General features: G+C 71.9%; 56 protein-coding genes (2 of these 56 running past the window's edge). 32 read left to right on the top strand and 24 right to left on the bottom strand.

Translation table 11 applies throughout. The features are described 5' to 3' along the window. On the bottom strand, positions 1-690 hold the 5' portion of the coding sequence (locus tag OHA21_RS06485; RefSeq protein ID WP_328471155.1) for a LysR family transcriptional regulator. 228 nt of this gene lie to the left of the window's left edge; only the first 690 of its 918 coding nucleotides appear in the window; its start codon is at positions 688-690; the stop codon falls past the left edge of the window. Between the two features lie 32 nt (positions 691-722). On the opposite strand from OHA21_RS06485, the gene OHA21_RS06480 reads away from it, so the two are divergent. Further along, positions 723-1,649, top strand: coding sequence for a LysR family transcriptional regulator (locus OHA21_RS06480; protein ID WP_328471153.1), 927 nt, complete (start codon positions 723-725; stop codon positions 1,647-1,649). Here OHA21_RS06480 and OHA21_RS06475 read toward each other — a convergent pair. Continuing rightward, complete coding sequence (locus tag OHA21_RS06475; RefSeq protein ID WP_328471151.1) at positions 1,614-2,780, bottom strand: multidrug effflux MFS transporter; 1,167 nt, start codon at positions 2,778-2,780, stop codon at positions 1,614-1,616. The two genes, OHA21_RS06480 and OHA21_RS06475, sit on opposite strands and share 36 nt — an antisense overlap. A gap of 143 nt (positions 2,781-2,923) precedes the next feature. Between OHA21_RS06475 and OHA21_RS06470 the strand changes: the two genes are divergently transcribed. The 5 genes from OHA21_RS06470 to OHA21_RS06450 all read left to right on the top strand — a co-directional run bounded on the left by OHA21_RS06470 (position 2,924) and on the right by OHA21_RS06450 (position 7,905). After that, positions 2,924-3,853: an MBL fold metallo-hydrolase gene (locus OHA21_RS06470; RefSeq protein ID WP_328471149.1), complete on the top strand. Its 930-nt coding sequence runs from the start codon at positions 2,924-2,926 to the stop codon at positions 3,851-3,853. Beyond that, entirely contained in the window at positions 3,841-4,383 is a 543-nt protein-coding gene (locus OHA21_RS06465) for a cupin domain-containing protein (protein ID WP_328471147.1), read from the top strand. Before OHA21_RS06470 ends, OHA21_RS06465 begins: the two co-directional genes overlap by 13 nt. Positions 4,384-5,282: 899 nt before the next feature. After that, positions 5,283-5,957, top strand: coding sequence for a maleylpyruvate isomerase family mycothiol-dependent enzyme (locus OHA21_RS06460; protein WP_328471145.1), 675 nt, complete (start codon positions 5,283-5,285; stop codon positions 5,955-5,957). Between the two features lie 41 nt (positions 5,958-5,998). Next, on the top strand, positions 5,999-7,198 hold the full coding sequence (locus tag OHA21_RS06455; RefSeq protein ID WP_328471143.1) for an MFS transporter: 1,200 nt from the start codon (positions 5,999-6,001) through the stop codon (positions 7,196-7,198). Positions 7,199-7,302: 104 nt separating this feature from the next. Next, positions 7,303-7,905, top strand: a complete 603-nt coding sequence (locus OHA21_RS06450; protein WP_328471141.1) for a M23 family metallopeptidase — start codon at positions 7,303-7,305, stop codon at positions 7,903-7,905. Positions 7,906-7,938: 33 nt separating this feature from the next. On the opposite strand, the gene OHA21_RS06445 is transcribed toward OHA21_RS06450, so the two are convergent. From OHA21_RS06445 to OHA21_RS06430, 4 genes are all read right to left on the bottom strand, one after another. Beyond that, positions 7,939-8,781 carry an alpha/beta hydrolase gene (locus tag OHA21_RS06445; protein ID WP_328471139.1) on the bottom strand — a complete coding sequence of 281 codons (843 nt, stop codon included), beginning with the start codon at positions 8,779-8,781 and terminating at the stop codon, positions 7,939-7,941. A gap of 76 nt (positions 8,782-8,857) precedes the next feature. Next, entirely contained in the window at positions 8,858-9,676 is an 819-nt protein-coding gene (locus OHA21_RS06440; RefSeq protein ID WP_328471137.1) for an SDR family NAD(P)-dependent oxidoreductase, read from the bottom strand. Beyond that, positions 9,673-10,569 (bottom strand): alpha/beta fold hydrolase, encoded by an 897-nt coding sequence (locus tag OHA21_RS06435; RefSeq protein ID WP_328471135.1) that lies wholly within the window; start codon positions 10,567-10,569, stop codon positions 9,673-9,675. The genes OHA21_RS06440 and OHA21_RS06435 overlap by 4 nt, the downstream gene beginning before the upstream one ends. Then, positions 10,566-12,032 carry a flavin-containing monooxygenase gene (locus tag OHA21_RS06430; RefSeq protein WP_328478321.1) on the bottom strand — a complete coding sequence of 489 codons (1,467 nt, stop codon included), beginning with the start codon at positions 12,030-12,032 and terminating at the stop codon, positions 10,566-10,568. The genes OHA21_RS06435 and OHA21_RS06430 overlap by 4 nt, the downstream gene beginning before the upstream one ends. A gap of 75 nt (positions 12,033-12,107) precedes the next feature. Between OHA21_RS06430 and OHA21_RS06425 the strand changes: the two genes are divergently transcribed. Next, the gene (locus OHA21_RS06425) at positions 12,108-13,307 is read left to right on the top strand and encodes a PucR family transcriptional regulator (RefSeq protein ID WP_328471133.1); all 1,200 of its coding nucleotides are present in this window, start codon (positions 12,108-12,110) and stop codon (positions 13,305-13,307) included. 3 nt (positions 13,308-13,310) lie between these two features. On the opposite strand, the gene OHA21_RS06420 is transcribed toward OHA21_RS06425, so the two are convergent. After that, entirely contained in the window at positions 13,311-13,703 is a 393-nt protein-coding gene (locus OHA21_RS06420) for a PPOX class F420-dependent oxidoreductase (protein WP_328471131.1), read from the bottom strand. Between the two features lie 55 nt (positions 13,704-13,758). On the opposite strand from OHA21_RS06420, the gene OHA21_RS06415 reads away from it, so the two are divergent. After that, positions 13,759-14,511 (top strand): TIGR02569 family protein, encoded by a 753-nt coding sequence (locus OHA21_RS06415; RefSeq protein ID WP_328471129.1) that lies wholly within the window; start codon positions 13,759-13,761, stop codon positions 14,509-14,511. On the opposite strand, the gene OHA21_RS06410 is transcribed toward OHA21_RS06415, so the two are convergent. Next, on the bottom strand, positions 14,494-15,087 hold the full coding sequence (locus tag OHA21_RS06410; protein WP_328471127.1) for a GNAT family N-acetyltransferase: 594 nt from the start codon (positions 15,085-15,087) through the stop codon (positions 14,494-14,496). The genes OHA21_RS06415 and OHA21_RS06410 overlap by 18 nt on opposite strands. Between OHA21_RS06410 and OHA21_RS06405 the strand changes: the two genes are divergently transcribed. From OHA21_RS06405 to OHA21_RS06390, 4 genes are all read left to right on the top strand, one after another. Beyond that, positions 15,086-16,204: a hypothetical protein gene (locus OHA21_RS06405; RefSeq protein ID WP_328471125.1), complete on the top strand. Its 1,119-nt coding sequence runs from the start codon at positions 15,086-15,088 to the stop codon at positions 16,202-16,204. The two genes, OHA21_RS06410 and OHA21_RS06405, sit on opposite strands and share 2 nt — an antisense overlap. Before the next feature lie 41 nt (positions 16,205-16,245). Then, positions 16,246-16,650 carry a RidA family protein gene (locus OHA21_RS06400; protein ID WP_328471123.1) on the top strand — a complete coding sequence of 135 codons (405 nt, stop codon included), beginning with the start codon at positions 16,246-16,248 and terminating at the stop codon, positions 16,648-16,650. 44 nt (positions 16,651-16,694) lie between these two features. Then, positions 16,695-17,666 carry an MFS transporter gene (locus tag OHA21_RS06395; RefSeq protein WP_328471121.1) on the top strand — a complete coding sequence of 324 codons (972 nt, stop codon included), beginning with the start codon at positions 16,695-16,697 and terminating at the stop codon, positions 17,664-17,666. 120 nt (positions 17,667-17,786) lie between these two features. Beyond that, positions 17,787-18,653 (top strand): alpha/beta fold hydrolase, encoded by an 867-nt coding sequence (locus tag OHA21_RS06390; RefSeq protein WP_328471119.1) that lies wholly within the window; start codon positions 17,787-17,789, stop codon positions 18,651-18,653. Here the strand turns inward: OHA21_RS06390 and OHA21_RS06385 are convergent. From OHA21_RS06385 to OHA21_RS06375, 3 genes are all read right to left on the bottom strand, one after another. Then, on the bottom strand, positions 18,638-20,251 hold the full coding sequence (locus tag OHA21_RS06385; protein WP_328471117.1) for a methyl-accepting chemotaxis protein: 1,614 nt from the start codon (positions 20,249-20,251) through the stop codon (positions 18,638-18,640). The genes OHA21_RS06390 and OHA21_RS06385 overlap by 16 nt on opposite strands. A gap of 411 nt (positions 20,252-20,662) precedes the next feature. Further along, positions 20,663-20,926: a hypothetical protein gene (locus OHA21_RS06380; RefSeq protein WP_328471115.1), complete on the bottom strand. Its 264-nt coding sequence runs from the start codon at positions 20,924-20,926 to the stop codon at positions 20,663-20,665. A gap of 45 nt (positions 20,927-20,971) precedes the next feature. After that, the gene (locus OHA21_RS06375; protein WP_328471113.1) at positions 20,972-21,253 is read right to left on the bottom strand and encodes a DUF6223 family protein; all 282 of its coding nucleotides are present in this window, start codon (positions 21,251-21,253) and stop codon (positions 20,972-20,974) included. Between the two features lie 128 nt (positions 21,254-21,381). On the opposite strand from OHA21_RS06375, the gene OHA21_RS06370 reads away from it, so the two are divergent. Both OHA21_RS06370 and OHA21_RS06365 read left to right on the top strand, forming a co-directional pair. After that, positions 21,382-22,485: a sensor histidine kinase gene (locus OHA21_RS06370; RefSeq protein WP_328471111.1), complete on the top strand. Its 1,104-nt coding sequence runs from the start codon at positions 21,382-21,384 to the stop codon at positions 22,483-22,485. Beyond that, positions 22,482-23,129, top strand: coding sequence for a response regulator transcription factor (locus OHA21_RS06365; protein WP_328471109.1), 648 nt, complete (start codon positions 22,482-22,484; stop codon positions 23,127-23,129). Before OHA21_RS06370 ends, OHA21_RS06365 begins: the two co-directional genes overlap by 4 nt. A gap of 21 nt (positions 23,130-23,150) precedes the next feature. Here OHA21_RS06365 and OHA21_RS06360 read toward each other — a convergent pair whose 3' ends face one another. Continuing rightward, positions 23,151-24,005 carry a CPBP family intramembrane glutamic endopeptidase gene (locus tag OHA21_RS06360; protein WP_328471107.1) on the bottom strand — a complete coding sequence of 285 codons (855 nt, stop codon included), beginning with the start codon at positions 24,003-24,005 and terminating at the stop codon, positions 23,151-23,153. Between the two features lie 165 nt (positions 24,006-24,170). After that, entirely contained in the window at positions 24,171-26,315 is a 2,145-nt protein-coding gene (locus OHA21_RS06355) for an MMPL family transporter (protein WP_328471105.1), read from the bottom strand. 166 nt (positions 26,316-26,481) lie between these two features. On the opposite strand from OHA21_RS06355, the gene OHA21_RS06350 reads away from it, so the two are divergent. The 5 genes from OHA21_RS06350 to OHA21_RS06330 all read left to right on the top strand — a co-directional run bounded on the left by OHA21_RS06350 (position 26,482) and on the right by OHA21_RS06330 (position 31,280). Continuing rightward, positions 26,482-27,678, top strand: coding sequence for a sensor histidine kinase (locus OHA21_RS06350; RefSeq protein WP_328471103.1), 1,197 nt, complete (start codon positions 26,482-26,484; stop codon positions 27,676-27,678). A 2-nt stretch (positions 27,679-27,680) separates the two neighbouring features. Further along, on the top strand, positions 27,681-28,355 hold the full coding sequence (locus tag OHA21_RS06345; protein ID WP_328471101.1) for a response regulator transcription factor: 675 nt from the start codon (positions 27,681-27,683) through the stop codon (positions 28,353-28,355). Between the two features lie 82 nt (positions 28,356-28,437). Then, the gene (locus tag OHA21_RS06340) at positions 28,438-30,237 is read left to right on the top strand and encodes a flavin-containing monooxygenase (RefSeq protein WP_328471099.1); all 1,800 of its coding nucleotides are present in this window, start codon (positions 28,438-28,440) and stop codon (positions 30,235-30,237) included. 39 nt (positions 30,238-30,276) lie between these two features. After that, complete coding sequence (locus tag OHA21_RS06335) at positions 30,277-30,774, top strand: hypothetical protein (RefSeq protein ID WP_328471097.1); 498 nt, start codon at positions 30,277-30,279, stop codon at positions 30,772-30,774. Then, positions 30,774-31,280 carry a TIGR00725 family protein gene (locus OHA21_RS06330; RefSeq protein WP_328471095.1) on the top strand — a complete coding sequence of 169 codons (507 nt, stop codon included), beginning with the start codon at positions 30,774-30,776 and terminating at the stop codon, positions 31,278-31,280. The genes OHA21_RS06335 and OHA21_RS06330 overlap by 1 nt, the downstream gene beginning before the upstream one ends. A gap of 214 nt (positions 31,281-31,494) precedes the next feature. On the opposite strand, the gene OHA21_RS06325 is transcribed toward OHA21_RS06330, so the two are convergent. After that, on the bottom strand, positions 31,495-32,598 hold the full coding sequence (locus OHA21_RS06325) for an epoxide hydrolase family protein (protein ID WP_328471093.1): 1,104 nt from the start codon (positions 32,596-32,598) through the stop codon (positions 31,495-31,497). Positions 32,599-32,678: 80 nt separating this feature from the next. On the opposite strand from OHA21_RS06325, the gene OHA21_RS06320 reads away from it, so the two are divergent. Next, on the top strand, positions 32,679-33,650 hold the full coding sequence (locus OHA21_RS06320; RefSeq protein WP_328471091.1) for a helix-turn-helix transcriptional regulator: 972 nt from the start codon (positions 32,679-32,681) through the stop codon (positions 33,648-33,650). A 37-nt stretch (positions 33,651-33,687) separates the two neighbouring features. Here the strand turns inward: OHA21_RS06320 and OHA21_RS06315 are convergent, their stop codons facing one another. The 3 genes from OHA21_RS06315 to OHA21_RS06305 form a co-directional block, all read right to left on the bottom strand. Next, on the bottom strand, positions 33,688-34,008 hold the full coding sequence (locus OHA21_RS06315; RefSeq protein ID WP_328471089.1) for an SCO4225 family membrane protein: 321 nt from the start codon (positions 34,006-34,008) through the stop codon (positions 33,688-33,690). Positions 34,009-34,151: 143 nt separating this feature from the next. Next, positions 34,152-36,716, bottom strand: coding sequence for a HoxN/HupN/NixA family nickel/cobalt transporter (locus OHA21_RS06310; protein WP_328471087.1), 2,565 nt, complete (start codon positions 36,714-36,716; stop codon positions 34,152-34,154). Positions 36,717-36,802: 86 nt separating this feature from the next. Next, positions 36,803-37,186, bottom strand: a complete 384-nt coding sequence (locus tag OHA21_RS06305) for a VOC family protein (RefSeq protein WP_328471085.1) — start codon at positions 37,184-37,186, stop codon at positions 36,803-36,805. A gap of 18 nt (positions 37,187-37,204) precedes the next feature. On the opposite strand from OHA21_RS06305, the gene OHA21_RS06300 reads away from it, so the two are divergent. Further along, positions 37,205-38,425 carry an RNA polymerase sigma factor gene (locus OHA21_RS06300; RefSeq protein ID WP_328471083.1) on the top strand — a complete coding sequence of 407 codons (1,221 nt, stop codon included), beginning with the start codon at positions 37,205-37,207 and terminating at the stop codon, positions 38,423-38,425. 2 nt (positions 38,426-38,427) lie between these two features. Here OHA21_RS06300 and OHA21_RS06295 read toward each other — a convergent pair whose 3' ends face one another. After that, positions 38,428-38,787 carry a YciI family protein gene (locus tag OHA21_RS06295; RefSeq protein WP_328471081.1) on the bottom strand — a complete coding sequence of 120 codons (360 nt, stop codon included), beginning with the start codon at positions 38,785-38,787 and terminating at the stop codon, positions 38,428-38,430. Positions 38,788-38,907: 120 nt separating this feature from the next. Here OHA21_RS06295 and OHA21_RS06290 point away from each other — a divergent pair, with 120 nt between their 5' ends. Next, entirely contained in the window at positions 38,908-39,294 is a 387-nt protein-coding gene (locus OHA21_RS06290; protein ID WP_328471079.1) for a RidA family protein, read from the top strand. 4 nt (positions 39,295-39,298) lie between these two features. On the opposite strand, the gene OHA21_RS06285 is transcribed toward OHA21_RS06290, so the two are convergent. Then, complete coding sequence (locus OHA21_RS06285; RefSeq protein WP_328471077.1) at positions 39,299-39,814, bottom strand: GrpB family protein; 516 nt, start codon at positions 39,812-39,814, stop codon at positions 39,299-39,301. 170 nt (positions 39,815-39,984) lie between these two features. Between OHA21_RS06285 and OHA21_RS06280 the strand changes: the two genes are divergently transcribed. The 7 genes from OHA21_RS06280 to OHA21_RS06250 all read left to right on the top strand — a co-directional run bounded on the left by OHA21_RS06280 (position 39,985) and on the right by OHA21_RS06250 (position 47,702). After that, a complete protein-coding gene (locus OHA21_RS06280; RefSeq protein ID WP_328478320.1) occupies positions 39,985-40,671 on the top strand; it encodes a S1 family peptidase in 687 nt (228 codons plus the stop codon). Between the two features lie 269 nt (positions 40,672-40,940). Further along, entirely contained in the window at positions 40,941-42,857 is a 1,917-nt protein-coding gene (locus tag OHA21_RS06275) for a translation factor GTPase family protein (protein WP_328471075.1), read from the top strand. 152 nt (positions 42,858-43,009) lie between these two features. Further along, positions 43,010-45,421 carry a sensor histidine kinase gene (locus OHA21_RS06270; protein ID WP_442875074.1) on the top strand — a complete coding sequence of 804 codons (2,412 nt, stop codon included), beginning with the start codon at positions 43,010-43,012 and terminating at the stop codon, positions 45,419-45,421. Next, positions 45,421-45,846, top strand: a complete 426-nt coding sequence (locus tag OHA21_RS06265) for a roadblock/LC7 domain-containing protein (RefSeq protein ID WP_328471070.1) — start codon at positions 45,421-45,423, stop codon at positions 45,844-45,846. Before OHA21_RS06270 ends, OHA21_RS06265 begins: the two co-directional genes overlap by 1 nt. Then, complete coding sequence (locus OHA21_RS06260; RefSeq protein ID WP_328471068.1) at positions 45,843-46,181, top strand: DUF742 domain-containing protein; 339 nt, start codon at positions 45,843-45,845, stop codon at positions 46,179-46,181. Before OHA21_RS06265 ends, OHA21_RS06260 begins: the two co-directional genes overlap by 4 nt. After that, the gene (locus OHA21_RS06255) at positions 46,165-46,764 is read left to right on the top strand and encodes a GTP-binding protein (RefSeq protein ID WP_442875073.1); all 600 of its coding nucleotides are present in this window, start codon (positions 46,165-46,167) and stop codon (positions 46,762-46,764) included. The genes OHA21_RS06260 and OHA21_RS06255 overlap by 17 nt, the downstream gene beginning before the upstream one ends. Further along, on the top strand, positions 46,761-47,702 hold the full coding sequence (locus tag OHA21_RS06250; protein WP_328471066.1) for an ABC transporter substrate-binding protein: 942 nt from the start codon (positions 46,761-46,763) through the stop codon (positions 47,700-47,702). Before OHA21_RS06255 ends, OHA21_RS06250 begins: the two co-directional genes overlap by 4 nt. A 6-nt stretch (positions 47,703-47,708) precedes the next feature. Here OHA21_RS06250 and OHA21_RS06245 read toward each other — a convergent pair whose 3' ends face one another. Genes OHA21_RS06245 through OHA21_RS06235 form a run of 3 tightly spaced genes read right to left on the bottom strand, consistent with a single transcriptional unit; the run spans position 47,709 to position 50,858 of the window. Then, positions 47,709-49,106: a sensor histidine kinase gene (locus OHA21_RS06245; protein WP_328471064.1), complete on the bottom strand. Its 1,398-nt coding sequence runs from the start codon at positions 49,104-49,106 to the stop codon at positions 47,709-47,711. Next, entirely contained in the window at positions 49,103-49,801 is a 699-nt protein-coding gene (locus OHA21_RS06240) for a response regulator transcription factor (protein WP_328471062.1), read from the bottom strand. The genes OHA21_RS06245 and OHA21_RS06240 overlap by 4 nt, the downstream gene beginning before the upstream one ends. Then, entirely contained in the window at positions 49,758-50,858 is a 1,101-nt protein-coding gene (locus OHA21_RS06235; RefSeq protein ID WP_328471060.1) for a hypothetical protein, read from the bottom strand. Before OHA21_RS06235 ends, OHA21_RS06240 begins: the two co-directional genes overlap by 44 nt. Positions 50,859-51,115: 257 nt before the next feature. Here OHA21_RS06235 and OHA21_RS06230 point away from each other — a divergent pair, with 257 nt between their 5' ends. Continuing rightward, entirely contained in the window at positions 51,116-52,726 is a 1,611-nt protein-coding gene (locus OHA21_RS06230; protein WP_328471058.1) for a hybrid sensor histidine kinase/response regulator, read from the top strand. 4 nt (positions 52,727-52,730) lie between these two features. Here the strand turns inward: OHA21_RS06230 and OHA21_RS06225 are convergent, their stop codons facing one another. Further along, entirely contained in the window at positions 52,731-53,684 is a 954-nt protein-coding gene (locus OHA21_RS06225) for an AraC family transcriptional regulator (RefSeq protein ID WP_328471056.1), read from the bottom strand. A 107-nt stretch (positions 53,685-53,791) separates the two neighbouring features. Between OHA21_RS06225 and OHA21_RS06220 the strand changes: the two genes are divergently transcribed. After that, positions 53,792-54,637: an NmrA family NAD(P)-binding protein gene (locus OHA21_RS06220; protein WP_328471054.1), complete on the top strand. Its 846-nt coding sequence runs from the start codon at positions 53,792-53,794 to the stop codon at positions 54,635-54,637. Positions 54,638-54,666: 29 nt separating this feature from the next. Then, positions 54,667-55,434, top strand: coding sequence for an enoyl-CoA hydratase/isomerase family protein (locus OHA21_RS06215; RefSeq protein WP_328471052.1), 768 nt, complete (start codon positions 54,667-54,669; stop codon positions 55,432-55,434). On the opposite strand, the gene OHA21_RS06210 is transcribed toward OHA21_RS06215, so the two are convergent. After that, a protein-coding gene (locus OHA21_RS06210; RefSeq protein WP_328471050.1) for a glycosyltransferase crosses the window boundary here: on the bottom strand, positions 55,421-55,452 show its end. It continues 1,198 nt past the right edge of the window; 32 of the gene's 1,230 nt are visible here — the last part of the coding sequence; its start codon lies off the right edge, out of view; it ends in the stop codon at positions 55,421-55,423. The genes OHA21_RS06215 and OHA21_RS06210 overlap by 14 nt on opposite strands.

Genomic DNA, 55,452 nt, shown 5'->3' with positions numbered 1-55,452 from the left:
CAGGAACCCGGCCACCTGCAGCATGATCCGGCGGTCGATGCTGTGCTCGCCGAAGACCCGGTCGACCGGGGTGAGGATGCCTGGGCCGAAGGTCGCCACCGCGTGCGGCACCTCGGCCAGGTCACGCAGGGTCAGGCCGCCGCCGGACAGCCGGGGGTGCCGCCGGTCGGCGATCAGCACCATCCGGTCGCGCCACAGCAGCTTGCGTTCGCCCATGAACCCGAATCCCAGCGGCGCCACCAGGGCGTCGTGCTCCAGCAGGATGCGTTCCGACGTACGCGCCTTCGGTCCGATCCTCTCGATGGCCAGCCGGACCCCCGGCGCGGAGGCCGCCAACAGCCGGACCAGGGGCTCGTGCAGCACCGACACCGCGTAGTCGCTCATCGCCAGCCGGAACGTCCGCTCGCTGGTGCCCGGGTCGAAGTGGTTCTCCAGGTCGAGGGCGCGGGCCATCAGGCGTACCGCGCGCTGCACCTCGGGCAGCAGATCCCGCGCGAAGGGGGTCAGCTCGTAGTCGCGGCCCGCGCGGACCAGGAGCTCGTCGTCGAACCGGCGTCGCAGCTTGGCCAGGGCGGCGCTCATCGCCGGCTGACCGACCTCCAGGCGGGCGCCGGCCCGCGTCACGTTGCCCTCCTCCAGCAGCACTCGCAGAAAGAGCAACAGGTTGAGATCGGTACCGCCCAGAGTCATGAGAGGGCCTCCTCGTGCATGAGACTAGAGCCGTGAAGGAACGGCTGCGTGAGGTCGATGCGAACCTGCTGCTCTCGCTGCACGCCCTGCTCGAGGAACGCAACCTGACCCACGCGGGCGAGCGGATGACGATGAGCCAGTCCGCGATGAGCAGCGCGCTGACCCGGCTGCGCAAACACTTCAACGACGAGCTGCTGGTCCGCTCCGGTCGCGGCTTCGACCTGAGCCCGCTCGCGGAACGGCTGCGGCCCGCGGTGGCCGAGGCGGTGGAGGCCGCCGAGGCGCTGCTCGGCACCCAGCGCGAGTTCGACGCGGCGTCCAGCATCCGGCGCTTCGGCGTCAGCATGTCCGAGTACGCGATGACCGTGCTCGCCGAACCGCTGATCCGGCTGATGGCCGAGCAGGCGCCCGGCTGCTCGATCGCCCTGGACACCCTCGACGAGCACGGCGCCTTCGAGACCCAGCTGATGCGCCGCGACCTGATCATCGGCCCGCTCGGGTACGACTTCCCCGGCCACACCCAGCCGGTCTTCACCGACCACCTGGTCTGCATCGTGGCCCGCGACCACCCGCGGCTGGCCGGCGGCGCGCTGACCCTGGCGGATCTGGCCGCCATGCCGCACGCGGTGGCCGCGTTCGTCGCCGCCGGTGAGCACAAACGCCCCCTCGAGATCGAGCTGGAACGGCAGGGCATCGCCGACCGTACCGTCCTGGTCCAGGTCACCAGCCTGCTGACACTGCCGTTCGCGGTCGGCGGCACCGAGATGTGCGCGTTCGTGCCGTCCCGGCTGGCCCGCCGCTGCCTCGGCATTCTCGACCTGGCCATCGCCGAGACACCGCTCGCCACGGTCGGGATCACCGAGGCCGCGCACTGGCATCCCGGCCGGGAGAAGGATCCGGGCGTCGCGTGGCTGCGCCGGTTGCTATACGAGGTGGCGGTCGCGGTGGAGACCGAATAGGCAGACCGCGCCGGCACCGACCGACGACACCGCCATCACCAGGGCCGGAACCACGGCCGAGGACGCGCCGCCCAGGCCGACCAGCGGGGACACCACGGCGCCCAGGGCGAACTGGCTGAACCCGAGGACCGCGCTGCCGGTGCCGGCGACGGCGCGTACCGGCTCCATCGCGAGAGCCGCCGAGTTGCCCATGATCCCGCCGTTCGCGGTCACCGCCGCGAAGATCACCACGAGGTACGTCCAGACCGGCGCCTCCGCCAGCGCGAGCACCAGGAACAGGCAGGTCGCGCTGACCTGCACCGCGACGCACCAGCGGATCATCCGGATCGGGGCGATCCGGTGGGCGAGACGCCCGGCGACCGCACCGGCGCCGATCAGACCGGCCGCGTTGACGCCGAAGACGACGCCGTAGCCGATCTCGGACAGACCGATCACGTCCTGGTAGAGGAACGGGGACGCGGCGATGTAGGCCATCATCACGCCGAACGAGAGCGCGAACACCGCCACCGGTGGCCAGAAACCGCGGCTGCCGAGGACCTGTCGCCACGCGGGTTCCGCGGGCGCGGTCGCCGGGCGTGTTTCCGGGACGACCAGCAGCACCCCGGCGACCATGGCGAGGCAAAGCACCGCCACCGCCCAGAGCATGCCCCGCCAGCCGACCGGGCCGGCGAGCAGCGCGCCCACCGACGGGGCCAGCACGGGAGCGACGCCGCCAACCGTGAGCAGCAGGGTGAAAGCGCGGGCGGCGGCTCGTCCGGCGGCCAGGTCCGCGATCACGGCACGGCCGATGACCATGCCGCCCGCGCCGGCGAAGCCCTGGACGAACCGGGCGGCGATCAGGGTCTCCAGGTTCGGGGCGAGGGCGCAGGCTATTCCGGCGGCCGCGCAGACCGCGGTTCCGGCTATCAACGGCACGCGTCGCCCGTACCGATCTGCTAATGGACCCATGACCAACTGACCCAGAGCGAGCCCTACCAGGAAGGTGGTCAGCGTCAGCTGAACGCCGCTGGCGTCGGCGCCGAGCTCGGCGCCCATCGCCGGGAATCCGGGCAGGTAGAGGTCGGTGGCGACCGGCGCCACCGCCGCGAGCGAGGCCAGCACGATCAGCAACGGCCACCGGATCTTCGTCACTGCGGCAGTCAACTGTCGCGCCTGCGGATCCGGAACGCTCGTATCACGCATGCCAGCGATCGGTGTCAGCGATGGTGGAAACCGTTGTGCGGCGCGCGGATGGATGCCCCAATGAGTGCAGAACGCACTCGAAGGAGGAACACGTGACCTGGGACGACGGCAGCCCCTACGTGGATCGCCTGGCCGACGGGATCCACGCCTACATCCAGCCCGACGGCGGCTGGATGGTCAACAACTGCGGCGTGATCGTCGACGGCGGCGGCACCGCGGTGCTGGTGGACACCACCTCCACCGAGCGCCGCAACCGGGCCGTGCTGGCCGAGGTCGCCAAGGTGAGCAACGGCGCGCCACGCGCCGTGGTGAACACGCATCACCACCCCGACCACACCTACGGCAACGGCTTCCTGCCCGCGGAGACCCTGGTCATCGGGCACGACAAGTGCCGCGACGAGGTCCTCGCCGCCGGTCTGGAGGCCACCAAGGTGATCACCGCGCCGGAGTACGGCGATCTGGTGCTGCGCCCGCCGAACGTGACGTTCAGCGACCGGATGACGATGCACCTGGCCGAGTTCCCGATCGAGCTGCAGCACGTCGGGCGTGCGCACACCAGCAACGACGTGGTGGTCTGGCTGCCCCAGCAGAAGGTGCTGTTCGCCGGTGACCTGGCCTTCGCCGGCGGTCAGCCGTTCCTGCTCGAAGGTTCGGTGGCCGGCTTCCGATCGGCGATCGCGCACATGCGGGCTCTGGCGCCGTCGGTGCTCGCGCCCGGTCACGGTCCGGTCTGCCGTGGCGACGAGGTCGGCGTGCTGCTCGACAACCTCGACGCCTACGTCGCTTTCGTCGCCTCCGTCGCGGCCGACTCGTTCGCCGCCGGTTTGTCGCCGCTCGAGGCCGCGATCAAGCATCGCGACAACCCGTACAAGGACTGGGCCGAGACCGAGCGTTTCGTCGGCAACCTGCACCGGGCGTACTCGGAGCTGGCCGGCAACCCTCTCGACACCCGGCTCACCGTCCCGTCGGTCTGGCCGGACATGGTGAAATTCCACGGCGGGCCGATCCCGTGCCACGCCTGAACGCTCCCCGCCGGGTGGTCACCGGCCACACCCCCGACGGCGTCTCGGTGGTCCTGTCCGACGGCCCGGTGCCGGTCAGCCGCTCGCTGCCCGCCGACGGCGTCGCCTTCCACGAGATCTGGAACACCTCGGGCGCGCCGGCCCGCATCCTCGCGGTCGAACCGTCCGAGCCGACCGAACGCACGCTCGCCGTGCCACCTCCCCCTCGCGGCACGAAGATCCGCATCAACGAGTTCCTGCCCGGCCACCTGGATTCCCAGGGCCGCCAGTCCCCCATGCATCGCACCGCGTCCATCGACTACGGCATAGTCCTCGCCGGTTCGATAACCCTGCTCCTCGACGACTCCGAGGTAACCCTGCACGCCGGCGACGTGGTCATCCAGCGCGGCACCGACCACGCCTGGGCCAACCGCGGCAACGTCCCGGCGCGCGTCGCCTTCATCCTGGTCGACGCCGAATTCGACGACTCCCTGGCCGCCACGCTGCCAGAGGGCTTGGACGGCCTGATGCGCGGAGGCCCAACACCCTGATTTGTACGATTTGACGATGAGTCCCGCCTAGCCGCGCGATCAGCTGCCACTCCGGGCCGACGCCGCGACCGCCGGGACCGCCAGACATTCCGCGGCCACCCGCCAGCCACCAGCGCGCCGCCCGCCCGGCTCGCTCCCCCGACTCCTCATGCCACCCGGCGCGTCCTCCGGCTCGTCCCCCACCCGCCGATCACGGACCTTCAAACGGGCCCGCCGGGCGGCTCGCCGGCGCCAGCCGCCCACTACGCACCCATCCAGGCCTCCGAAACCCGCCTCCCGGACGGCTCGCCGGCGCCAGCCGCCCACCACGCACCCATCCGCGCCTCCCAAACCCGCCTCCCGGGCGGCTCGTGGGCACCAGCCGCCCACCACGCACCCATCCGACCATCGAAACCTGCCTGCCGGGCGGCTCGCGGCCACCAGCCGCCCACCACGCACCTATCCGCGCCTCCGAAACCCGCCTGCCGGGCGGCTCGCGGCCACTAGCCGCCCACCACGCACCTATCCGCGCCATCGAAACCCGCCTGCCGGGCGGCCCGCGGCCACCAGCCGCCCACCACGCACCCATCCGCGCCTCCGAAACCCGCCTCCCGGGCGGCTCGTCGGCGCCAGCCGCCCACCACGCACCCATCCAGGCCTCCGAAACCCGCCTCCCGGGCGGCTCGTGGGCACCAGCCGCCCACCACGCACCCATCCGCGCCTCCCAAACCCGCCTCCCGGGCGGCTCGTCGGCGCCAGCCGCCCACCACGCACCTATCCGGCCATCGAAACCTGCCTGCCGGGCGGCTGCTGGCACCAGCCGCCCGCCACGCATGTTCCGGCGAGAAGGCGCTGGGTGAGGGCCGGGCTACGGGTGGGCGGGGCAGCCAAGGGGCCTGCGTGTGGGTAGGGTCGGACGGATGGGGCTGGACCACCTGGCGATCTTGCGGCGCGACCTGGCCGCCTTTCACGGGTTTCTCGGGGCTGACCTGGGCGTTCCGGTTGCGCATTGCGGGGACTGGACCCTGCGGGATCTGGCCGCGCATCTGGGCCAGGGGAACCTGTGGGCGGCTGCGGGTATCACTGAGCGGCGCGGCGATCATCGGCCGCCTGTGCCCGAGGGTGAGCTCGGGGACTGGTTTGCGGAGACTGCTCGCATCCTCACCAGCGCGCTCGAGGCTGACCCGGCTACTGAGGCGTGGACGTTTGCTCCGCCGCACACGGTTGGGTTCTGGCGGCGGCGCCGATGTCTGGAGACGGTGGTGCACCGGTGGGATGCCGAGCACGCGCTCGGGGTGAGCAGCGAGCTTGATCCGGCGCTCTGCGGGGACGGGGTGGCCGAGGTGATCGAGGTGTTCATGCCTCGCATGATCAAACGGGGCCTGCTCGTCGAGCCGACCAGCGCGGTCCGGCTCACGGCGACCGATCTGGGTGAGGGCTGGACGCTCGGCAAGGGAGGGCCGGTCGCGGAGCTGAGTGGGACGGCGCCGGAGTTGATGCTCGCCCTGTGGAACCGGCGGCCCATGCCGTGGGACACCCTCACCGGTGACGAGGCCGCTGCCCGGGAGGTGCTGCGGGGACCGCTCGTGCCCTGAATTCGGTGGCTCCCGGCTCGTCGGCGACACAGAATGCAACGGTGATCGAGGCACGGACGAGCAACAGTGGCGGCCACGTGCCGGCTCTCGCGGCGATGATGGTGGCGGCGTTCTGTTACCTGACGGTGGAGACGCTTCCAGTCGGGCTTCTGCCGGATATCGCGGGCGACCTCGACGTCTCGCTGTCGGCGGTGGGTCTGCTGGTTACCGGGTACGGGTTGACCGTCGCCATCTTCTCGGTGCCCCTGACCCACCTGGTCAGCCGAATCCCTCGCCGCTATCTGATCACCGGGTTGCTGGCCCTGTTCGTCGTCGCGACCGGTGTTTCGGTGCTCGGCGGGTACTGGCTGCTGCTCGGCGGCCGCGTCGTCACCGCTCTGTCGCAGGCAGTCTTCTGGTCGGTGGCCGCACCGGCTGCGGCCGCGCTGTTCCCTCCGCAGGCGCGGGGCCGGGCGGTGGCGGCGGTGTTCGGCGGTTCGTCGCTCGCCCCGGTGCTGGGTGTGCCGGCGGCGACCTGGCTCGGGCAGCAGGCGGGGTGGCGGACGGCGTTCCTGGCGGTGGCCGGGCTCGCGCTGATCGCGATGGTCGGTGTGGCCGTGCTGCTGCCGACGACGGCCCCGCAGGACGGGCACGCCTCCGCCGGGGCCGCGCCGGACGCCCGCGCGTTCTGGCTGCTGATCACCGTCACCGGCATCGCGATCACCGGGGTCTTCACGGCGTACACATATCTCATCCCGTTCCTGACCGAGATCGGCGGCTTCTCGGCGTCGGCGGTGAGCGCGCTGCTGCTGGTCTTCGGGGCGGCTGGGCTCGGTGGGGTGGCGATCTCCGGGTACCTGGCTGACCGCAGGCCGCGTCTGGCCGTACTTCTCCCGATGGTGTTGCTCGCGGTCTCCCTGCTGGGCCTCCATCTGGTCGGCGCCCACCCGGCGGCGGTGGTGGCGCTGGTCGCATTGTGGGGATTCGCGATCCCGCAGGTGCCGACGACGATGCAGAGCCGGGTGCTGGTCGTCGCGCCGGGCAGCACTGATGTCGGGTCGGCCATGATGGGGTCGGTGTTCAACCTCGGCATCGCCGGCGGGGCCCTGCTCGGCGGGGTTCTGCTGCCGCACGCCGGGTTGCGCGGCGTCTTCCTCACCGGCGGGCTGGTCCTGGTGGCCGCCCTCGCCGTCCTGGTCGCCGGGCCGGCAGTGACCCGGCGCCGGGACCGGCGTGACACTCCGGCGACGGTCGCCTCGTAGCCGGCCGGCGGCGGTGGGCTCGGGCGACGGTCGCCTCGTAGCCGGCCGGCTGGCCACTGGGGGGTGGGCGCGGGCCGCTTGCGATCGCTTGCCAGGATCGGGCGGTGATTCGCCGTTCCGCCCCGCTCCTCGGTGCCGCCCTGATCCTGATCCTGATCTCCGTGGCCTGGGTGGTGGTGCCCCGGCTGTTGCCGGCCGGGCCGCGGCCCGCGTTCCAGATGCCGGTGGCCTGCGGTGAGACGTGGATTCTCGGCACCTATCCGGGGCACGACGATTTCGACATCGACTTCTTCCCGGCGAAGGGTTCGGCATGGGGCCGGCCGGTGCTGGCGTCCTTCGCGGGTGAGGTGATCGAGGCCGGTATCAACGGCACCCTCGGCGAACGGACGCCGGAGAACCCGAAGGGCCCACACGGCCTGGGCGCCGGGTACTGGGTCAAGATCGATCACGGCGGGCGCTGGGAGACGCAGTACCTGCATCTGTTGGAGCCGCCACTGGTCGAGGTCGGCGACCAGGTGGAGACGGGTCAGCAACTCGGCAAGATCGGCAGTACGGGCAAGTCGGGGGCGCCGCACCTGCACTACGAGCAGCGCCGGTCGCGGGAGAAGGTGGAGGCCCACTTCGACGGGGCCGCGGCCGGGATCACGTCGGACGACCGGGAGTACTCGGTGCGGCGTACCAGTAAGAACTGCCCGGGCCCCACCTGAGACAACCGTGTGGTGTCCCACCTGCGTATCGAGTCACCTGGAGGCCTGGATGATCTCGTGCTGTGCGGCGCGGCCTTGCGCGGTGGGCGTGAGTGGGTAGACGTGCACGGCGCCGGGGCAGACCGTGAGGCGGCAGTCGGTGGCGCGGTCGCGCAGCAGCAGGGTGTCGGGGTAAAGCAGGTCGCGGGTGCCGATGTAGGTGTGGATCGGGGCCAGGCCGGTGAGCGGGCCGTTGATCGGGCTGAGCCGTGGGTCGGCCGGGTCGTGGCCGCCGGCCCAGGCTTTGCCGGCTTCGCGCAGGCCGATGCTGCTCAGCCACGGGTCGTGGGCTTCGGCGGCGGGGATGCCGGGGTTGGTCAGGGTCAGGTCCAGCCATGGGGCGATCAGGATGAGGCTGCGGGGCTGAGGGAGCCCGGCTTCGGGGAGGGTCTGGGCGAAGCCGAGGGCCAGGCCGCCGCCGGCGGAGTCGCCCATCACGGTGACCGGGCCAGTGAGCTGCTGATAGACGGCGGTGATGAACGGGTACGCCTCGCGGAAGGTGTGCTGTGGGGCGAGGCCGTAGTCGGGGACCTCGACCCGGAGGCCGGCGTCGGCGAGCCGGGAGACCAGCGCCCAGTGTTGCGGGGCCATCGGGCTCAGGTAGCTGCCGCCGTGCAGGTAGAGCACGGTGGCCGGGTTGTCCGGCGCCACGGTGTAGTTGGTGAAGCCGTCGATCTGCCGGGTCCGCACCTCGTGCCGGCGGTGCAGGTGGGCCGGCGGCGGGGACGGTGGTTTCGGCGCGGCGATCCGCTGGTGGGCGCGGGCCACCGTGGCCATGGTCGGTTTGGCGGTCAGGCGCAGGTAGCCGGCCACCGCCCGCATCGGCAGGGTGATCATGGCAGCACGCTCCAGACAGGCGCAGCGAGCCCGAGCCCAACGGGCAGCCGCGCAGCGACGGGGAGACCGGCGGTGCTCATGCGTCGCCGAAGAGTCGGCGTTCGTAGCGGGCGACCAGGACCGGATACCGGCGGGGGAACAGCCGGACCAGCCGGTCGACGGCCTTGGCGTCGGCGCCGACCAGGACGCGTGGGCGGCCGGCTTCGACGCCGTCGAGGATGATGCGGGCGGCCTGCTCGGCGGGCATTTTGAGCAGTTTCTCGTTGTATACGCGTACCCTCGCTGCCTGTGCGGCGGTGAGCGGCGCGGTTGCGCTCGCGATGTTGGTCTTGACGCCGCCGGGGTGCACGACCGTGACCTGTACGGGGTGGCGGCCCACCAGCATCTCGGTGCGCAGCGCCTCGGTGAACCCGCGCACCCCGAACTTGCTAGCCGCATAGGCGCTGAGCGTGGGCTGCGCCATGAACCCGTTGAGGCTGGACACGTTGATCACGTGCCCGTCCCCGGAGGCGATCAGGTGTGGCAGGAACGCCTTGGTCCCGTGGATGACCCCGAACAGGTTGACCGCGAGCGTCTTCTCGTAGACCTCCCACGAAGTGTCGAGCACACTCTGCCCACCGCCGCTGACCCCGGCGTTGTTGTAGATCTGGTGCACGACGCCGTAGTGGGAGACGACCGCGTCCGCATAGCCCTCGACCGCCGCGCGGTCGCCGACGTCCAGGGTCGCGGCGTGCACCTCACCCGGCAGCAACGAGACGGTGCCCTTCAGTCCGGCCTCGTCGATGTCGGACACGGCCAGGCGGGCCCCGCGGGCAGCGAGCAACAGCGCGAGTGCACGCCCGATGCCGGAGCCGGCGCCGGTGACGACGGCGACCTTGTCACGAACGCTGCTCATCGGGTTTCTCCCGTCGGGACCGAGGCGGCCAGGTCGGTGGTGAGCCGGACGAGCTGGTCGACGACCCCCGGCGCGAGGTGATGGCCCATGCCGGTGATCTCCACGTGCCGGGCGCCCGGGATGGCTGCCGCGGTGGCCCGGCCGCCGCTGGGATGCACCATCAGGTCGCGGTCGCCGTGGATCACCAGGGTGGGTGCGGTGATCCGGCGCAGCTCGGCGGTCCGGTCGCCGCTCGCCTGAATGGCGCTGACCTGCCGCGGGATGCCCTGCCGGGCCACACCGCCGCCGGTGCGCTCCCACAGCCCGGCCGCCCAGGCGCGTTCGACGTCGTCGTCCGGCGGGAAGCCGGCCGATCCGATGTGCCGCAGCATCGCCAGGTGCCGCTGCACCGACTCGTCGGCGGTGCGGGCCGCCCGGCGAGCCATCCGGAGCAGCGTGGACCGGGCCGGCTGCCCGACCCGGCGGTGCCCGGTGGTGGAGAAGATCGAGGTCAGGGTGGCGACACGGTCGGGATTCCGGGCGGCGATGGTCTGCGCGATCATGCCGCCCATCGACATGCCGACCAGGTGGGCCCGCTCGATGCCGAGGTGGTCGAGCAGCGCGAGGGTGTCGGCGGCCATGTCACCCAGGTTGTAGGCGTCGGGCCGGGGCCGGGCGAACAGCTGCCGCAGCCGGCCCGGTGGTGGGGTGTCGATGCGCGACGAGCAGCCCGCGTCCCGGTTGTCCAGACGGATCACCTGGAAGCCGGCGTCGAGGAAGCCGTCGATCATCCGCTGCGGCCAGCTGGTCAGGTCGAGGCCGAGCCCGGCGATCAGCAGGAGCGGCCGGCCCTCTCCGGAGACCCGATAGCAGATCCGGGGGCCGCCGGGCACGTCGAAGAACTCGTCGCTCATGCCCGCACCAGCGCGGAGAACCGCAGCTCCGGGTCGGTGACGCCGGCGGCGCGCAGCAGTTTGACGTCCGAGGAGTAGCTCATCGAGGTGAGCCAGGGCATCCGGTCCCCCTGTCGTGGCAGCTGGTCGACGGCCCGCCGGATGTACCCGGCGCCGAAGTCGAGGAACGGCCGGGTCGGCATGTCCGGGTCCGCGGGTGTGGGGGTGCAGCTGTCGTAGCCGTGCTGGTCCATGTGGGTGAGCAGCCGGCAGAAGTGCTCGCAGAGCAGGCCGACCTTCAGGGTCCACGAGCTGTTCGTGTACCCGACCGCGTAGGCGAGGTTCGGCACGCCGGAGAGCATCATCCCCTTGTAGGCGATGGTGTCGGCGAGATCGACCGGCCGCCCGTCGACGGTCAGCCGGGTCCCGCCGAAGGCCTGCACGTTCAGCCCAGTCGCGGTGACGATCACGTCGGCTTCCAGGGTGCGGCCCGAGGCGAGAAGGATTCCGTCCTCCGTGAAAGACGCGATCTGGTCGGTCACCACGTCCGCACGGCCGTTGCGGATCGACCGGAAAAGATCCCCATTGGGTACGGCGCACAGGCGCTGGTCCCACGGCCCGTAGGGCGGGTTGAAATGCTCGTCGACCGGATAACCCGCCGGCAGCTGCCGCGTGTTCACCCAGCGGATCAGGCGCCGGGCGGCGTTCGGATAGCGCTGGCAGAACTGCCAGACCAGGCGGCCCTTCACGATGTTCTTGCGGCGAATGATCGGGTACGCCCGGTCCTCGCCGAGCAGCCTGCGCAGCCGGTTGCCGAGGGCGTCCTGTGCCGGGACCGGCATGACGTAACTGGGCGTGCGCTGCAGCATCGTCACGTGCGCCGCGGTCTCGGCGAGCGCCGGCACCAGGGTGACCGCGGTCGCGCCACTGCCGATCACCACGATCCGCTTGCCGCTGTGGTCGAGGTCGGCCGGCCAGTGCTGCGGGTGCACGATCTCGCCGCGGAACCGGTCGCGGCCCTCGAAGTGCGGGGTGAAGCCCTCGTCATACCGGTAGTAGCCGCCGGCCGAGAAGATCCACCGGCAGGTGAGCTCCTCCCGTGCGCCGGTGTCGGTGCGCTCCACTTCGACGGTCCAGCGGGCCTGCTCCGACGACCAGGACGCGGCGACGACCCGGTGGTGATAGCGGATGTGCTGGTCGATGCCGTGGTCGGCGGCGGTCCGGCGCAGGTAGGCCAGGATCCGGTCGGCGGTCGCGATCGACTGGTCGTCGGTCCATGGCGCGAACTCGAACCCGAAGGTGTGCAGGTCCGAATCGGATCGGATGCCTGGGTAGCGGAACAGATCCCAGGTGCCGCCGCTGGCGGCGCGGGCCTCCAGGATCGCGTAGCGGCGACCGGGGTGCTCGCGCTGCAGGTAATACGCAGCGCCGATGCCGGAGATGCCGGCGCCGACGATGACGACATCGAGGTGCATGGCGCCCATCATGCGCGATCTTCAGCGCGCCGTGCAGTGACACTATGTCACTACCTGAGGCCGAGATGGTGCAGACTGCACTGCATGGCCTGGGAGCTGCCGTCGAAGCCGGTGCGCGAATTGATCCGGCGAGGCGCCGAGATCGTCCTCAACCCGGCGCCCTCCTGGCTGGCCGAGCTCGACGAGGCCGTCCTGGCCGGCAGCAACATGCAGGCCATCGCCGCCGACCCGGTCCTCGCCGCCGGCACCCGGCGCACCAACCGGGCCAACCTGGCGACCTGGGCGGCGGCCAACATCAACGACCCCGGCGCACGCGTGCCGGTCATCCTCAGCGAGGCGGCACTCGCGGTGGCACGCGATCTGGTACGCCGGGGACTGAACGAATCAGCGCTGGACGCCTACCGCATCGGGCAGGGAGTGTCGCTGCGCCTCTGGACCCGGATCACCTTCACCCTCACCGATGATCCCGCCGAGCTGCGCGAGTTGCTCGACGTCTCGTGCCGGTCCATCTCCACGTTCGTCGACGACACGGTGGCCGCGATCTCCGCCCGGATGCAGGCCGAACGCGCCGACCTGACCCGCGGCAGCCACGCCGAGCGGCGCGAGACCGTCCTGCTTCTGCTCGACGGCGCCCCGATCGGCCGGGCCCGTGCCGAGGCCCGGCTCGGATATCCCCTGACCGGTACGCACACCGCCGCCGTGGCCTGGTCCGACGACCCCGACTCCGACCTGGGCGACCTGGACCGGGCAGCCGATCTGCTCGGCGCGACGACGCTCAGCGTGACCGCCAGCGCGGCGACCCGGTGGCTGTGGCTGCACGGCCGCGCGGACCCCGTACAGCTGCGGTCTGCCCTTGGCGCCCTGCCCACCGTGCGCCTCGCGCTCGGCCCGGCCGGCACCGACCTGGACGGCTTTCGCCGCAGCCACCTGCACGCTCTGACCACCCAGCGGATGCTGGCCCGGCTGGCGTCACCGCAGCAGATGGCCACCCACGACGAGGTCGAACTGGTCTCTCTGATCACCGACGATCCGCAACGCGCCGACGACTTCGTGAAACGCACGCTGGGCCGGCTGGAGACCGCCCCACCGGAGATCGTCGACGCGGTGCGGGTCTTCATCGCGTCACAGTGCAACGCCTCGCGCGCCGCCGAAAGCCTGTTCACCCACCGCAACACCCTGCTACGCCGTCTGCAGCGGGCCGACGAGCTGCTGCCCCGCCCGCTGGCCACCGACAGCGTCCACGTCGCCGTGGCTCTGGAGGTGCTGCACTGGCGTGGCCGCTGAGCCTCAGACGCCGACCTTGCGGTTGGAGGGAACCAGCTGGTGCGGCTCGGTGTCGGTGTCCTCCAGGCCGAAGCTGATGATCTGGCGAGGGTGGATCCGGATGAGCCCCGGGTCGTCGATCGCCTCGGCGGTGCCGCGGATCTCCAGGCAGCGGACCCGCCACGGGTTCGTCGACGGCAGGTCGTCGACGACGAACGCGACCTGACCGTTCGCCGCGACGTTGCGGAACTTGCGGCTCGCCGTCATCCGGTAGCCCGGGACGTCGATGGTTCCGGTCTCCGGGTTGTAGCGGTAGCCGACCGGGCTGTTCTGCAGGGTCCCGTCCGGGCGCAGGGTGGCCAGGCGGCCCAGATGTTGCCCGGCGAGGTACTGGATCTCGATCTCGGTGAACGCCATGACCGCGAGCCTTCACCTTCAACCTTGCTTGAGGTCAAGGTCTACGGTGCAACCCATGATTCCGAAAGCCGTGCTGCGTTCGTTCGGGGCCGACGGGACGCCGCGACCGTTGGCCGGCGGGCAGGGCACCTCCTGGACCGCGGGTGACCTGGTGTTCAAGCCTGAGGACAGCACGGCCCATGCCTGGCTGGGTGAGGTGTTCGCGCAGGTGAAGCAAGACGGATTCCGTCTCGCCGAGCCGGTCCGCGCCCGGGACGGCGCCTGGGCGCACGACGGGTGGACGGCCACCAGGTTGGTAGCGGGCAGTGCGCCCGACTACGGCTCGGCCCGTACCTGGCAGGAGATCCTCACGGCGGGCCGGGCCTTCCACCGGGCGGTGGCCCATCTGCCGCGGCCGGGTTTCATGGACGAGCGGGACGATCCCTGGGCGGTGGCCGACCGGGTGGCCTGGGGCGAGCGCACGATGCGGTTTCACCCGTTGTTCGCCCCGGTGGCGCGGCGGCTGCGGGAAGCCCTGGAACCGCTGGGCGAACCCCAGATCGTGCACGGTGACCTGACCGGGAACGTGCTGTTCGCCCCGGGTCTGCCGCCGGCGGTCATCGACGTCTCCCCGTACTGGCGGCCGCCCGCCTACGCAGACGGGATCGTGATCGCGGACGCCCTCTGCTGGCACGGCCTGCGGACGACGCTGGACGTGCCGGCGGCCGCGATCGCGCGGGGTCTGCTGTTCCGGATGGCCACCGGTTTCGGCGACATACAGGACGTCCGCCGGTATGAGCGGGCAGCCGATCTAATCCTCGGCGGCTGAGACGACCGACGTCGGCCATTCGTGGCGGAGTACGGCGTACAGATCGGAGTCTCGCCAGCCGTCACGGATCAGCTCGGTCTCCCGCATCCGGCCCTCGTATCGCAGGCCCAGCTTCTGCAGCACCCGTGCGGAGGCGACGTTGCGCGGATCGCAGGTCGCGAAGACGCGGTGCCGCCCGTGCTCACCGAACGCCAGATCGACCAGCAGACGCGCGGCCGTGGTGGCGAGCCCGCGGCCCCACCGGCCGGGATGGATGCCGTAGGAGATCTCAGCCTGATGCGACCCGCGCAGATTCAGCTCGCCCATCCCCACTACTGTCTCGCCGTCGAGGAACACGAAGACGAAGCGTGTCGTCGACGGCTGCGCCGCAGTGCGTACGAAATCCCGGGTCTGCTCCGGCGTGTTCGGGCCCCACGCCTGATACCGGCACGCCTCCGGCAGCCGGGCCCAGTCGTGCACCGCCGGCCAGTCGTCGAAGGTCAACGGCCGCAGCCGCAATTCTTCCGCCACACCCGCATTCAACGCGGTGACGCCGCCGCCCGCCGCCCGCCCGCGGTGCGGCATGATCATCGGCATGTCGCACCTGCGCAGGATCGGGTTCTGGCCGCTGTCCGGCTTCCCCGACCGGCCCTGGATGGAGCACCCCGACGAGGACGCCTTCGTGCGCAGCGCCCGCAGCGTCAGCGAGCTCTACAGCGAGGCGGTACGCGAGGCCCAAGTCCCGAACCGCCACTCCGAACTGCGCCTGTTCTGTCACCTCGACGAGAACCGGGACGACGTGCAGGTGACCGTGTTCCCGGACGTCACCGAAGGATTCGAGATGGGCGGCGCCGCCCTGCCGCCCGGGGTCGCCGCGTTGCCCGGCCCGGCCCGGGCACGCCTGGTCCTGGAGGTGTTGCACGCCGCGGTCACCCGGCTGGGCACCGTACGTGGATGGGATCGGACAGTTCTGGACGCCGCCCACGCCCACGCGCTGGCGTCCGGGCTGCGCTACCGGTGGGCCGGGCCGGCGAAGACCGGGCCGGACCGGCGGCACACCGCCCGCCCGGTGTTCGTGCTGCACGACGACGGGTTCGGCCGGGTGGTGATCGAGGTACGGCGGCGCGACGACGACCGGACGGTCGCGGTCTCGCAGTCGTCGACGGCGTTCAGCACCCTGGAAGGTTTTCAGCGCAGCGCCCGGACGTTGCGGTGGCGCAACCGTACGACCGTCGACCTCGTGCCGTGGGCCGGTCTGTTCGGCGACCAGCAGGGCCTGCTCACCCTCGACCTGACCGAGCCGGGCCCGGCAATCGAGGCCGAGCCCGAACCGGCCGGTGACGCCGTGCTGCCGGCCATCGTGGTGCGGGTGCCGGACGATGCCGGGGCGCGTATCGAGGTGGTCGGTGGCGGGCCGATGAACGACGTGCCGGCCGCCTACCAGGACACCCTCGACGAGCTGCTGGACCAGGTCCGGTCCGAGCCGTGGCAGGCGTGGTGGGCGGCGGGCGCCGAGGAGGTGCTGGAGATCTGGTACGACTTCGCGGCGGCCAAGCCCGGCGTCACGGTGCGGCACGGCAACGGGCGGTGGCGTACGACGATCCGCCGGCCCTCCTTCCCCGGAGACCCTGCCGCCCTGGCCCGCGCGGACGTCGAGGCGATGGTGGCGGCGGTCCGGCGGCGTGCCGGGCTGGGTGAGCCGCCCGCCCTGTAAAACCAGGCGCGCCGGAAGTCTCCCGTCGACATAATGGCGCGGTGATCAAGAAGTTCAATCCGCCCACCGTCCACGAGCCCGCCGGCTACAGCCACGTGACGATCTCCGAGGCCGGGCCGCTCGCGCACCTCGCCGGACAGTGCCCGCTCGACCTCGCCGGCGCCGTGGTGGGCGAGGGCGACTTCGCCGCACAGACCGAGCAGGTCGTGCAGAACTGCCTGCGCGTCCTGGAGGCCGCCGGCGCCGCACCGGCCGATGTGGTCCGCTCGGTCGTCTACGTGGTGTCGACCGACAGCTCGGTGCTGGCCGAGGTGTGGCGCCAACTCGAGGCCTCACCGCTCGCACCAGCTTTCACCAGCGCCAGCACGCTGCTCGGCGTGGCCGCGCTCGGCTACCGCGGACAGCTGATCGAGATCGACCTGACCGCAGCGCTGCCGGCCCGGTAGGGACCGGTGTTCCGCTCCTACCGCCGGCTCTTCGCAGCGCCCGGGTGTCGGTCCCGGCCGCTCTGCTGTCCGCGTCGGCAACGATCGTCCTCATCCTCTGCACCCGAGGCGGCGCACCGGCCTGGACGCTGTTCGCCGCGTACGTCGCCGGCTCCACCAGCCCCAACCTCGGCGCCATGGCCCGGGCCCGCTGGACCACCCTCTACCCGGACCGCCCCGACCTCCTGCACAGTGCGAACTCCCTGGAACAGACCCTCGACGAGGTGTGCTTCATGCTCGGCCCGGTGCTCGCCGCGCTGCTGAGCACGATGGTCTTCCCGGAAGCCGGCCTGCTCGTCGCCGCCGTGCTGCTCGCCCTCGGCACCATGCTGTTCGCCGCCCAGCGCCGCACCGAGCCGCCCGTGCACCCGGTCCGGGAGCGGGCCGGGTCGCCGCTGCGGGCCCGCGGCGTCAAGCAGATCGCGGCGACCTTCCTGTTCACCGGCGTGGTCTTCGGCAGCACCGAGGTCGTGACCGTCGCATACGCCGAATCGCTCGGACAGCCGGCCGCCGCCGGCGTGATCCTGGCCCTGTTCGCCGGCGGCTCCGCCGTCGCCGGGCTGGTCTTCGGCGCCCTGCGGATGCGCGGCCGGACCGAGACCCGGTTCCTGCTCGGCGTCGCCGGGATGGCCCTGTTCTTCCAGCCGGTGCTGCTCGCCGGCAACATCTGGGTCCTCGCCGCGCTGCTCTTCGTCGCCGGCCTGGCCACCGCACCCACGATGATCGCCAGCATGACGCTGGTCCAGGAACGGGTGCCGCCGACCCAGCTCAACGAGGGCATGACGCTGACCAGCACCGGCCTGCTCATCGGCATCTCCGCCGGCGCCACCGCGGGCGGCTGGGTGGTCGACACCGCGGGCGCCGCGGCCGGCTACGCGACCCCTGCGGTGGCAGCCGTCCTGGCCCTGCTCACGGCGCTGGCCGCCTTCGTGGGGCCGCGGTCCACCGCTTCGCAGGGGGCCTTGCTACCCCGCTGACCCGTACGGTCATCGTATGGAGACCCGTCTCGGCCTCCTCGATGCCTGGCTGATCTGGCTCCGTGGTCATCGGCTTCCACTTCGACCTGTTGGTCTCCTGAGTCCGGGTATAGAGGGGACATGACTGTCGCGCATCGCCGTATCGACGTGGACGGGATCGACACGTTCTACCGGGAGGCCGGGCCGGCCGGGGCGCCCGTCCTGCTGCTGCCACACGGGTATCCGTCGTCGTCCTTCCAGTTCCGGCAGCTCATGCCGGCGCTGGCGGACCGGTGGCGGACTGTCGCCCCGGACTTTCCCGGCTTCGGCTACACGGGCACGCCGAAGGACTTCGACTACACCTTCGACGGGCACGCGACGTTCCTGCAGCGCTTCGTGGACGCTCTCGGGCTCGACCGGTACGTCGTCTACCTGCAGGACTACGGCTCCCAGCACGGTCTGCGGCTGGCCATGGCCGCGCCGGAGCGGGTGGCCGGGTTGATCATCCAGAACGGGGACATCTACGAGGACGAGCACGGGCCGAAGTACGCGCCGCTCAAGCGGTTCTGGGACAACCCGACGGCTGAGGGCCGGGAAGCGCTGGGTGAAGCGGTCACGCTGGAGGGCTTCCGGGACGAGTTCCGCGGCGAAGTGCCGGAGGGGATCGCCGAGCGGATCAGCCCGGACCTGTGGGAGCTGTCCTGGGCGGTGCTGAACACGCCCGAGCGCCGCGAGCACCTGATCAACCTGCTCGCCGATCAGCGGCACACCCGGCAGTGGTTCGGGCGGCAGCAGGCGTACCTGCGGGAGCACCGGCCGCCCACGCTGATCGTGTGGGGACCGCACGACGGCTATATGCCGGCCGGGGCGGCGCGGGCGTACCTGCGCGACCTGCCCGACGCGGACCTGCACCTGCTGGACGGCGGGCACTGGCTGCTGGAGACCCACCTGCCCGAGGTGGTGGACCTGGTCCGCCCGTTCCTGGACCGGGTCTACACGCGGAACTGACCGACCAGTTCCCGCAGCTCGTGGGACATGCCGGCCAGCTGCTCCGCGGTCTGGCGGGAATGCACCACGCCCCGCGCGGTGTCCTGGCTGGCGGTCGCCACCCCGGTGATCCCGGCGGCGATCTGACCGGAGCCGGTGGCCGCCTCGACGATGTTGCGGCCCATCTCGGCGGTGGTCGCGGTCTGCTCCTCGACCGCCGCCGCGATCGTGGTGGAGTGCTCGTTGACCTCGCCGATGATGTCGGCGATCTGTTCCATGGCGGTGATCGCCGCTCCGGTGTCGTCCTGGATCGCCTGCACCCGGTGGCCGATGTCGCCGGTCGCCTTGGCCGTCGCCTGCGCCAGGTCCTTGACCTCGCCGGCCACCACCGCGAACCCTTTGCCCAGCTCACCGGCGCGGGCCGCTTCGATCGTCGCGTTCAGGGCGAGCAGGTTGGTCTGCTCGGCGATCGAGGTGATCAGGTTGACCACGCCGCTGATCTCGTCGCTGGAGCGGCCCAGCCGGCCGATCGTCTCGGTCGCGGCCCGCACGCTGTCCACCCCGGCGGCAGCCACTCCGGCGGCCCGGCCGGCGCCGTCGGCGATCTCGCGGATCGCGGCGTTCATCTCCTCGGTGCCGGCGGCCACGGTCTGCACGCTGCGCGAGACCTCCTCGGCCGAGGAGGCGATCATGTCGGACTGCCCGGAGGCGGCGTCGGCAGCGTTCGCGATCTGCGCGGACGTGGCGGTCAGCTCGGAGGCGGCGTCCGAGAGGGTACGGCTGTTCTCGCTGATCGCCGCGAAGGCGTTGCGCAGCACGTCCAGGGTGCGGTTGACGGCGCGGCCCATCGCGGCGAGCTCGTCGCGGCCGCTGTCCGGCGCCCGGACGGTCAGATCCTTGTCGGCGACGTTGCTGAGCACGGTGACGGTGGCGGCCAGCGGTCCGGTGATGCTGCGGGTCACCACGATCGCGACGAGGACGCTGAGCAGCAGGCAGAGCAGCCCGGCGACGACCATGAACGTCTCCGAGGTCGAGGCGGCGTCATCAGCGGCCTGCTGAGCGGTGGCCGCCCGCCCGCTGGTCAGCTCCACCAGCCGGTCGACGGACTCGTGGATCTTGTGCATCCACTCCACGGATTCCCCCGCGACCAGGGCGTTCGCTTCCCGTTCGCCGGCGCTGGTGCCGGACCGGTAGCCCTCGACGATCCGGTCGTCCACCGCCATGAACTGCTCGAACGACCCGTCAGCCGCGTCGACCAGAGCCTCTTCCTCGGCGTTGTGATCAAGCGCGTGCAGCCGGGCGAGATCGTCATGGAACGCCGCGGCTGCCGCGACGAACGACTCCCGCTGCCCGACCGCGTCATCGGTGGCGTTCTCGACGCCGCGGATCGTGTCGAACGCGTACCCGTTCTGCCATCCGTTGAGATCCGCGGTCCGGAACTTGGCCGCCAGCGCCGCCTGACTCGTGGCGTTCGCCGCCGCCACCTCGTCCGTCGCGACGCGGGCGCGGTCCTGGCCCCAGAGCCCGATCCCGATCGCCGCGAACATGCAGAGACAGATCGCCGTGAACGCGCCCCCGAGGCGCATGCCGATCTTGACGGTCCGGAGAAATCGCATCATCACCGCTGACGATACGGACTAACCACAGCATCTCGGGCTATTTCCATCTGAGCTTGCCGCTCACGCTCCTTCATCGGTACGCGCGACGCCGTTCCGCCGCATCGTGCCCGTCCCCCACTACGACGCGACCGGCAGCCGCTCCCGGCCGCAACGCGGCCGCCGGGCTGATGCAGGTGGTCCGGCTGGCCCTCAGGGTCGTTTCAAGGCGTCCGGAACAGCCCTCAGCGCCAGCCCGTTCGCCTGCCGGGGCCGCGCTGGGGCCCGGCGTGCGGATCGGTCGCGAGGGTGACCCGCTGCATAAGCCCGGCGGGGGCGCTGGGGCCCTGCGTTGCAGGTGGTCGCTGGGCGAACGGCAGAGCGCATGTCACGCGTACCGATAAAAAAGCCGCATCGCTGGAGTCGCGCTGCGGCCTAGAAACCGATCGGCTCGCGGATGATGATCACCGTGCCCCGGTCGGGGAAGCCTTCGCGCTCGAGGATCAGAATGCGGCCCAGGAAGGAGGTCTGGCCGTAGCGTTCCTGGAGGCGCTCGTTCTCGCGGGGCACGCTGTAGGTGCGCAGGTCGGCGGAGATGCCGGAGACCCGCAGGGTTTCGCTCTGGGCGGTGAAGACCGTTCGGTCGCGCCGCACGAGTTCGGCGACGAGGCGGCGGGCGTCCTCGGCGGTGTCGACCACGTGGGTGGCCAAGCCGTTGCCGCGCAATGCCTTGGCGGCCCGGGTCTACGCCCGACGGGAACGGATCAGCGCCAGCCCGCCCAGAAGCAGGCTGACCACCCCGAGGGCGACTGCGAGGACGGCGCCGGCCAGGCCGTTTCCGGTGCCGAGGCCGCCTGCGGCGTTGGCCGCATGCAGGGCGCCGACGATGGAGCTGAGCAGGCCGGCGGCCAGGGCGACGATCGCGGTGTTGCGCTGCGCCCGGGTTATCGCGCGCCATCCGAGGACGACGCCGGCCAGGCCGATCACGGCGAGCAGGGTGGGTAGCAGACGCCCGGTGCCGAGCATGATCTCTCCTTCGGTCGTTTCCACCGATCGTCGCGCCCGTCGCGAGCCGGCCGCGTCTGCCGGAGGGCGTAAGGAAAGACGCTTTTCGACGTACGAGCCGGGGTGGCCGGGCGGCCTATCATCGCGGCATGCGGTTGTTCCGCCCGCCGGTCTGGGCGCAGGATCTGCTTTTCGCGCTGTTCATCACGGTCATGCAGGTGCAGGGCACGCTGGCCAGCGACAACGCAGGGCAGAAGACCCTTCCCGGTACGGGGTACCTGCTCCTGATCCTCAGTGGTGCAGTCATCGTGGTGCGCCGCCGGTGGCCGGTCCCGGTCTTCGCCGTCACCGCGCTCGCCAGCGTGACCTACTACGCCCTCGACTATCCGGACGGGCCCGGCTGGCTCGGGCTGTTCGTGGCCCTCTACACGCTGACCGCCCTCGGCGACGGCCGGCGGTCGCTGTTCATCGCCGGCGGCGGGATCACCGTGCTGACCGTCTGCTGGCTGGCCGCGGCGACCGACATCGAACCGCGGGCCGCGATCGGCTGGGTGTTCTTCCGGATCGGCGCCTCGATCATGAGCGCCGCGCTCGGTGAGAGCGTCCGGTCCCGCCGGGTCATCGCGGCCGACGCGGTGGAACGCGCGGTACGGGAAGGGCAGGCGCGGGCCGACGCGGAACGGCTGCGCATCGCCCGGGAGGTCCACGACACCGTGGCGCACGCCATCGCGATCATCAACGTCCAGTCCGGCGTCACCGCCCACGTCCTGGACAAACGGCCTGAGCAGGCACGGGAGGCGTTGCGGGTGATCGAGGAGACCAGTTCGCGGGCGTTGGAGGAGATGCGGGCGGTGCTGGGCGTACTGCAACTTCCCGGTCTGGAGGGCATCGACGACCTCGCCGACCGGGCCCGGCAGGCGGGGCTGGAGGTGGACGTCGCGGCCTGTTCCCTGCCCCCGGATGTGCCGAAAGTGGTGGGGAGCGCGGTGTACCGGATCGTGCAGGAGTCGATCACCAACGTGATCCGGCATGCCGGGGCGACCCGGGTGACGGTGGCGCTGGACTGTGGCGCTGATGCCGTGCTGGTGCGGGTCGCTGATGACGGCGCCGGCCCGGCCGAAGCGGAACGGCCTGGCCGGGGGCTGCTCGGGATGCGGGAGCGGTGCCGGCTGCTCGGCGGGGAGTTCGACGCCGGGCCGGTGCCGGGTGGCGGGTTCGCGGTGACCGCCCGGCTGCCGCTGGTCCCGGCATGAGCATCCGGGTACTGCTCGCCGAGGACGAGAAGTTGGTGCGGTCCGGGTTCCGGTTGCTGCTCGACGTCGAGGACGACATCGAGGTGGTCGGGGAGGCTGCCGACGGGGCGCAGGCCGTGGAACTGGCCCGGCTCACGTGCCCCGATGTCGTGCTGATGGACATCCGGATGCCGAAGGTCGACGGGATCGAGGCGACCCGGCGGATCGCTGCGGTACCCGGACTGCAGCGGGTTCGCATCCTGATCCTGACCACCTATGACACGGACGCGTACGTGTTCGAGGGCTTGCAGGCCGGTGCCAGTGGGTTCCTGCTGAAGGACGCCGGACCGGCGGAACTGCTGCACGGCATCCGGGTGGTGGCGGCCGGCGATGCCCTCTTGGCACCGCGGATCACGCGGCGGTTGATCAGCCAGTTCACGGCGCGGCGGACTGCTTCGGAGAGGTTGGGGGTGCTGACCGAGCGGGAGCGGGAGGTGGTGGCGCTGGTCGGTCAAGGGTTGCGCAACGATGAGATCGGGGCGGCTTTGTTTCTCAGTCCGGAGACTGCCCGGACCCATGTGAGCAGGGCGATGGGGAAGCTTGGGGCCCGGGATCGGGCGCAGTTGGTGGTGATCGCTTACCAGACCGGCTTGGTCACGCCGTAGCCGCTGGCACGGCAGGGCAGCTCAGGCTAGACGGATCGTGGCCAGGGCTGCGGTTACCAGTAGGCCCAGGCCGTTCGTCGCCCAGTGGAGGGCCGCCGCGGCGAGCAGGCTGCCGCTGCGGCGGCGTAGTTCGCAGAGCAGCAGGCCGGCTACCGCGGTGAAGGCGACCGCTCCGGCGACGGCCAGGGCTTGGCCCGCGGCGTCGGTGCCGAGCGCTGCGCCGACCGCGCCGTTGGCCTCGGCGAGGCGCAGCGAGGGCAGGATGTGCCAGAGGCCGAACAGCACCGACGAGGTGACGCTCGCCCAGACCGCGCCGCGGCGGCGGTTGACCAGGCCGAGGAGGACGCCGCGGAAGGCCACCTCCTCGAGGAGCACGGTGCCGAGGGGCACCACCACGAAAGCGGTCATCAGGGCCGCGCTGATGTGCAGGTGGTAGCGGACGTCGTCGAACGCCGGCCGGGTAGCGGGGATGGCGACGCCGATCGCATAGACCACGGCGACCGCGAGGACGGCGCCGACGGCGTACTTCAGGCCGGGCACCAGCGTGCGCCGCGAGAGGCCCATGTCGTGCCAGCTCAGGCCGGCGCGCCGGCCGAGCAGGACGAGACCGAGCGCGACGAGCGGGCCGGCCACCAGCCCGGTGTGCGGCGGACCGAACTTCGCGGCGACGTTGACCGCGGCCAGGATGACCACGACAGCGCCGAAGACGAGCAGCAGCCGCTTGCGCGACGGGTGCGCAGCCGGTCCGCCGGGCACCAGGCTGGCGGGAACCAGAGTGCCGGCCGCGGGGCTGCCGGAGGCCGGGCTGGCGGAGGCCGTTGCGCTGGGGACCGGACGGCTGGGGACACGGAGGCGATCAAGGGCGACATTGGGCATAGCGGGCTGAAGGCTACCTGCCACGGACAGCCCACATCGGGCGAATGTAACGCTCTGTGAGGTTAAACTCGTCGCCCATTGGAGTCATCCGTCGTCAGGGCGACCCCTTCCGACGGGCCCGCCGCACTCATGGATTACCCGCGGCGGGCCCGCTCACACCACGCTCTACCGGTGTTCCAGGGCCAACCGTGGCAGGCGGCGGGCCAGCCCGGCCGGCAACCACCAGGCCCGGGCGCCGAAGAGGTGCATCGCGGCCGGCAGCAGCAGGCAGCGGATGACCACCGCGTCGATCAGAACCGCCACCGCCAGACCCAGGCCGAACTGCTGCAGCATCCGGTCCGGCGAGAGCACGAACGCCCCGAACACCACCACCATGATCGCGGCCGCGGCGGTGACCACCCGGCCGGTCGTGGCCAGGCCCTCGCGGACCGCACCACGGGCGTCACGGGTGCGTTCCCACTCCTCGTGCATGCGGGCCAGCAGGAACACCTCGTAGTCCATCGACAGCCCGAAGACGATCGCGAAGATCATGACCGGGACGTACGCCTCGATCGGGCCGGGTGGCACACCGAACGCGCCGTGCTGGAAGACCAGGGTGATCACGCCCATGGCCGCGCCCACGCTGAGCAGGTTGAGGATCGCCGCCTTCACCGGGATCAGCAGCGAGCGGAACAGCACGAGCAGCAGCAGCGCGGACAGACCGACCACGACGCCGACGAACAGCGGCAGCCGCGCCGCGATCGCGGTGGACACGTCGATGACCGCGGCGGTCGGGCCGCCCACCAGCACCGTCACGCCGTTGTCGCGGGCCACCGGGGCCAGCACGTCGTCGCGCAGGGTGGCCACCAGTTCCTCGGTCGCCTCGTCCTGCGGGGCCGACTCCGGGTAGGCGATCACGGTGGCGACCCCACCGTCCGGTGCGGGGATCGGCGGGATGACGGCCGCAACCCCGGGCGTGGCAGCCATCGCCTGCTGGACGGCCTCGGCCGCCGGCTGCGCGGCCTGGTCACCGGCGTCCACGACGACCACGAGCGGGCCGTTGAAGCCGGCGCCGAAGCCTTCGGCCAGCAACTCGTACGCCCGGGTGCTGGTCTTGCTGTCGGCGTCGTTGCCGGCGTCGGCGAAACCGAGGCGCATGTCGAGCACCGGCGCGGCCAGCGCGAGCAGGGCGATCAGCGGCAACAGGACGGCCGGCCATGGTCGGCGGGCCACCGCGTCGCTCCACCGGCGCCACTGCCGGCCCTCCTCACGGGACGCCCGGCCCGCCTTCTCCCGCCGGCGAGCCATGGTGCGTTCCAGCCGGGCGCCGAAAAGGCTCAGCAGGGCGGGCAGCAGGGTCAGCGCGGCCAGCATGGTGACCAGCACCGTCACGGCGAGGGCGACGGCCACGCCCTGGAGCGCGCCGAGGCCGAGCAGCACCAGCCCGAGCAGCGCGATGATCACGGTGGTGCCGGCGAAGAAGACGGTACGCCCGGCGGTGTCCAGCGCCCTGCGCACCGCTTCGGCCCGGTCGGATCCGCTGGTCAGCTCACTACGGAAACGGGAGAAGACCAGCAGGGCGTAGTCGATGCCCACACCGAGGCCGACCAGGATGAGCAGCGGGGTGGTGAAGTCGGCGACGGTGGCCACGTGCGAAGCGAGGGTGACCAGGCCGATCGCCGAGCCGACCGCGAAGATCGCGATGACGATCGGCAGGCTGGCGGCCAGCAGCGAGCCGAAGAGCAGGACCAGCACGACCAGCGCGGCGAGCAGCCCGGCGCCCTCGGCGGCACCGCCCTCGGCCTCGTCGGCGGCGCGGGCCGGATCGCCACCGACCTCGACGGTCAAGCCGTCTCCCCCGGCTCCGCGTGCGGTGTCGATGATCCGGCGGGTGTCGTCGGCCGGCATCGCCTCGGCAGCGACGTCCAGCGTCACCGTCGCGTACGCGATGGTGCCGTCCGCCGACACCGCGGACTCCGGCACGACCACGTCCACCACGTGCGGCAAACCCCGCACCGGACCCAGCATGGCGTCGACCGCACTCCGGTCGACGCCACCCGGATCCTGCACGACGATCTGCAGCGTGGCGCCGGCCTGAGTGGGCATCCGGTCAGCGAGCACGTCCTGGGCCTGCTGCGACTCGGCGCCGGGCAGCGTGAAGTCGTTGCGGAAGTCGCCGCCGGCCAGACCGGCCCCGGCCGTGACCCCGGCCAGGACCAGCATCCACAGCAGCAGGGCGGTCCAGCGGCGCCGATAGGACCAGTCCGCCAACCGTTCGAAAACGCTGCGCCCTCTGATCCGGGTGGGAGCCTCAGCCACCGTTCCGGTCATTTCTCCTCCGTCGAGCCGATGGTCGGTTCACGGAACGTGACGCTAGGGCGGCAGGACGCTTCGCCGAAACGCTCTGGAGTGGGCTTCGCTCGTACCCCCTGAGGGGGATGTCGAATGCTTCCTGCGAGGGACTCGGCCCGCGGGATCACCGCCGTACGCTGGCCGGGTGAATATTCGGATCGGAGCGCCGAGCCGCGCGGCGGTGGACGCTGTGGCGGCACTGACCGCCGCTGTCTTCACTCTCGTGATGCTGCACGAGGGCGGCCTCGGCGCTGCGGAGCCGGGCTTCCACCCGCTCGATGCGATGGGGGTCGTGCTGACCCTCGCCTCCACCCTTCCGCTGCTGTTCCTGCGGCACGGGCCCATCGCGGTCTACGCCCTCACCGCGTTCGCCTCGCTGCTGCTCCTCGGCCTGGACTACGGCCTCGACGTGCCGCCCGGCCCGCTGATCGCCACCTACGCGATCGCCGAGACCGTGATCAGCGAGGAGGCGCCACAGCGGCGGACGCTGGCGGCGGCCGGCGTCGCGGCCTTCCTGCCGATCGCGGTCGCTCTGATGGTTCTCGACGGCAACTCGTTCCTGGCCATGTCGTCCGGCGTGATCGCCTGGGTCGCGATGTTCGGGCTGGTGTGGACGGCCGGTGACCGCAGCCGCCTGCGGCGCGAGCGCATCTCCGAGCTGGTGGTGACCGGCCGGCTGCGAGAGATGCAGCATCAGTCGCAGCAGCATGTGGCCGTGGCTCAGGAGCGCACCCGGATCTCCCGTGAGCTGCACGACTCGGCCGGGCACGCGATCAACGTGATCCTGGTGCAGGCCGGCGCGGCCCGGCTGCTGCACGAGCGCGATCCCGAGCGCTCCCGCGCGGCCATCGAGACGATCGAGGAGGTGGCACGGGCGACGATCGTCGACATCGACCGGCTGGTCCACGCGTTGCGGGAGCGGGCCCCGCTGGCCGGCCCGGCGCCGGCCAGCACCGCCGACCTCGAGGAGCTCGTCGACCAGCACCGGGCCGGTGGCCTGCGGGTGTCGACCGCGTTCGAGGGCGCGCCACGCGGGCTGCCCAGCGGGGTGGCCTGGGCGGCGTACCGGATCTTGCAGGAGGGGCTGACCAACGCGGCCCGGCACGGTTCGGGGCTGGCCGACGTGCGGATGGCGTACGGGCGGTCGGCCGTCGAGATCGTGGTGCGCAATCCGGTGGGCAAGGAGTCGCGGCCCGGCAGCGGTCTGGGCATCGTCGGGATGCGCGAGCGCGTCGCCATGCTCGACGGGACGCTGGAGGCGAAGGACGAGGGCACCGGGGTGTTCCGGCTACGGGCCCGCTTGCCGTACGACCCGCCGATGCCGGCCGGATTGCTGGCATAGGAATGAGCGGCGGACAGTTGCGGGTCTTGATCGTCGACGACGACGACCTGATGCGCGCCGGGCTGCGGGCCGTGCTCTCCAGCGACGACAGCATCGACGTCATCGGTGAGGCCGCCGACGGCCGTGAGGCGGTGACCCTGGCCGCCGACACCACGCCGGACGTGGTGCTGATGGATGTGCGGATGCCGCAGTTGGACGGCATCGCCGCCACCCGCGAGCTGAGTGAGACGGTGCCGGCGACACGGGTGCTGATGCTGACGACTTTTGAGGACGACGACTACGTGTTCGGGGCGCTGAGCGCGGGCGCGTCCGGGTTCCTGCTCAAGCGGACCCGGCCGGAGCAGCTGATCGAGGCCATTCACACGATCGCCGCCGGGGAGTCGCTGTTGTCACCGTCGGTCACGCGTACCGTGATTGATCAGATGTCCGCGGCGGCGCCGCCGGACCCGGCGATGGTCCGCCGGCTGCAGGGGTTGACCGCGCGTGAACGCGACGTGCTGGCGCTGGTGGCGCGGGGTCTGTCGAATGTGGAGATCGCCACCAAGCTGTACGTCGAGGAGTCGACCATCAAGACCCACATGAAACGGATCCTGGCCAAGCTCGACCTGCGTGACCGGGTACAGGCGGTGATCGTCGCCTACGAGACGGGACTGGTGCGACCGGGCGGCGCGCGATAAAGGCAATCTTGGATCCCCAAAAGTTCAGACGATTGCTCTAAATTGGGCGGGCTGCACCGGACGACCCCGCGAAAGGTCCCGCATGTCCATCCCCTACCTCCCCCACCGGTTCTCGTCTGCGGAGCTCGACGCCATGCGCGCGAGGTACCGGGCGGAACGCGACCGCCGCATCCGCCCGGACGGCGCGACGCAGTACCGGCGGGCGGCCGGCGAGTTCGGCTACTACGCCACCGACCCGTACACCGAGCGGGTCGAGCGCGCGCCGGTTCACGACCGGGTCGAGGCGGTGGTGATCGGCGGCGGCTTCGGCGGTCTGGTCACCGGCGCCCGGCTGCGTCAGGCCGGCGTCGAGGAGCTGCGGATGATCGACGAGGGCGGTGACTTCGGCGGCACGTGGTACTGGAACCGCTACCCCGGCCTGCACTGCGACGTCGAGGCGACCGTCTACATGCCGCTGCTGGAGGAGGTCGGTTACGTCCCGAAGTGGCGGTACGCGCCGGGCGAGGAGATCCGGCAGCACGCGGTCGCGATCGCCAAGCACTTCAGCCTCTACGACGACACGATGTTCCACACCCGGGTCACCGAGCTGCGCTGGGACGACGAAGCCGCCGAGTGGACCGTGCAGACCGACCGCGGCGACGAGTTCCGCGCCCGGTACGTGGTGATCTCCTCCGGCACGCTGACCCAGCCGAAACTCCCCGGCATCCCGGGCATCGAGACCTACCGCGGCCACACCTTCCACACCAGCCGCTGGGACTACGGCTACACCGGCGGCGACCAGACCGGCAACCTGGACAGGCTGGCCGGCAAGAAGGTCGGCGTCGTCGGCACCGGCGCCACCGCCATCCAGATCGTGCCGCATCTCGGCCGCGACGCCGAGCATCTGTACGTCTTCCAGCGCACCCCGTCCAGCGTCGACGTCCGCGACAACCGCCCCACCGACCCGGACTGGGCCGCGTCCCTGCAGCCCGGCTGGCAGCAGGAGCGGATGGAGAACTTCCTGACCATCGTCACCGGCGGGCACGCCGATGTGGACCTGATCGACGACCGCTGGACGGCCACGGCCCGGCTGCAGCGCCAGATGCTGACCGGTTCGCTCGACACCAACCTGTCCGAGGAGGAACGGGAGTACCTCGACGAGGTCGCCGACTTCCGCACGATGGACCAGATCCGGGCCCGCGTCGACCAGGTCGTCGAGGATCCGGCCGTCGCCGACCTGCTCAAGCCCTGGTACCGCTACATGTGCAAGCGGCCCACCTTCAGCGACCACTACCTGCAGACCTTCAACCGGCCGAACGTGACCCTGGTCGACACCGCCGACACCGGCGGCATCACCCGGATGACCGAGACCGGTGTCGTGGTCGGCGACACCGAGTACGAGATGGACTGCGTCATCTTCGCCACCGGTTTCGAGGTCGGCATCTCCGGTGTCGTGTCCGGCACGCTGCCGGTCTACGGCCGCGGCGGGCTGCCGCTGCTCGGGCACTGGCGCAACGGCCCGCGCACCCTGCACGGCTTCTACAGCCACGGCTTCCCGAACCTGTTCCACCTCGGCTCGATCCAGAACGCCGCCTCGGTGAACTTCGTGCACGTCCTGCAGGAGCAGGCCACCCACATCGGTGCGGTGGTCGGCGAGGCCAACAAGAGGGGGGTACGCAAGGTCGAGCCGACCGCCGAGGCGGAGCAGATGTGGGCGGCGACGATCCACGAGACCGCGCCGGACAATTTCACGTTCCAGTCCGAGTGCACACCGGGCTACTACAACGGTGAGGGCAATCCGCGGCCGGTCAACTTCTCCTACGGGCCGGGGCCGGTCGCGTTCCACGAACTGCTGCGGCGCTGGCGCAGCGAGAGCATCGACGAGGTGCTGAGCGGATCCTAGGTACGCGGCGCCGGACGGGTCACCGCCTACGCTGAGCCGATGGCTGATGATCGTGGTGGGTCGCCGGCGTTGCGGGCGGCCCGGCTCAAGGAACGGGTCTACATCACCTTCACCGCTCTGGCGGTCGTGCTGGCGCTGCGCTCCCATCACGCCACGGCTGAGCACGCCGGGTACACACTGCTCATCGCGGCGGCCGGCACGCTGCTCGCGGTCTTCGTTGCGGACGTCGTCTCGCACATCGCGGTGCACGCCGTCCTGCCCACGAGGACCGAACTGCGCGGCATGCTGCACGTGATCCGCGGCGGGTTCGGCGCTCTGGTCGTACCGTTCGTGCTGATCGGTCTTGCTGCGGCCGGCGCGTGGCCGATCGACCGGGCGCTGCGCGTCTCCACGACCGTCCTGCTGGTGTCGCTGATCGTGATCGGCTATCTGGCGGTACGCCGGGTCCGGCTCCCGATCCAGCAGAAGCTGATCGTCCTGTTCGCCGAGTTCGTCCTGGGCGCCGCCGTCGTCGGCCTCGAACTCCTGGCCCACTGATGACAATCCAGATCGCCGTCTGCGGACCCCGCGACTGCACCGAAGCCGAGGCTGCCGCGGCCCGCCGCGTGGGTGAACTGCTCGCGGAGCAGCAGGTCGTGGTCATCTGCGGCGGCGGCACCGGCGTGATGGCCGCTGTCGCCGCCGGCGCCCGGGCCCGCGGCGGCCTGGTCATCGGCATCCGGCCGAACGACAGCCGCGACGGGGCCTCCCCCGATCTGTCGGCGACGATCGTCACCGACATGGGCGAGGCCCGCAACGCGATCATCGTGCAGAGCGCCGACGCCGTGATCAGCGTCGGCGGCTCCTGGGGCACGCTCAGCGAGCTGGCCCTGGCGCTGCGCCGGGGCGGCATCCCGGTGGTGTCGCTCGGCGGCTGGCGGGTGACGCAGGCCGACGGCACACCGGTGCCCGGCATCCATCACACCGACACCCCCGAGGCCGCAGTCGACCACGCCCTCCGGCTGACGCCCACCGCCCCTTCAACCGCCCCGAAGCAACACTGACGGTCAGCCCACAAAGCCCAGCTGACACCCACCGCCCCCTCAACCGCGCGGAAGCAACACTGACGGTCAGCCCACGAAGCTCGGCTGACGCCCACCGTCCCCTCAACCGCGCGGAAGCAACACTGGCGGTCAGCCCACGAAGCTCGGCTGACGCCCACCGTTCCCTCAACGACCCGGAAGCAACACTGGCGGTCAGCCGGGCGAAGGCAACGGGTCAGGTGGAGAGGGGGCCGAAGAAAGCGCGCAAGTCCGCGACCACATCGGCCGGCGCCTCCATCGCCGGGAAGTGGCCGCCGTGGTCGAACTCCGTCCAGTGCGTGCCTTCCGGGACCGGGAGCAGCTTGGGCACCGTCTCGTCCGCGCCGAACACCGCGACACCCTGCGGCACCGACGGCGTGCCACCCCACTCCGACGAATGGGCCTGCTCATACAGGGTGTGCGCGGCCGACACACCCGACCCCGCGAACCAGTACAGGCTCACGTTGGTCAGCAGCTGGTCACGGTCGACCGGCAGCCGGGTCCATTCCTCGAACTTCTCGGCGATCCACGCCAGCTGGAAGAGCGGGGAGTCGGTCAACCCGTACCCGATGGTCTGAGGTCTGGTGTTCATGATCGAGAGATAGCCGGACCCGTCGGTGCGGAACGCGTCCATCCGTTCCAGGATCAGCTTGTCGACCGGGTCGTTCGGGTCGAGGCGGTCGGCCATGCCAGGGATGAACGTCGCGGTGGCCGCGGCGGTCGGCGGGTCGGTCACCACATGGCACCCGATCACCCGGGAGCCGTCGAGCACGGCCACCCCTCCCGACACCCCGGCGCCGACGTCGCCGCCGTGCACGCCGTAACGCTCGTACCCGACCCGGCCCATCAGCTCGACCCACGCGCGGGCGGTGCGCATCATCGTCCAGCCGGGGCCGGCCAGCGGGGTCGAGTAGGCGTACCCCGGAAGGGCCGGAATGACCAGGTGGAAGTCCTCGCGCAGCTGCGGGATGAGGCCGAGGAACTCGGCCGGCGAACTGGGGTAACCGTGAGTGAGCAGGAGCGCGGGCGCATCCGGCCGGTCCGAGCGGACGTGCAGGAACCAGATCGTTTGCCCGTCGATCTTGGTGGTGAACTGCGGATACTCGTTGAGCTGCGCCTCCGCGGCCCGCCAGTCGTACCCGGTGCGCCAGTGGTCGGCCAGCTCACGCAGCTTCGACGGCGGTATCCCCCGGGCCCAGCCCTCACCCGGTGTGTCGGCCGGCCACCGGGCCGCCGCCAACCGGTCGTGCAACAGGTCGAGGTCGGCTTGCGCTACGGCGATGCGGAACGGTTCCATCATCTTCTCCCGTCTGGTGAGGAAGCCGACGTTAGGAGCAATTGCGGATCGCTTCGTTCCGCGATTGCGGCGACTATGGGCGAATGGCGGAGACATCCCTGCGACTGCTGCGTCTGCTCTCGCTGTTGCAGAGCCGTCGCACGTGGAGCGCCGCCGGGCTCGCGGACCGGCTCGAGGTGACCACACGGACCATCCGCAAGGACGTGGATCGCCTGCGCAAGCTCGGTTATCCGGTCGATGCGCGGCCGGGCGTCGCCGGCGGCTACCGGCTCAGCAACGGCGCCAGCCTGCCGCCGATCTTCCTCTCCGACGAGGAGGCGATCGCGGTGGCGGTCGGGCTGCGCAGCGCCGCCGGCGGCTCGGTGGCGGGCATCGAGGACGCATCGCTGCGGGCCCTGGCGAAACTTCAGCAGGTCCTTCCGGCACGGTTACGCCGCAAGATCAACACCATTCGATCGTACGCGCTACGCGTACCCCATCCTGAAGGTGCGATCGACCCGTCCCTTCTCACGGCAATCGCCGATGCATGCCGGGACAACACGCGATTCCGCTTCGGTTACGAGTCGCACGGTGGTGCCGTGAGTGAGCGGGACGTCGAACCCTACCGGCTGGTCAACGACCGCCGCCGCTGGTATCTGTTCGCCTGGGACACCGCCCGGTCCGACTGGCGCACCTTCCGGGCCGACCGGATCACCCCGGTCGAGGCGCCGGGCCCGCGGTTCGTACCCCGCCCGTTGCCCCCGGACGCGGAGATCACCGCGCGCGTGGCGGACAGCGTGCGCACCGCCTCCTGGCGCTATCGCGCCCGGGTGATCGTGCACGCCCCGGCCGAGCATGTCCGCGCCCGCATCCCGGTCCCGGTCGACGTGCGCGAGCTCGGCCCGGACCGTTGCGAGTTCACCCCTGGTTCCGACGATCCGTCGATGCTCGCTCTCTATCTGGGCATGCTGGACGCCGACTTCACCGTGATTGACGGGCCCGAGCTGGCTGATGCCCTGACCCGCCTGGCCGCCCGTTATCAGCGCGCGGTCGGACAGTCCCCCGGCCCGCCGTGACATCCGCGGCGCCTTGAGCACCGCAACTCCGGCCCGGTCACGTCGCCCGGTTCGCCGACTTGCTGGAGATCGCCGCAATGAGCCGGATGCCGTTCCACGCTGCCGCGTTCGCCAGCGCGCCTACCGGTACGAACACCGCGAGACGCCACACATCGCTCACGCTTGCGGGCCAGGGAACGATCAGGTCCAGAAGCCACGACGTCGGCGCGGCGAGCAACATCGAGAGCACGCCCGTGATGGTGTAGGTCGTCCCGTCCGTGGTCAGCAGGAGCCACAGCTCGTACGCGAGCACGGCAGCCACCACCGCCAGGTAGACGCGCGAGACCCAGCTACCGACGAACCAGCGGACGATCTTCATGCGGTTGATCTTGGCGGCATCGGTGGGCCGGCGCTATAGCCTTGCTACTCGAGTGCGCCGTCCGATCAGGGGCCGATCGCCGCCGTGCGATCGACCCCTGACCGCGGTATCCAGCCGGCTCAGGCCGGGCGGGGCCGACTCGATCAGGCCGGGTTCGGGCGCAGGCCGACCGTCTCCATCTGCACCACCGCACCGGGGCGGCCCCGCTCGATCAGGTCCAGCACGGCGGTGACCAGGTCGGCGGGATGGGTGCGGCGCGGGTCCGCGGTCACGCACATGGCGCGGACGCCGTACCCGTCGGCCAGCCCGGCGAGGGTCGCGGTGAAGCGGATCAGCCGGTCCTCGGCATCCGGCGAGGAGACGACGTTGACGATCGCGCCGCCGCCTCCGGCCTGCATGGGTTCGAGGACGAGCTGGCTGAGCAGCATCGAGGCGGTCAGATCCAGGGTGCCGCTGCCGACACTGTTGACCAGGATGCCCGCGCCGCCGAGTTCGTCGGCTACGGCCACGATCCGCTCCAGGTACTGCGGGTCGCGGATGTCGGCGCGCACGGCCCGCGCCGGAACGCCGAACGCCCGCACCTGCGTCGCGCACGCCGCGGCACTGTCCGGATCGATGTCGACGGCGACGATCCCGTACCCGGCGCTGGCCAGCCCGGACGCGATCGCCCGGCCGAGCCCTGCGCCGGCGCCAGTCACCACAGCGACCTCGGCCTGCATGGGCAGCACCAGCGCACCGACCGAGTCGCCGGCCATCGTCGGCTCCTCGACCACCGGCTGCCCCACCCTCGGGTCCGGGCCGAACTCCGGCTCGTGGTCCACCCGCGGTTCGTGGTCAACCCCCGGCCCCTGGTCCACCCGCGGCTCCCGGTCCACCCGCGGCCCCTGGTCGATCATCGTTTCGTCGATCAGTTGCCGCGGCACCCGGCCGTCGCTCACCGGCGTCTGCCCGGCCACCGATCGCGGTGCAGGTTGTCGGTTCGTCGGGATGCCATCGGCCGGCGCCGAGGAGAGGCCTGCTGCCGCCCGCGACGAGGGCTGTTGCGCCACCGCTCCCCCGCCGCTCACCGGCGCTGAAGCAACCACCCGCCGTTGAGCGGGTTGTTGAGCCACGGGGGTCTCGCCGTTCACCCGCGCCTGAGCGACTGCTCGGCGCCGGATCGGCGCAGGCTGCGGCACCGGGGCAACCGGCTGTGCCGGCGGAGCGGAGGCCGGGCGGCGCGGCTCCGGCACGGAGGCGAACGCCTGCGTACCCGTGGCGACAGGGCGAGCAGCGGGCCACCGAGGTTCTGCGGAAACAGGCCGGCGCGGATTCGAAGCGGCGACGGGACGTCGCGGTTCCGGGCCGGCTGGTTGCGGCTGTGCGGTCTGCGCTGCCCAGCTCGCCCTGCGCGCCTCCTGCTTCGCCGCGACCTTCGCCGTGCGGGCCTCAGCTTTCTCGGCCGCCTTGGCCCAGCGAGCCTCCCGCTTCTCCGCGGTCCTCGCCGCGCGAGCCTCCCGCCGAGCCGCAGCGCGATCCCGTCGCGACTCCGCCGCCGTCGGCTGCACCGGGCCGCCAACCGCAGCGGCCGCTTCACCGCCGGCCGAAGCAGAACGGAACTGACCGCCGGACGCCGTGGCAGGGCGGGACCGGGCGCCGGACCCCGCGGCGGCGCTGGACCGGCCGCCGCCCTGGTCGCGGCGGCGCAGGACGGCGTACGCCGCGATCAGGGCGAGCAGCACGACCAGCAGCGGGATCAGCACCGGGCCGGAGGTCAGGACCTGGGCGATCTCCACCAGCGGCCCGCCCGTAATGTCCAGCTGATCAGGCAGGTCGATCCCCGGCAGGTCGCCCAACGTTCCTACCAGCGGGAACACGCCGACCACCAACGCCGCCGCGCCGGCGAGCGCGGCGGCGCCCAGCTGGTAGGCGCCGGCGCGGGTCTGTTCCTCGTCGGCCGTTCCGTATGGGTCGATCACCAGAAGGCCCTGGGTCAGGCCGGCCAGGGACATGCCGGCGGCGAACAGCAGCGGCACCACGATGACCGGGTAGGCGGGCAGCGCGAACACCGCGACGCCGGTGGCGAGCACCAGCAGACCGGCCTCTCCGGCGATGCCCGGCTTCAAGCCGAACAGCAGGCCGGTGACGGACAGCTGCCACGGGCTGCGTACCCAGCCGGTGAGCCGGCCGAGGAACCGGGGCTGCGGCGGTAGCACGACGCCGTCGCGGCGGCGGCGCAGGACTCCGAACAGGACCAGCAGGCTGACGATGCCCAGGAGGCCGAGGAAGATTCCGGCCTCGGCGCCGTCCGCGATCAGCTGCGGAACGAACCCTTCGAGCCCGCTCCACCAGGCGAAACTCTGCGCCGCCATGGTCAGTAGCAGGGTCAGGGCGGTCACCGTGGTGGCGTACCCGAGGGCGAACCAGAAGCCCACCGTGAGCGTGCGGCGGCCGGTCCGGGCCACTTCGGCCGCGCTGTCACCGATGGCGGCCACCTGACCCGGGTCGAAGGCCCGGCGCAGCCCGATCAGGTAGGCGACGATCCCGCCGCCGGCCAGCACGCCCGGTCGCCGGTCGTCGAGCAGGACGATGAGCAGCCCGAACCCGATCAGGTGCAGCAGGGCGACGGCACCGGCCATGCCGGCCAGGGACAGCCGGTCGGTGCGGTCCAGGTCATATCGGAGGCGGGACAGACGGGAGCGGCCCGTCGTCGTCCGATAGTCAGCCATGTCGACGTTCCCCTTCACCTCAGCCGTACGGTGAAAGGGATTCGTGGCCCGCGGCCGCCCGGATGGGCGGCCTATGAAAAACCGGGTCAGCCCGGGGATTCCACCCGCCAGCGGTGGCCGAACGGGTCGACGAGCCAGCCGCCGCGGGAGCCGTCGTCCTCCACCTTGACCGGGCGCTCGACGACCGCGCCGGCGGTGACGGCCGCGGCCACGACCGCGTCGGCATCCGGCACGATCAGGACCAGCGACACCGCTGTGCCGCCGATCGAGCGCGGACTGCGTACCCCGATCTCGGGGTGTTCGTCGGCCAGATAGAGCGGCTCGCCCGCCAGGGCGAGCTCGGCGTGCCCGATCCGGCCGTCGTCGCCGGCCCAGCGCTGAACCTCGGTCGCGCCGAACACGCCGGTGTAGAAGTCGATGGCTGCGGCCGCATCGGCGCAGCACAGGTACGGCACCAGTCCCTGCCCCATGCCGACGACCGTACCCGGATGCGGCACCCTGTGGTGGTGGACGACGTGGCCGAACTGGTCGACCGGGTCTGGCGCAGCGACGCGGCCGGCATGCTCGGCGCGCTCAGCCGGCGGCTCGGCGACTTCGACCGGGCCGAGGAGGCGCTGTCGGACGCGCTCGCCGAGGCGCTGAAACGCTGGCCGGACGAGGGCGTGCCGGACAGCCCGGCCGGCTGGCTGGTCACGACCGGCTGGCGCAAGGCCCTCGATCGGCTGCGCCGTGACGCGGTCGGCCGGGAGAAGGTGGCCCGGGTGGCTGCGGAACCGCCGCCGGAGCCCGGCGTGGACGACCGGCTCGCCACGATCTTCGCCTGCTGCCATCCGGATCTGGCCGAGCCGGCCCGGGTCGCGCTGACCCTGTACGCCGCCGGCGGCCTGAGCACCGCGGAGATCGCCGCCGCGTTCCTGGTGCCGCTGCCGACGATGGCACAGCGGCTGTCCCGGGCCAAACGCCAGCTGCGCGAGCGCGACATCCGGTTTGAGGTGCCGGAACCGCACGAGTACGCCGCGCGCCTGCCGGCCGTACTGGCAGTGATCTATCTGATCTTCAACGAGGGCTATCTGTCCAGCGGCCGCTCGGCTCAGCGGCGCGAACTCGCCCGGGAGGGCGTCGAGCTGGCCCGCCAGCTCGCCACGCTGCTGCCCCGCGAACCGGAGGTGGCCGGCCTGACCGCCCTGCTGGAGTTGCATCACGCCCGGGCCGCCACCCGGTTCGACTCGTGGGGCCGGATCGTGTTGCTCGAGGACCAGGACCGCCGTCAGTGGGACGAGGCAGCGATGGCGCAGGCGGCGCTGCGGTTGCGCGGGGCGATCCGTCAGGGCCGGCCCGGGCCGTACCAGGTGCGGGCCGGGATCGCCGCCCTGCACGCGTTCGCCGTCTCCTACGAGGCCACGAACTGGGCGGACGTGCGCTCGCTCTACGACCGCCTGTACGCGCTGGACCCGTCCCCGATCGTGCTGCTCAACCGGGCGGTCGCCACCCGGTTCACCGACAGCCCGGCCGCGGCGCTGGCCGAGGTCGACGCCCTGGCCGATCAGCTGAAGGGCTACCACCTGTGGCACGCCGCCCGCGCCGACCTGCTGGCCCGCCTGGACCGCCCCGCCGAGGCCCTGGCCGCGGCGGAGCAGGCGCTGGAGCTGGCGACGAACCCGGCGGAACGCGAGCTGATGTCCCGCCGGGTCGGCGAACTGCGGCAATAGGGCTACTCGCGCAGCATCAGCGGGCGCACCTCGAGGGCGCTCATCCCCGCCGCGAGCGGCCAGGTCGCCGCGATCCGGGCCGCCTCGTCGATATCGTCGCACTCCATCAGGACGATGCCGCCGACGACTTCCTTGAGCTCCACGTACGGCCCGTCGGTGATCACCGGCTCGCCGTTCGCGCCGGCCCGCACGGTTTTCGCGGTCTCCCGCGGCTGCAACTCGGCGCCACCCTCAAGGATCTTGCCGGTCGGCTGCCACCGCTCGTACCAGCCGTAGATCAACTTCATGACGTCCTGCTCGTCCTCCGGCGACAGGTTGGACCATTCCTGGTCGTCGCCGCAGATCAGCATCGCGAATTTCATGGTCGCTCCTCAGTTCCTCGCTTCGTGGCGGATGGCTTCGACCGGGTGACGAACGGCGGGCGCCGGTTCTCGACAGGTCCCGCCGAAATTCTTTCCGAAGTTTGCGCGTACGGTCCCGGCATGAGCGAGCGACGCACGATCTTCAGCGGTTCCACGTTCGAGGAGCAGATCGGGTACGCCCGTGCCGTGGTCGACGGCGACCGGGTGTACGTGTCCGGCACGACCGGTTTCGACTACACCACCATGACGATCGCCGACGACGTCGTGGAGCAGGCCGACCAGTGCCTGCGCAACGTGGCGGCCGCGCTCGCCGAGGCCGGCTGCACCCTCGCCGACGTGGTCCGGGTCCGTTATCTGCTGCCCGACCGCGCCGACTTCGAGCCGTGCTGGCCGACGCTGCGCCGCTATTTCGGTGACGTCCGCCCGGCGGCGACGATGCTCGTCTGCGGTCTCGCCGACCCGCGGATGAAGATCGAGATCGAGGTGGACGCCCGGCGCCGGTCCTGACCCGTCACTCCTCCCAGACGTCGACCTTCGGCAGCCCACGTTCGGCCCGGGCCGCGTCGACGATCCGCTGGATGAGGGCGGTCTTGCCGCGGGTGTAGGCGTCGATGTCGCCGCCGGCGCCGGCCAGCTCCCGCTTGAGCCGGGCATAGGCGTCGCGGTCGGCGGGGTTCCGCAGCAGGTGGTCGCGCAGCAGCCGCTGGTTGCGGGTGTCCCACGACGCGGTGGTGACCACGTGCAGGTGATAACCGTCGCGCCGGTAGAAGAGCCGCCCCGGTATGCCCGTGTCGATCCTGCGGTAACCGATCTCCTCGAGGGCGCCGTCCGCCGCCAGGACGTCGTCGAGATCGTCCGTCGCGGCCATCAGGTCGATGATCGGTTTGGCCGCCAGCCCCGGCACCGAGGTGCTGCCGACGTGCTCGGCCGCCGCGATCAGGCCTGGTAGCGCGGCGAGCACCTCGTCGATCGCGCGCTGCGCGAGCTGGGGCCAGGCCGGGTCGTAGTCGTGAATCTCGATCGCCACGCCCCGGTATATCACCCCGGTATGAGGTCCCGCTTGGGATGTATCGACGTACGTCGCTTTCTGGCTACCGTCGGGCCGGGCAACCCGCCCGTTCCCCGAATGGCAGATGGGACGTTCGCATGCGTAGAACCGCCCGGATCCTCCTCACTGCCGCCTTCGTCGTCGCCGGCATGTTCGCGCCGGCCACCGCGTTCGCGGCCCCGCCCGAGCCGACGCCCGGCACGCTGGTCGTCGGCGGCGTGCCGGCCACCGAGAACTACTCGTTCATGGTCTACGTGTCGGGCTGCACCGGCTCCCTGATCAATGCCAACTGGGCGGTCACCGCCAAGCACTGCCCGACCCCCTCATCGGTACGCGTAGGCAGCGTCGACCGCTCCAGCGGCGGAACCGTCGTCGCCGTCCGGCGCGCCGTGAACCACCCGCGGATCGACGTCAAGCTGCTCGAACTCGCCTCGTCCGTGTCGCACGCCCCGGCGCCGATCCCCACGGCTTCGGGGGCCGTCGGTACCGCGACCCGGATCATCGGCTGGGGCCAGACGTGCCCGCAGCGTGGCTGCGGCTCGGCCCCGCGCGTCGCCAACGAGCTCAACACCTCGATCGTTGCGGACAGCCGCTGCCTGGGCATCAACGCGGCCTACGAGATCTGCACGAACAACACGAACGGCAACTCCGGCGCCTGCTACGGCGACTCCGGTGGCCCGCAGGTGCGGCAGGTCAGCGGCCGCTGGGCGCTGATCGGCGTGACCAGCCGGGCCGGCAACAACAACTCGACCTGTGCCACCGGGCCGTCCATCTACGGCGACCTGCCGTCGATCCGCGCCTGGGTCAACACGCAGGTCGGCGGCCTACCCGCCTGACCCCTCGATCCAGCTGACGCCCAGCGCTGCCTCAACCGCCACGAGGCAGCGCTGGGCGTCAGCCACGAACTCCCAGCTGTCCCCCAGCGCTGCCTCGAACGCCGGGAGGCAGCACTCGGCGTCAGCCGGGAAGTAAATCGGTTGCCGCGGGCCTGGACGTCCTGATGGGGTGTTGAGGTCCCCAGAGCCGAGCAGAGAGAGAAGTGAGATGCGAGCTGCGTGCATGTCCCGCCCGGAAGGAGTCCGCACTCTCATCAAGGACATGACGCTTGTCAATTCTCAATCTCGGCATCCTGGCCCACGTCGACGCCGGTAAGACCAGCCTCACCGAGCGGCTGCTGCACACCGCCGGGGTCATCGACCACCTCGGCAGCGTCGACGACGGCAGCACACAGACCGACACGCTCGACCTGGAGCGCCGCCGCGGCATCACGATCAAGTCGGCCGTGGTGTCGTTCCCGCTGCGTGACCGCACGGTCAACCTGATCGACACTCCCGGCCACCCGGACTTCATCGCCGAGGTGGAACGGATCCTCGGCGTCCTCGACGGCGCCGTCCTGGTGATCTCGGCGGTCGAGGGCGTGCAGGCGCAGACCCGTGTGCTGGCCCGTACCCTGCACCGGCTGCGCATCCCCACCCTGATCTTCGTCAACAAGATCGACCGGACCGGCGCCCGCTTCGACGGCCTGCTCGACGAGATCGCCGCCCGGCTCAGCCCGGCGATCGTCCCGATGAGCCGCGTCGACCGGCTCGGCACCCGCGACGCCGAGGTCCGCCCGCACGTCGACCAGCTGCGGCTGGCGGATCACGACGACGAGGTTCTGGCGGCGCTCGTCGAGGAGCGGCCGGTGCCGCCGGTGCGGGTTCGGGACCGGGTGCATCCGGTGTATTTCGGGTCGGCGATCACCGGCGCCGGCGTCGAAGAGTTGATCGACGGCATCACCCGGCTGCTGCCGGCGGCGACCGGGGACGCCGATGGGCCGGTGGCCGGCACGGTGTTCAAGGTCGACCGTGGGCCGGCCGGGGAGCGGCTGGCCTACCTGCGGATGTTCGGCGGCACGCTGCATGTGCGTGACACCGCCGGGCCGGACCGGATCACCGGCATCGAGGTGTTCTCCGACGGCGCGGCCGAGACACGCAACGCGATCAGCGCGGGTGAGATCGGGCGGCTGCGCGGGCTGGGCTCCGTGCGGATCGGGGACGCTTTCGGCGTACGCGCAAACGCCGTTGACCAAGCGCAATTCGCGCCACCCAGCCTGGAGACCGCGGTGCTCGCGTCGCACCGCGCCGAGCGCGGCGCCCTGCACGCGGCCCTCGCCGAGCTCGCGGAACAGGACCCGCTGATCAATCTGCGACTGGACGAGCGGCAGGACATCTACGTGTCGCTCTACGGCGAGGTGCAGAAGGAGGTTCTCGAGGCGACGCTGGCCGAGCAGTACGGGCTGGCCGTGACGTTCCGGGAGACCACCACGATCTGCATCGAGCGGCCGGCCGGCATCGGGGCGGCGGTCGAGTTCAACAAGGTCGACCCGAACCCGTTCCTGGCCACGGTCGGCCTGCGCGTCGCACCGGCGCCACCCGGTGCCGGGGTGACGTTCGCGCTGGGGGTGGAGCTGGGTTCGATGCCGGCGGCGTTCTTCACGGCGGTCGAGCAGACCGTCCGGGAGACGCTGCGGCAGGGCCTGCGCGGCTGGGCGGTGCCGGACTGCGTGGTGACCATGACGCACTCCGGGTATTCGCCGCGGCAGTCGCACTCGCACGCCATCTTCGACAAGAGCATGTCGAGCACCGGGGCCGACTTCCGGCTGCTCACCCCGCTGGTGCTGGCGACCGCGCTGCGCCGGGCCGGCACGGTGGTGCACGAGCCGGTGCACGCGTTCCGCGCCGAGCTGCCGGGCGACACCATCCCGGCGGTGCTGCCGGTTCTGGCCCGGCTGCGGGCGGTGCCGCTGGCCACCGGGCCGGCCGAGGTGTCCGGGCAGATTCCGGCGGCGCAGGTGCACGAGCTGACCCGCCGGCTTCCGGGGCTGACCCGCGGCGAGGGCGTGCTGGAGAGCGCCTTCGACCATTACGCCCCGGTGCAGGGCCCGCCGCCGGTCCGGGAACGCACCGGGCCGGACCCGCTCGACCGCAAGGAGTACCTGTTGCGGGTGGTCCGGCGAACCGGAGCAGCCACCCGTTCGTAGTACGCCGTCCGGCCCGGACTGAAACACGTTCTCCGGGCTCGGGCGGCCCCTGCGGCCGGTGTCGCCCGTTCGGGGCGTTGACCCTCATGTTGGCGTCCGTCAATCCTGTGGCGTCGACGCGGAGGGACCCGCGTCGGCACGGAGGGAGTCCGATGGGCCAGGGTGGGCGCACGATTCGGGGCCGCGTCGTCCGGATTCTCGCGCTTCCCGTCGCCGCGATGCTGCTGTTGCTCTCGGTCGTGGTGGTCGAGGAGTTCGCCGACTACCGGCTCGCGGCGCGTACCGATCGCGCGATCACGCTGGACCTGGCGGTGCAGGCCCTGGTCGGGGAGGTGCAGACCGAGCGCGGGGTGACCGCCGGCCTGCTCGCCGGCAACGAGGCGTTCCGCGCCGAGGTGGCCCCGGCCCGGCAGCGCACCGACCGGGAACAGCAGGCGGTGCAGTCCCTGGCCACCGGCGACGGCGAGTTGGAGGACCAGGTCACCGAGGCGCTCGACCAGATGGGCGCGCTGCCGGCGATCCGCGCCGACGCCGACGGCGGTGACGCCGACCGGGCCGAGGTGTTCGACGGCTACACCGAGGTGATCGAGGAGCTCGGCGAGGTCTACTTCGCGCTCGACAACGCCGCCGACGCGCAGATGCGGCTCGGCTCCGAGGCGCTGACCATGCTGAACGCGGCGAAGGAGGTCACCGCCCGGCAGCGCGCGTTCCTGAACGGGGTGTTCTCGGCCGGCGGGTTCCGGGAGGGCGAGTTCCTGCAGTTCGTGCAGCTGCGTTCGGACCGCGACATCGCGCTCGAGGAGTTCGAGGAGTACGCCACCCCGACCGCGATCGCGGCCAAGGACTACCTGTTCAGCACCGGTCCGGCAACGCAGGCAGCCTACTTCGAGCAGCTCGCGCTCAGCTCCGGCGACGGGCAGCCGCTGCAGGCCGACCCGCAGGCCTGGTGGTCGTCGCTGACCACGGTCCTGGACGACATGTCGCAGCTGGCCCGGCACATCGGGTCGAGTCTGCGGGCCCGCGCCGAGGTGCTGCTGGACCGGGCCAATCTGCGACTGGCCGGGCTGGCCGCGGTCGTGCTGCTGTGCATCGGCGGGGCGATCTACCTGGCGACCGGGGCGGCGCGGTCGATTGCCGGGCCGCTGGCCGGCCTCGCGGCCGAGGCCAACCGGCTGGCCGGCGAGCAGCTTCCGGAGGCGGTGCGCCGGGCGGTCACCGAGGACGAGGGCGGGCCACCGGGGCCGCTGGCGGTTGCGGCCGGAGCGACGGTCGAGGTCCGGCAGGTGGCCGATGCTTTCGAAAGAGTGCAGGGTACGGCCTACGCGCTCGCCACCGAGCAGGCGAAACTGCGGCGTACGAGCGCCGAGTCGCTGGCCAACCTGGGCCGCCGCAACCAGAACCTGCTGCGCCGGCAACTCGGGTTCATCACCCGCCTGGAGCAGGAGGAGCCGAACCCGGCCGGGCTGGCCAACCTGTTCGAGCTCGACCACCTGGCCACCCGGATGCGCCGCAACGCGGAGAGCCTGCTGGTGCTGGTCGGTGCGGCCAGTCCCCGGCAGTGGTCCGGGCCGCTGCCGTTGACCGATGTGGTCCGGGCCGCGGTGTCCGAGGTCGAGGAGTACCGGCGGGTGTCGCTGCGGCGCATCGACGAGGCACAGGTGGCCGGATCGGTGGTCAGCGGACTGGCCCACCTGCTCGCCGAACTGATCGAGAACGGTCTGGTGTTCTCCCCGCCGGACATGGATGTGGAGATCCACGGGCGGGCCGTCGACGGCGGCTACCTGATCGCGGTCTGTGACCAGGGGGTCGGGATGAGCCGGGCCGACCTGGACCGGGCCAACGAGCGGCTGCGCGGCGAGGGTGACTTCATCACGGCGCCGGCCCGGTTCCTCGGGCACTACGTGGTGGGGCGGCTGGCCGCGGAGATGGGTGTCGAGGTCGAGCTGGCGCGCTCGCCGGTGACCGGGGTGACGGCACGGGTGATGCTGCCGGACGCCATCCTCGCGGAACCGCCCGCCCTGGCGGCGGCCGGGAAGAGCGCGGCCGCGCAGGGGGCGGCCGGGCAGGGGGCCGCCGGGCAGGGGGCCGCCGGGCAGGGGGCCGCCGGGCAGGGGGCCGCGGGGCAGGGCGGTCCGCACACGCCGCGCGGCCTTCAGCCGCCCCGGGGCCCCTTTCCCCCGCACGCTCCCCGGCTGCGGGCCGTCGAGGTGGATTACGTGGTCGTGGCCGAGCAGCCGGTCCTGTTGCCGTCGCCGCGCCCGCCGGCCGAGGAGCAGCCGGCGTTCCTCGCGCCGCCGACCGAGGAGCAGCCGGGGTTGCTCGCGCCGCCGACACCGGCGGGCGCCGATGCTTTCGAGGAGGCGGATGCTGTCGCTCGTACCGTGAACGGTCTGCGTAAGCGCGTGCCCCGTGCCCGCCGGACCGAACCTGCTGCGGCGCCGGCCGCCCGGCCGGAATCGGCCGCCCCGATCGCTGATTCGCCGGAGGCGTTGCGCGGCCGGCTGACGGCACTGCGCGACGGCATCCGGCGCGGCGCCGAGAATCCACCCGCGAGGAGTCTGTGATGAGCGTGCAAGCGCCGGCCGACCGGCACCAGTTCAACTGGCTGCTGGGCAATTTCGTCCAGCAGACCGACGGGGTACGCGACGCCGTCGCCGTCTCGTCGGACGGCCTGCTGATCGCCGCCTCCGCGGGACTGGGCCGGGCCGAGGCCGACCAGCTGGCCGCGATCGTCTCCAGCCTGGCCAGCCTGGCCCGCAGCGCCTCCCGGCGGTACGAGTTCGACGGCCTCAAACTCATCATGATCGAGATGCACCGGGGCTTCCTGGTGATCTCGGTGATCCCCGGCGGCAGCTGCCTCGGCGTGGTGGCCACCGGCGAATGCGACCTGGGCCTGGTCGGCTACGAGATCTCGGTGCTCGCCGAACGGTTCGGCGAGCTGCTCACCCCGGCCCTGATCGCCGAGTCACGGCAGCACCTGCCCCGATGAACCCGGCCGACGACGACCCGGTGGTGCGTCCGTTCATGCTCACCGGCGGGCGAACCCAGCCCCTGCACGACGGGCTGCGGATCGAGACCCAGCTGCGCTCGGTCCCGGCCGCGTTGTCCGCGCCGCTGCGGTTCGAGTCGCGGCGCATCGTCGAGCTCTGCCAGGCGCCGATGTCGGTGGCCGACCTGGCGGTGGCGCTGCACGCGCCGCTGGGCGTCGTGCGGGTCATCGTCGCCGACCTGATCACCCAGGGCCTGATCCGGGTCGAGGCCGCGCCGGACGTCCTGACCACCGCGCTGATCGAAAGGATCCGGGATCGTGTTCGGGCGCTCTGAGCCGGCGGTTCCCCCGCCACCGGTCGCCGTGAAGGTCGTCATCAGCGGCGGCTTCGGCGTCGGCAAGACCACCTTCGTCGGCGCGGTCTCCGAGATCGAACCGCTGGTCACCGAGGCGGAGATGACCGAGCGGTCGATCGGGGTGGACGACACGTCGGCGGTCACCGGCAAGACCACCACCACGGTCGCGCTCGATTTCGGCCGGATCACTCTGGACGACGCGCTGCTGCTGTACCTGTTCGGCACGCCCGGGCAGGACCGGTTCGCGTTCCTCTGGGACGACCTGATCACCGGGGCGCTGGGCGCGATCGTGCTGGTCGACACCCGGCGGGTCGAGGACTGCTTCCCGGCGCTGGACTACTTCGAGGACCACGACATCCCGTTCATCGTCGGGGTCAACACGTTCGACGGCGCGCGGCGCTTCGACCTGGCCGAGATCCGGGACGCGCTCGGCCTGCCCGGTCAGCACCCGCTGCTGGAGTGCGACGCCCGCCGCCGCGAGTCGGTCAAAACGGTGCTGGTCGCGCTGACCGAGCAGGTCCTCGCCCGCCGCCTGGCGCACCGGGCCGGGGTGTCGTCGTGAGACGCCTGCTTCTCCTGCTGTTGCTCCTGGTCACCGGCTGCGGCGGGGCGTCGGCCGCGATCGTCGCGCCGCCCGGGGTGCCGGCCGGCGTCGCCTGCGGAACGGTCCGGATCGCGGTGAACCCGTGGGCCGGGTACGCCGCGAACGTCGCCGTGGTGAGCTACCTGCTGCGCACCGAACTCGGCTGCGAGGTGCGGACCACGGACCTCACCGAGGAGGCGTCCTGGGCCGGCATCGCGGCCGGCGACATCGACCTGATCCTGGAGAACTGGGGACACGACGACCTGCGCCGCAGATACATCGACCAGGAGAAGGTCGCGGTGTCGATGGGTGTCACCGGCAACCGCGGCGTCATCGGCTGGTACGTCCCGCCGTGGATGAAAGCCGAGTACCCGGACATCGACAACTGGCGCGCCCTGAACCGGCATGCGCCGCTGTTCCGTACCGACCGCTCCGGCGAGCGTGGCCAGTTCCTCGCCGGCGATCCGTCGTTCGTCACCAACGACGCCGCCCTGATCACCAATCTCGACCTGGACTACACGGTCGTGCACGCCGGCAGCGAGGACCGGCTGATCCGGGCGTTCCGGCAGGCGGAGGCCGACCGTACGCCGCTGATCGGCTACTTCTACGAACCGCAGTGGCTGCTCGCCGAGGTCGACCTGGTCCACGTCCCGCTCCCCCGGCACCGGCCGGGCTGCGACGCGACCCCGGCTGAGGTCGCCTGCGACTACCCGGCCTACCACCTCGACAAGATCGGCCGGCTGGGTTTTCTGCGCTCCGGCAGCCCGGCGGTCGAGCTGGCCGAGAACTTCCGGTGGTCCAACGCCGACCAGAACGCGGTGGCCCGCGACATGACCGTCAACAAGCTCTCCCCTGACGACGCGGCCCGTCGCTGGCTCGCGGCGAACCCGCAGACCTGGCGGCCGTGGCTGCGGTGACGACGCTCAGGGTTCCTGGGAATCTTCTGCGGCATGCCAGGGCAGGCACAGCCGGAACGTGGCGCCGCCGCCCGGCGTCGGGACCGCCTCGACGCGGCCGCCGTGGGCGGTGACCAGCGAGCGGACGATGGCCAGGCCCAGCCCGGCACCGGAGGTGGCGCCGCGGGCCCGGGAGTCGTCAGCGCGGTAGAAGCGTTCGAACACCCGCTCGGCTTGCGCCTCGGGCAGGCCCGGGCCGCGGTCGGCGATCTCCAGCACCGCCTCGTCGCCGATGCGGCCCACGCCGATGCGTACGGCCACGTCCGGCCCGGTGTGGGCGTGCACGTTGCCGACCAGGTTGACCACCACCTGACGCAGCCGGGCCTCGTCGCCGAGCACCAGAGCCGGCGCAGGCGGGTCGTCAGGAGACGGGCCGGTGAGCCGGACCGGCCGGCCCGGGTCGAGGGCGAGCAGGTCGTGGCGGGCGTCGGCGGCCAGGGTGCGCAGGTCCATCGGCGCCGGGTCGAGGACCGTCCCGGCGGCCGGCTCGTCCAGCCGGGCCAGCAGCAACAGGTCCTCGACCAGGGCGGCGAGCCGGCCGGCCTCGGTGTCGATGCGCCGCATCGTGTCGTCGACCTGGCCCGGGGTGGCCGCGCCGCGCATCAGGTGCAGTTCGGCCGAACCCTTGATGCCGAACAGCGGCGTACGCAGCTCATGGCTGACATCGGCGACGAACCGGCGCATCCGGGCCTCCGAGGCGGCCCGCGCGGCGAAGGCGCCGTTCAGGACGCGGGTCAGCCGGGCCACCTCGGTGCCGGGCGGGCCGCGTTCGGGTATGCGTTCGGCCAGGTTGCCGGCGGCGATGGCGCCGGCAGTCTGCTCGATGCTCCGCAACGGCCGCAGCCCGGCGCGGATCGCCGGCCAGCCGACGCCGGTCAGCACGACCACCACGATCAGGCCGGTGACCAGGCAGACGAGCCGGACCTCGGCGACGATCGCATCGACCGCGCTCAGCGAGGCCGCGACCACGACTATGCCCGTCCCGTCCGGGCGCGCGACCGCCACCGCCCGCCAGCCGTCGACCGTGCGCGGGCCGCCGGGCGGCATGGCCGCGAAAGCCGGCGCCGGCTCGTCCGTGCTGGTCTGGGCGGCGCGCAGCACGGTGCCGTCGGCGTCGAGGTACGCCACCGCGAGCACACTGATCAGGTCGAGGCCGCTCGCCAGGTTGCGGATGGGGGCGTTCATGGCGACGTCCAGCACGTTCGGGTCGAGGCGGGCCATCACCTGGGAGAACTGCTGCACCTGGCGGTCCACCCGGTCGACCAGGTGGCGGCGCAGGGCAGCGGTGACGACGGCGTCGCTGACCACGATCCCGGCCACCAGCAGCACCGCGGTGATCAGCAGCAGGCGGGTCCGCAGGCTCATCGCCGTGGTCTCCGCAGCACGTAACCGGCGCCGCGCACGGTCTGGATCAGCCGTGGTTCGACGTTGTCGACCTTGCGCCGCAGGTAGCTGACGTAGGTGTCGACGATGCTGGTGTCCCCGGCGAAGTCGTACCGCCAGACCTCCTCGAGGATCCGCGGCTTCGACACCACCTCACCGGCGTGCGCGACCAGGTAGTGCAGCAGTTTGAACTCGGTCGGCGTCAGGCGTACCGGCCGGCCGGACCGGGTGACCTCGCGGGCGACCGGGTCCACAGTCAGGTCGCCGACCGTGCGGATCCCGTCGACCGGCACCACGCCGGAGCGGCGCAGGATGGCCTGGATCCGGGCGATGAGCTCGGGCAGGTGGAACGGCTTGGTGACGTAGTCGTCGCCGCCCAGGCTGAGCCCGTTCACCTTGTCCTCGGGGGCGTCGCGGGCGCTGAGGAACAGCACCGGCAGGTGGGCCCGCGCGGTCCGCAGCCGGCGGACCACCTCGAAGCCGTCCATGCCGGGCAGCATCAGGTCGAGCACGATCAGGTCGGGCTGGTCACGCAGGGCCGCCTCGACGGCGTCCGCGCCGGTGGCGACGGCGGTCACGGTGAACCCGGCGAAGCGCAGGGCGTCGGCGAGCAGCCCGCGAACGGTGTCCTCGTCATCGACCACCAACAGCCGGGGCGGCGTGGCTTGCACGGTCACCCCCGCCCGTTCGCCGCATGTCGGCCATCAGGCTACCGAGCAGGCCGGCCAGGCCACCACCGGCGGCGCCGGCGAGCGCCGCCCAGCCGATGGCCGGCACAAGCTGCACGGTGAGCAACTCGGCGTTGAGGATCAGGACCATCAGGCCGAGGCTCAGGCGGCCGGCGCCGGCGAGGCTCAGCGCGGCGAAGACGACGGCGAGGACCGCGCCGGCCACCAGCGCGCGGCGGCCGGCGCGCTGCCATCGGTTTCCGTCGCCGGGCGGCACGGTGGCCAGAACAAAGGCGGCAAGAATGAGGGGTACGGCCAAAGCGCCCGCCGCCGCATCAGGGAGTTGGTAGTTCGGGTCCAGCCGGTCTGCCAGCGGACCGCCGAGCGTGATCGACGACGGCCCGGCGAGCATCGCCGCGTTCCCGCCGAACAGCAGCGCCACACCGGCGAGTGACGGCCGCTGCGTGGCGACGACCGCTGCTATCGCGACGCCGGCTGCGATCGGTGTCGCCAGGCCGGTCAGCGCTGCGCGGGCGGCGATCCGGCGGTGCGGCAGGAGAGTCAGCAGGGCGCCGCCGCCGGTCAGCACGGTGAACCCGAGCAGGCCGCTGATCAGGGTGGCGCCGGTGTCCGGCCGGATCACCAGCTGGGCGTCCTGCGAGGCCGACGCGGGACCGGCCGGCACGGTGACGGCCATGGTCGCGTCGGGGGCGGCCACCACGGCGGCGAGCACGATCAGCAGCATCGCGGCGGCGCCGAGCACGCGTCGGGCGTACACAGGCATTGGCGTACCGACATGGCCCTGAAGCGTGACCGAGAAGATCAGCGCGCCCACCGCGGAGAGCGCCAGCGGCGCGATGTCGACGGTGCCGTGCAGGACCGCGCCCATCGCCCCGGCATCGAGCGACCCGGTCAGCGTGGCCGGCCCGCCGAACGCCGCGGCCAGCACCGTCGCGACAAACGGCCAGGTCACCGGAAGCCCGGCGGTGGCCAGCGCGGCCACCGCCAGAACCGCCATCGCCATGGTCGCGCCGAGCGCGGCCGCCGCACCTCGAAGAATCTGCATGGGCTGACGGTCGCGCCGAACCCTGACCGTCCCCGCAGAGTTCCTGGGAGAACTCACACCCGGCAGCTCGCCGGTCGCGGCCGCCCAGACCCTGGTCGGCACCATGCTCTACCGGCTGTTGACCCACCGGCCGCTCACCCGGCATTCGCCGACGACTCGTCGGCACCGTCTGCGGGTTACCCCCGAGCGCGACTACGCTATCGGTATCAGTTAGGGCAAAACGCCATCAGCTTCGCGGAAGCGGAAGGGTCGCCCTGGTGAAGCTTCCGAAACCGGCGCCGCAAGTGCTCACGGCCCTGCTGGGGGCCGCCGGCATCGGCTGGCTGCTGGCTCGCCGCTTGCGGGAGCGGCTGCACGAGGCGACCACCGCGGCCCGGGAACGGCACATGCTGGCCGCGATCGTCGAGCAGTCCTCCGACGCGATCATCAGCAGCACCCTCGACGGCACGCTCACCTCGTGGAACAGCGGCGCGGAACGCATCTACGGCTATACCGCCGAACAGGTCCTCGGCCGGCCGCTCAGCGACCTGATCGGGATCGACCAGCCGGAACGGCTGCGCTGGGCGCTGGCCGAGCTCGCCGCCGGCCGGCAGATCCGGATGGACGAGACGCCCCGGATCCGCAGCGACGGCACCGCCTTCCTCGTCTCGGTGATCGTCTCGCCGATCCGCGACGAGCACGGCGAGGTGGTCGCGGTGGCCGCCACCGAACGCGACATCACCGAGGAGAAGCGCGCCCTGGAACGCTCCGCCCGCGCCGCCCGGCTGGAGAGTCTCGGTCAGCTCGCCGGTGGGGTCGCCCACGACTTCAACAACCTGCTCGCGATCATCCTGAACTACGCGGACTTCCTGGCCGACGAGGTCAGCGGCGAGTGCGCCGGCGACCTGTCCCGCATCCGCGGCGCCGCCGAGCGCGCCAAGTCGCTCACCGGCCAGCTGCTGCTGTTCGCCAAGCGGGAGCCGACCGACGTGGAGACCGTCGACCTCAACCGGGTGGTCACCGACGCCGGGGACCTGCTGAGCCGGACCATCGGCGCGAACATCCGGCTGATCTGCCGCCCGCACCCGCAGGCCCTGCCGGTCTGCGCGAACCGCGGGCGGCTCGACCAGATCCTGCTCAACCTGGTGATCAACGCGCGTGACGCGATGCCGGACGGCGGCATGGTGGTGGTCGAGACCGGCTGGGCCGAGGTGTGCGACGGGGACGGCACGGGACTGGCGCCGGGACCGTACGCCCGGCTGACGGTCAGCGACACCGGCACCGGAATGACCGCCGAGGTGCGCGACCGCCTGTTCGAACCGTTCTTCACCACCAAGGCGGCCGATCGCGGCACCGGGCTGGGCCTGGCCACCGTCTACGGCATCGTCGGCGACGCCGGCGGGCACATCGGCGTGGAGTCGACGCTGGGCATCGGCACCAGCTTCCGGATCCTGCTGCCGCCGGCTCCGGTCGCCGCCGGCGAGCCGGTCGAGCCGGGAACCCCGTGCGCCGGTCACGGTGAGCTGGTGGCGGTCATCGAGGACGAGGCATTCGTACGCGACGTCGTGCTCCGCATCCTGCAGGACAACGGCTACCGCACTTCCGCCCTCGACGAGGACACCCTGGCCGACGCCGACCTGCGGGACGTCGACCTGCTGATCACCGACATCGTGCTGCGCGACGAACCCGGCCCGGTGGTGGCCGACCGGATGCGCGCCCACCACCCCGGCCTGCGGGTGCTGTACATGTCCGGCTACAGCGACGCCGACCTGCGCCGCCGATACGACCTGGCCGACTCCGTCCGGATCGTGCAGAAGCCGTTCACCGCCGTCGAGCTGCTGGCCTGCGTCGGCGAGGCCCTCGCCCCGACCGCCCCGCAACCCGGCTGACCGATCAGGCGGCGGTGCGGAAGCGCTGCGGGGTGGTGCCGCGGACCCGTTTGAAGGCGACCGTGAGAGCGAACGCGTTGGCGTAGCCGACCTGGCGGGCGATCGATTCGAGGGTGGCGTCGGAGTTGCGCATCGCCTCGGCGGCCAGATCGAGTCGCCAGTGCGTCACGTACGTCATCGGGGGCTGGCCGACCAGGTCGGTGAAGCGGCGGGCGAACGCCGCCCGGGACGCGCCGCTGACCTCGGCCAGTTCGGCGACCGTCCACGGCTTGGCCGGCGCCTCGTGGATGACCCGCAGCGCGCGGCCGACCAGCGGGTCGCCGTGTGCGCGGTACCAGCCGGGGGCGTCGCCGGCCGGGCGGGCGAACCAGGCGCGCAGCGCGGCGATCAGCGCGAGGTCCAGCAGCCGGTCGAGGACGACCTGCTGGCCCGGTTCGTCGCGTTCCACCTCGGCGGCGAGCAGGTCCATGATCGGAGACTGGACGTGCTCGCGCGGCACCCGCAGCACGGTGGGCAGCGACGCCAGCAGCCGGCCGCTGACGAAGCTGTTGACCTGGTAGGTGCCGCTGGCGATGACCGCGGCGTCGTCCGGGCCGCCGTCGCCGGCCCGCACGCCGAGCGCCTTGGTGAACGCGGCGATGCGGGCCTCGGCGGTGACGTCGACCCCGTCGAAGGTGACCAGGCGGTTGTCGGTGTGCACGTACAGCTGGGGGCGGGTGGCCGGGTCGTCGGCGACGGTGTACGGCGCGGGGCCCTGCACGATCGCCACGTCACCGGCCTCGATCAGGATGGGCTCGTCGTCGTCCGGGACGATCCAGGCGTGGCCGCGCAGCGGCGTGGCCAGGGCCAGCGGCGCCTCGTCGACGATGCGCAGCGCCCACGGTGGGCGCAACACCGACTGGCAGAAGGCGGCGGTCCGGGCGCGTACCCCGTCCAGCAGGTCTCCCAACGGGTCCATGACCGGTCAGCGTAGACGCTCAGACATGCGAACGAGCCCGGCGAACATGGATCGTCTCACTCCCTGCGATTTCACTTGAGGCATCGAAGTCAACGCAGGAGGTTGAGATGTACGCGATCACCGGAATCACCGGTCACGTCGGCGGGGCCGCGGCCCGTACGCTGCTCGCCGCGAACGAGAAGGTCCGCGCGGTCGTCCGCGACCTGGACAAGGGCAAGCAGTGGGCCGACTTCGCGGTCGCCGACTTCACCGACCGGGCCGCCCTGGCCGGCGCGTTCACCGGCGCCCAGGGGGTGTTCGTGCTGCTGCCGACCGTGCCACCGTTCACCGACGAGGCACATCGGAGCATGGCCGACACGATCGCCGGGGCGGTCGCCGACAGCGGGGTGCCGCACGTGGTGATGCTGTCGTCGATCGGCGCGGACCTGGCCGACGGCAACGGGCCGATCCGCTGGCTGCACCACCTGGAGGAGCAGCTGCGGGGCACCCGGGTGACGTTCACCGCGATCCGGGCGCCGCACTTCCAGGAGAAGGTGGAGTCGGTGCTGGACGCGGCCGTCGGCGCAGGCGTCTTCCCGGTCTTCGCGGAGTCGGCGGACGTGGCCGTACCGATGGTGGCCACCCGCGACATCGGCGCGGCCGTCGCCCGCGCGCTGACCTCGCCGCCCAGCGCCAGCGAGGTGATCGACCTGGACGCGCCGAGCTACACCGAGCGGGAGGTGGCCGCGGCGCTGGGCCGGCTGCTCGGCAAGGAGCTGAACGTCATCACCATCCCCCGGGCCGGCTGGCACGGCGCGCTGACCGAGGCCGGGCTGCCGCCGCTGCTCGCGACCGAGATCGCCGCGCTCTACGAGGCGGATGAGGACGGCCGGCTGCAGCCGCACGGCGACCGCCGGGAGCGGTGCACCACCAGCATCGAGGAGACGCTCCGGGACGTCGTTAAGATCCGGTGAACGATCGTTGAGTCCGGGAGGCCCGCGCTGTGAGTTCCGACCTGTCGGTCACCGTCGAGGATCACATCGCGGTGCTGGAGATGCGCCGGCCGCCGGCCAACCATTTCGACGAGGCGCTGATCGGGCGGGTCGTGGACGCCGCTCTGGCGCTGGACGACGACCCGGCCTGCCGGGTGATCGTCCTGGCGTCGCAGGGCAAGCACTTCTGCGCCGGGGCGGATTTCAGCGGTGGCGAGTTCGCCCTGGACCAGGCGGCCGCGGCGGAGCGGCTGTACCGGCGGGCGGCGCGGCTGTTCGACGTGCGTACCCCGATCGTCGCGGCCGTGCAGGGCACCGCCGTGGGTGGCGGGCTCGGCCTGGCCTGCGCGGCCGACTTCCGGATCGCCGAGGCCGCCACCCGGTTCGTGGCGAACTTCGCGAAGCTCGGCTTCCACCAGGGCTTCGCGCTGAGCGTGACGCTGCCGGACCTGATCGGGCGGCAGGCGGCGGCCGGGATGCTGCTGACCGGCCGCCGGGTCGGCGGCGAGGAGGCGGTCCGGATCGGGCTGGCCGACCGGCTCGCCGAGCCGGGAACCGTACGCGAGACCGCCCGGGAGCTGGCCGCGGAGATCGCCTCGTCGGCGCCGCTGGCGGTCCGGTCGATGCGGGCGACGCTGCGCGCGGACCTGGCCGCCCGGGTCCGGCAGGCTCTGGACCACGAGCTGGCCGAGCAGATGGTGCTCTGGCAGACCCGGGACAGCGCCGAGGGCATCGCGGCGAGCCTGCAGCGGCGGACCCCGGTGTTCACCGGGGAATAGGCACCGTCGTCAGCTGCT

Source organism: Actinoplanes sp. NBC_00393 (genome assembly GCF_036053395.1).
Taxonomy (GTDB): Bacteria; Actinomycetota; Actinomycetes; order Mycobacteriales; family Micromonosporaceae; genus Actinoplanes.
This window is presented reverse-complemented; position numbering and strand designations above follow the sequence as displayed.

Coding starts and splice junctions, on each gene's coding strand:
- OHA21_RS06460 (WP_328471145.1), top strand. CDS start 5,283: ATGGGGCTGGACCACCTGGCGATCTTGCGGCGCGACCTGGCCGCCTTT.
- OHA21_RS06445 (WP_328471139.1), bottom strand. CDS start 8,781: ATGATCACCCTGCCGATGCGGGCGGTGGCCGGCTACCTGCGCCTGACC.
- OHA21_RS06440 (WP_328471137.1), bottom strand. CDS start 9,676: ATGAGCAGCGTTCGTGACAAGGTCGCCGTCGTCACCGGCGCCGGCTCC.
- OHA21_RS06435 (WP_328471135.1), bottom strand. CDS start 10,569: ATGAGCGACGAGTTCTTCGACGTGCCCGGCGGCCCCCGGATCTGCTAT.
- OHA21_RS06430 (WP_328478321.1), bottom strand. CDS start 12,032: ATGGGCGCCATGCACCTCGATGTCGTCATCGTCGGCGCCGGCATCTCC.
- OHA21_RS06425 (WP_328471133.1), top strand. CDS start 12,108: ATGGCCTGGGAGCTGCCGTCGAAGCCGGTGCGCGAATTGATCCGGCGA.
- OHA21_RS06420 (WP_328471131.1), bottom strand. CDS start 13,703: ATGGCGTTCACCGAGATCGAGATCCAGTACCTCGCCGGGCAACATCTG.
- OHA21_RS06415 (WP_328471129.1), top strand. CDS start 13,759: ATGATTCCGAAAGCCGTGCTGCGTTCGTTCGGGGCCGACGGGACGCCG.
- OHA21_RS06405 (WP_328471125.1), top strand. CDS start 15,086: ATGTCGCACCTGCGCAGGATCGGGTTCTGGCCGCTGTCCGGCTTCCCC.
- OHA21_RS06410 (WP_328471127.1), bottom strand. CDS start 15,087: ATGCCGATGATCATGCCGCACCGCGGGCGGGCGGCGGGCGGCGGCGTC.
- OHA21_RS06390 (WP_328471119.1), top strand. CDS start 17,787: ATGACTGTCGCGCATCGCCGTATCGACGTGGACGGGATCGACACGTTC.
- OHA21_RS06385 (WP_328471117.1), bottom strand. CDS start 20,251: ATGATGCGATTTCTCCGGACCGTCAAGATCGGCATGCGCCTCGGGGGC.
- OHA21_RS06375 (WP_328471113.1), bottom strand. CDS start 21,253: ATGCTCGGCACCGGGCGTCTGCTACCCACCCTGCTCGCCGTGATCGGC.
- OHA21_RS06370 (WP_328471111.1), top strand. CDS start 21,382: ATGCGGTTGTTCCGCCCGCCGGTCTGGGCGCAGGATCTGCTTTTCGCG.
- OHA21_RS06365 (WP_328471109.1), top strand. CDS start 22,482: ATGAGCATCCGGGTACTGCTCGCCGAGGACGAGAAGTTGGTGCGGTCC.
- OHA21_RS06360 (WP_328471107.1), bottom strand. CDS start 24,005: ATGCCCAATGTCGCCCTTGATCGCCTCCGTGTCCCCAGCCGTCCGGTC.
- OHA21_RS06355 (WP_328471105.1), bottom strand. CDS start 26,315: ATGACCGGAACGGTGGCTGAGGCTCCCACCCGGATCAGAGGGCGCAGC.
- OHA21_RS06345 (WP_328471101.1), top strand. CDS start 27,681: ATGAGCGGCGGACAGTTGCGGGTCTTGATCGTCGACGACGACGACCTG.
- OHA21_RS06340 (WP_328471099.1), top strand. CDS start 28,438: ATGTCCATCCCCTACCTCCCCCACCGGTTCTCGTCTGCGGAGCTCGAC.
- OHA21_RS06335 (WP_328471097.1), top strand. CDS start 30,277: ATGGCTGATGATCGTGGTGGGTCGCCGGCGTTGCGGGCGGCCCGGCTC.
- OHA21_RS06330 (WP_328471095.1), top strand. CDS start 30,774: ATGACAATCCAGATCGCCGTCTGCGGACCCCGCGACTGCACCGAAGCC.
- OHA21_RS06325 (WP_328471093.1), bottom strand. CDS start 32,598: ATGATGGAACCGTTCCGCATCGCCGTAGCGCAAGCCGACCTCGACCTG.
- OHA21_RS06320 (WP_328471091.1), top strand. CDS start 32,679: ATGGCGGAGACATCCCTGCGACTGCTGCGTCTGCTCTCGCTGTTGCAG.
- OHA21_RS06315 (WP_328471089.1), bottom strand. CDS start 34,008: ATGAAGATCGTCCGCTGGTTCGTCGGTAGCTGGGTCTCGCGCGTCTAC.
- OHA21_RS06310 (WP_328471087.1), bottom strand. CDS start 36,716: ATGGCTGACTATCGGACGACGACGGGCCGCTCCCGTCTGTCCCGCCTC.
- OHA21_RS06305 (WP_328471085.1), bottom strand. CDS start 37,186: ATGGGGCAGGGACTGGTGCCGTACCTGTGCTGCGCCGATGCGGCCGCA.
- OHA21_RS06300 (WP_328471083.1), top strand. CDS start 37,205: ATGCGGCACCCTGTGGTGGTGGACGACGTGGCCGAACTGGTCGACCGG.
- OHA21_RS06295 (WP_328471081.1), bottom strand. CDS start 38,787: ATGAAATTCGCGATGCTGATCTGCGGCGACGACCAGGAATGGTCCAAC.
- OHA21_RS06290 (WP_328471079.1), top strand. CDS start 38,908: ATGAGCGAGCGACGCACGATCTTCAGCGGTTCCACGTTCGAGGAGCAG.
- OHA21_RS06280 (WP_328478320.1), top strand. CDS start 39,985: ATGTTCGCGCCGGCCACCGCGTTCGCGGCCCCGCCCGAGCCGACGCCC.
- OHA21_RS06270 (WP_442875074.1), top strand. CDS start 43,010: ATGGGCCAGGGTGGGCGCACGATTCGGGGCCGCGTCGTCCGGATTCTC.
- OHA21_RS06265 (WP_328471070.1), top strand. CDS start 45,421: ATGAGCGTGCAAGCGCCGGCCGACCGGCACCAGTTCAACTGGCTGCTG.
- OHA21_RS06260 (WP_328471068.1), top strand. CDS start 45,843: ATGAACCCGGCCGACGACGACCCGGTGGTGCGTCCGTTCATGCTCACC.
- OHA21_RS06245 (WP_328471064.1), bottom strand. CDS start 49,106: ATGAGCCTGCGGACCCGCCTGCTGCTGATCACCGCGGTGCTGCTGGTG.
- OHA21_RS06235 (WP_328471060.1), bottom strand. CDS start 50,858: ATGCAGATTCTTCGAGGTGCGGCGGCCGCGCTCGGCGCGACCATGGCG.
- OHA21_RS06225 (WP_328471056.1), bottom strand. CDS start 53,684: ATGGACCCGTTGGGAGACCTGCTGGACGGGGTACGCGCCCGGACCGCC.
- OHA21_RS06220 (WP_328471054.1), top strand. CDS start 53,792: ATGTACGCGATCACCGGAATCACCGGTCACGTCGGCGGGGCCGCGGCC.